This window comes from Halomonas sp. G11, assembly GCF_001663515.1.
GTDB lineage: Bacteria > Pseudomonadota > Gammaproteobacteria > Pseudomonadales > Halomonadaceae > Vreelandella.
Map to the genome: position 1 here is coordinate 1 of NZ_LYXG01000005.1, position 57,671 is coordinate 57,671.

The following is a 57,671-nucleotide window of genomic DNA, read 5'->3' on the forward strand; positions in this document are numbered from 1 at the left end:
CGCTGGCAACGCTGGGCGTCCCCGGCAGCGGATGCGTACTTTACGGTGTTGCTGGCGGGGACGCAAGGGGCGTGCGAAAAAAATTAGCGCAGTGTCACACGGGCGTAACGTTTCTTGCCTGCCTGGATAACGTAAGCCTTGCCGGTTGTCAGCATGGTGTCTTGCGCCACAGCCTCGCCATCCACTTTGACACTGCCATTTTTGAGCATGTCTTTCGCCTGGGCGCTGTTCTTGGTCAACCCCGAACGGTTGAGAACCGCAGCGATCGGCGCTTCACTCCCCCCTTCAAAGTCGACTTCCACTTCGGGCAGGTCTTCTGGCAGTTCGCCGTCAGCCAACTGATTACCCGCTGATCGATGGGCGTTGGCAGCAGCTTCGTCGCCGTGGTAGCGCGCTATCAGCTCACGCGCCAGCTCCATCTTGACATCGCGCGGGTTTGCGCCCTGCTCAACGCTCTGCTTGAGCGCTTCGATTTCTTCGTTCGACTTCAGCGACAGTAAATCAAAATAGCGCCAGATCAGGGTATCCGGCATGGAAACCAGCTTGTTGAACATAAAGCCGGGCGTTTCATCGACACCCACATAGTTACCCAGCGACTTGGACATCTTCTGCACGCCGTCCAAACCTTCAAGCAGCGGCATGGTGATGACCACCTGCGGCTGCTGACCGAAATGCTTTTGAATCTCCCGGCCCATCAGCAGGTTGAACTTCTGATCGGTACCGCCTAATTCGACATCCGCGTCTAACGCGACCGAGTCGTAGCCCTGTACCAGCGGGTAGAGAAATTCGTGGATGGCGATCGACTGATTGGCCTTGTAGCGTTTTTCAAAGTCGTCGCGCTCAAGCATACGCGCAACGGTACTCTGCGCTGCCAGCTCGATCATCTTGGCGGCGGTCAGGTCGCCAAACCATTCAGCGTTAAAGCGCACCTCGGTTTTATCGGGATCAAGGATTTTAAATACCTGTTCCCTGTAGGTATCGGCATTGGCCTTAACGTCGGCTTCGGTCAGCGGTTTGCGGGTCACGCTTTTACCGGTGGGGTCACCAATACGGCCGGTGAAATCGCCGATGAGGAAGATAACGGTGTGGCCCAGGTCCTGGAACTGGCGCATCTTGGTCAGCAGGACACTGTGCCCTAAATGTAGATCGGGGGCCGTGGGATCGAAACCTGCCTTGATACGCAGCGTACGGCCAGAGGCCAGCTTTTCGCGCAGTTCATCCTCCACCAGAATTTCATGGGTCCCCCGCGACAGCAACGCTAGCGCCTGATCCACCTCACTCATTGCTTTTCTCCACGTAAGCATCGCCTTGTTGGCGTTCGGATAATAAATTGTGGGCGATGTTACCATGCTCACGGGTATTGGTTGAGCCTTAACGCGCTTCGTATGGGTCGTCTTATGAAATCTGCACCGCATTATTATATTGGCCTGATGTCAGGCACCAGCCTTGACGGCATTGACGCCGCCCTGGTGGCGATTGGCCGCGATACGCCGCCAGAACTGCTGGGGACGACTGCCGTCGCAATGCCAGACGCACTGCATAAGCAGTTGCTGCATCTTTGCCATGCACAAGAAGTGAGCTTTGCCGAATTGGCCGCCGCCGAAGACGCCTTTTGCCGACTGCAAGCCAAGGCAGTGAACGCCCTGCTGACCGCACAGCAACTTTCGCCTGGACAGATCCAGGCGGTAGGCAGCCATGGGCAGACCATTGAGCACGCCCCAGGCGGCCATAATGGCGGCCCGGCCTACACACATCAGTTGGATAATCCCAGCCTGCTGGCGGAGTTGACCGGCTGCACCGTTGTGGCTGATTTTCGCCGCCGCGACCTGGCAGCAGGCGGGCAGGCGGCGCCGCTGGCACCCGCCTTTCATCAGGCGCTGTTTGGACGCCAGCAAGGCGAACAGCTCATCTTGAACCTGGGCGGTTTTGCCAACCTGACGTGGCTGCCCAGCAACGCGGAAACGCCCGTGACGGGCTTCGATACGGGGCCTGCAAATGTGTTGCTGGATGCCTGGTTCTCAAAACACCAGGGCGGCCGTTTCGATCAGAACGGGGCATGGGCAGCCAGCGGAAGGGTGGACCCAGGTTTGCTGGAACGTCTGCTGGAAGCCCCTTTCTTTCAACAGGCACCCCCACGTAGTACGGGGCGCGAGCTATTTCATCTGCCATGGCTGGAGCATCACCTGACCGGTAACGAAGCACCTCGTGACGTTCAGGCAACGCTTGCCGAACTCACGGCGATCAGCGTTGCACAGGGCATCCAGCAGTTGCCTCTCACTCACCAAGGCATCACGGTAATCACCTGCGGGGGTGGCGCGCATAACGCTGACCTGATGGCAAGACTGGCCGCTCACCTACCCCTTGCCGACTTTGCGTCACCGTCGGCCTACGGCTGGCCGGAAGACTGGATCGAGGCAGGTGCCTTTGCCTGGCTGGCCCACCAGCGCCTGCACCAGCTTCCCGGCAATGTCCCTACGGTGACCGGCGCCAGAGGGCCACGCGTCCTTGGCGGCATTTACGCACCCTAGCATCAGCGTCACCAGGCATCATCGCGATCGCGCAGAGCCCACTGTTCCGGAACACGCTCGTCCAATGAACGCGGGGTCGCCTGCCCACCCTCAAGCTTCAGCATGAGGCGCAAGTCATTGGCGGAGTCCGCGTGGGCAAGCGCCACCTCCTGGCTGATCTGCGAGGCCTGGCAAAGATCGAAGAGCGCTTGGTCAAAGGTCTGCATGCCGTCATCCCGGGACGCCGCCATGGCTGCTTTAATCTCGTCGACCCTGCCTTTACGAATCAGGTCGGCAAGCCGTGACGACTGCAGCATGACCTCAACTGCCGCACAACGCCCACCGTCAAGGCTGGGCAACAGCTGTTGAGCCACCACCGCACGGAGGTTGAGGGAAAGATCCATCCATATCTGCTCATGGCGTTCATGCGGGAAGAAATGAATGATTCGCTCCAACGCCTGATTGGAATTGTTGGCGTGCAAGGTGGCCAGACAGAGATGGCCTGTCTCAGCGAACGTCAACGCGTGTTCCATGGTTTCACGGCTGCGTATCTCGCCGATCAGGATCACATCAGGGGCTTGGCGCAGGGTGTTCTGGAGCGCTACTTCGAACGACTCGGTATCAATGCCCACTTCACGCTGGTTAACGATGGCGCGCTTGTGCGGATGCAGGTACTCGATCGGATCTTCAATGCTGATGATGTGCCCACCGACCGTTTCATTACGCTCCTGCACCATCGCCGCCAGAGTAGTGGATTTCCCGGTCCCCGTGCCCCCCACCACCAATACCAGCCCCCGTTTGGCATGGGCGAGCGAGGCAAGCGCCGTGGGCACACCCAGGGTTTCCAGGGTGGGAATGTGCTGCTCGATACGGCGTATCACCATGGCAGGCTGGTTTCGCTGCTGGAAGGCACTAACGCGAAAGCGCCCCTTATCTTCAAATCCCAGCGCAAAGTTCGCCTCGCGCTGTTGCCTGAAACGCTCGCGCAACCCTTCGGGCACGGTGTGCGTTACCAGCTCGCTTACCTGATGTTCACTCAACGGCTTTTGGCCCAGGGGAACCAGCCCGCTGGGCATCTTGAGGCTGGGCGGCGCACCCGTTGAAATGAGCAGGTCTGAGGCTTGCTGCGTCACCATGATGTCCAGCAACTGGTGCAGCCACTGGCCAGGCGTCAGCGTTGAGGCGTCGTTATTCGCCATCGATTACGTCTCCCGGGAAGCGAGGGTGCCCTTGGCCAGTGCCTGGGCGTCTTCCATGCCGACATGGCCATCGTTGACCAGTTGCGACAGGGCGGCGTCCAGCGTTTGCATACCCAGGTTGCCGCCGGTCTGAATCGCCGAGAAGATCTGCGCCACCTTGTCTTCACGAATCAAATTGCGCACCGCTGAGGTCGCGATCAGAATTTCATGGGCCGCCACGCGGCCGCCTCCCTGGCGCTTCAATAGTACCTGGGCGACCACCGCCTGCAGCGACTCAGACAGCATCGAACGCACCATGGCCTTCTCTTCGCCGGGGAAGACATCAATAATCCGGTCAATGGTCTTGGCCGCTGACGTGGTATGCAGCGTCCCGAGCACCAGGTGGCCGGTCTCTGCCGCCGTTAATGCCAGGCGGATGGTTTCCTGGTCGCGCAGCTCTCCCACCAGGATCACATCCGGGTCTTCGCGCAGCGCACTGCGCAACGCCTCCGCAAAGCCGTGCGTGTCACGATGGACTTCCCGCTGATTAATCAGGCAGCGCTTGCTGGCATGCACAAACTCAACCGGGTCTTCGATGGTGAGAATGTGCTCATAGCGATGATCATTGATGTAATCGATCATCGCCGCAAGGGTGGTACTTTTCCCCGAACCGGTTGGCCCGGTCACCAACACCAGACCGCGCGGCAGCATGGAAAGGCGCTCGAACACTTCGCCCAACCCCAGGGCCTGCATCGATAGCACCTGATTGGGAATGGTGCGGAATACCGCGCCGGCCCCGCGGGCCTGATTAAAGGCGTTGACTCGAAAACGCGCCACGCCCGGCACTTCGAAAGAGAAGTCGACTTCGAGATGTTCTTCGTAGTCGCGGCGCTGACGATCGTTCATGATGTCGTGAATCAACCGGCGCACGGCACTGTTATCCATGGCAGGCACATTCAGCCGACGGATATCGCCATCAACCCGTATCATGGGTGGCAAGCCAGCGGATAAGTGCAGGTCGGATGCATTCTGCTTTGCCGAGAATGCCAGCAGTTCGGTAATATCCATCTTTCTTCCCCAGCTGCGGTAAGGTGCCTGAGTATGACAGATAACGCGCTTCCAGCGTCACTAGCCAGCGCGCGTCAGCGCCTAGAGCGCGCCCTCATTGACGCTGGCCGCCCGGTTAATGATGCCTCGCTGCTGGCCGTAAGCAAAACCAAGCCGGCCTCGATGATTCGCCAGGCAAGCGCGCTTGGTCAGCGTGAGTTCGGTGAGAACTATCTGCAGGAAGCGTTGGACAAGCAGGCAGAGCTTGCCGACCTGGAAGATCTTGTGTGGCATTTCATTGGCCCTCTGCAATCGAATAAAACGCGGGCCGTTGCCGAAAATTTCGCTTGGCTGCACACCATTGACCGCCTGAAAATTGCCAAGCGGCTTAGCGAACAGCGCCCTCCCCATTTGGCCCCCCTCAACGTTTGCTTACAGGTCAATATCAGCCGCGAGCCCTCAAAATCAGGCGTCATGCCAGAAGACGTGGAAGCCCTTGCCCAGGAGGTCGCCGCGCTACCCGGCCTCAAGCTGCGGGGCCTGATGGCGATCCCGGCCCCGGCAGAAAGCCTGGCGGCCCAGCGTCAGCCTCTGGCCGAGATGCGCAAGCTTTTGTCAGCGTTACAGAAGGCACTGCCCGATACGCCGCTTGATACGCTTTCCATGGGCATGAGCGACGACCTGGAAGCGGCTGTGCTGGAAGGTGCCACACTGGTACGTTTAGGGACGGCGATTTTTGGTGCGCGGAATACCTGAACGAACCATCGAGCCAACCGGGAACGCATTTACCCAGGCGAATGAAATCACGCGGCTCAACGCCGCCTTTTTCAACAGAGGATACCCCCATGACGAACAAGATCACCTTCATTGGCGCAGGCAATATGGCAAGCGCCATCATTGGCGGCCTGATCGACAGCGGTGTCACGCCTGACGACATCACGGCCACTGCGCCTCAGGAAAGCGAACTCGAGGCGCTACGTACACGCCTGAACATCCAGACGCAAACCGATAACAACGCCGCCGCGAGCCAGACCGACGTCCTGGTGCTGGCTGTTAAACCACAGATCATGCGCGACGTATGCGAAGCGCTCAGCGACACCGTTCAACAGCGCCGTCCTCTGGTCATTTCCATCGCCGCTGGCCTTGACGCGGCCACCATTGACCAATGGCTGGGCGGGGGTAACGCTGTGGTTCGCTGCATGCCGAATACACCGTCTCTGGTAGGCCGCGGTGCCAGTGGCCTGTATGCTAATGCGCGGGTCAGCGATGCCCAACGCGATATAGCGACTCAGCTCATGGAAGCGGTGGGTATCGTCGAATGGGTCGAGGAAGAAGCCTTGCTGGACGCGGTGACAGCGGTCTCAGGCAGCGCACCGGCGTATTTCTTCCTGATGCTGGAAGCCATGGAAGATGCCGCCGTCGAGCTCGGCCTTCCCGCCGATAAGGCGCGCCGCCTGGCGATTCAAACCGCCTTGGGTGCCGCCACCATGGCACAACAAAGCGATAAAGACCCGGCAACACTCAAACAGAATGTCATGTCGCCCGGCGGCACCACCGAGCAGGCGATTCAGCACATGGAAGATGCAAAGCTCAGGACGACAATCGCTGACGCGATGCAGGCCTGCGCCAAGCGTGCCCAAGCCATGTCCAAGGAACTGAGCGGCCACTAAACAACGCGGATTTTATAGGAGAAATAGCCATGGGCAACGAATTGGGCAGCGCCGGGTTAATGCTGGTTAACTCGCTGATCAATATTTATCTGTTTTTACTCATGCTGCGATTTTTATTGCAGGCGTCAAGGGCCGACTATTACAACCCCATGAGTCAGACAGTCGTCAAGATTACCCAGCCAGCCGTGGGGCTTTTCCAGGGGTTTTTGGGGCCGGTCGCCGGTCGCTTCGATCTTGCCACCCTGGCGGCCGGGTTTGTCCTCAAGGTCATCAGCATTATTGCGATTTTCATGGTGATTGGCGTGGGCATGCCCCCTGTGACAGGGCTACTGATCGCCGGTATCGCCGCCCTGGCCAACGCCATCCTGAAGATTTACTTCTTCGCCTTGATCGTGATGATCATTCTGAGCTGGGTCGCCCCCAACGCCAGCCACCCAGGTGCGCTGTTAATCATGCAGCTGGTAGAGCCCATCATGGCCCCGGTACGCAAGGTCATCCCGCCGCTGGGCATGATTGATCTATCCCCCATTGTGGTATTTATCGCCATTAACCTGGTGGACGGGCTACTGGTGGGCTCACTGATTCGCGCGGCCGGCATTTCCGGCGCCCTGGTCGGCCTGTAATCACTGGCACTGGCTTATTTACGACGACTGACTCAGCAGGACTAACGCTTTCGATGCCCGATTCAGACACGCTTGCTTTTGAGGACCGGCCGACGAATTCCGTCGGGCTGGTCACTCCGAATGTCGCCAAATTCGACACGCCCCTTCCGCTCGCCTGCGGCAAGGTATTGCCCGAGTACGAGTTGATTTACGAGACCTACGGCACTCTTAACGCCGAGCGTAGCAACGCGGTACTGATCTGCCATGCGCTCTCAGGCCACCACCACGCGGCCGGTTATCACAGTCAGGAAGACCGCAAGCCCGGCTGGTGGGACGCCCATATCGGCCCCGGCAAAGCTATCGACACCAACCGCTTTTTCGTCGTGTCCCTGAACAACCTGGGCGGCTGCCACGGCAGCACCGGCCCGGTGAGCCACAACCCCGACACCGGTCGCCAGTGGGGCCCAGACTTCCCCATGGTCACGGTGAGTGACTGGGTGGCCAGCCAGGCTCGCCTGGCCGACCAGCTGGGGATCGAGCGCTGGGCGGCAGCGGTGGGCGGCAGCCTTGGGGGCATGCAGGTGCTGGAGTGGACAATGACCTACCCTGACCGGGTGGCCAATGCGGTGGTCATCGCCGCAACGCCACGCCTGTCGGCGCAGAACATTGCCTTCAATGAAGTCGCGCGTCAGGCGATTCGCTCCGACCCGGATTTTTTTGACGGCTGGTACGCCGAACATAATACCGTGCCCAAGCGTGGGCTGAAGCTGGCCCGTATGGTGGGCCATATCACCTACCTTTCCGAAGACGCCATGGGCAGCAAGTTCGGCCGTGACCTGCGCAGCAACGACCTGAACTTCGGCTTCGGGGTCGAATTCCAGGTGGAATCCTACCTGCGCTATCAGGGTGATACGTTTTCCACCGCCTTTGACGCCAACACCTACCTGCTGATGACCAAGGCGCTGGATTACTTCGACCCGGCGTCCACCCAGGGCGGGGATCTCGCCAACGCCCTCGCCCCGGCACAGTGCCCGTTCCTGATTGTCAGCTTCACCACCGACTGGCGCTTTCCGCCGCCACGCTCTCGGGAGTTGGTCGACGCCCTCACCCGTGCAGGCAAACCGGTGAGCTACGCCAATATCGACTCGCCCCATGGCCACGACGCGTTCTTGTTACCCGAGCCCCGCTACGAAGCGGTATTCGGTGCTTTCATGAATCGCGCGGCCCGCGAGCTTAACCTCGCTCATCCGGATGCAGAGGAGACACCATGATGCGCGCTGATCTGGAACTGATCTACGACTGGGTCCCCGAGGGCGCGCACGTGCTGGACCTGGCCTGCGGTGATGGTGTACTGCTCGAAGCGCTGGCCCAGCACAAAGGCGTGACCGGTTACGGCCTTGAAATCGATCACGACGGCATTACCGGCTGCGTGGCCCGCGGCGTCAATGTCATCGAGCATAACCTCGACGATGGCCTGGGCAGCTTCTGCGACAACAGCTACGATCAGGTGATCATGACCCAGGCCCTGCAGGCCCTGCGTCGCCCCGATAAAATGCTCGATGAAATGCTGCGCGTTGCCGAAGAGGGCATCATCACGTTTCCCAACTTTGCCTATTGGCGTCACCGTATTCACCTGGGCCTGCGCGGCTACATGCCGGTTTCCAAGTCGCTGCCCCACGCCTGGTACGACACCCCCAACATTCATCTCTCCACCTTCAACGACTTTGAGCACCTGTGCCGTGAAAAAGGCATGGTGATTGTGGATCGCGCCGTGGGCGTGGGTGACCACCGCGGGCACTGGACTTCCCGGCTATGGCCCAACCTGTTCGGTGAAATCGCCATTTTCCGCGTACGTCGCCGCTGAGGTCACCGACCAGCGTATCGGCAAGGCCCGCGTCAGGCGCACTGACGCGGGCTTGGCGGCCGCCCACTGCACGTCTATCCCGTATGCCAACACCTCGACGCCTGCCCTGGCCGCTTTCGCCATTGCAGCCGCGTAAGCCGGATCAATATGCGCGGCGGGGGCCACATCGCCAATGCCCTCATGGGCCACGCAAAACAGCAACACCGCCCGCTCACCCTGCTCGGCTAACGCCTGCAGCGAGCGCAGATGTTTGGCGCCGCGCACGCTGACCGAGTCGGGGAAGTAACCATGCCCGTCGGTTTCTTTTAGCGTCACCTGCTTGACTTCGATGTAGACGGCGCCACGGTCAGGGTCGTCCAGGCGAAAATCCAACCGCGCGTCGGCCACTTTCACCTCGCGCCTGAGCGTTGGATACCCCGCCAGCGGCGCGATATCACCCGCCTTGATGGCCGCCTCCACAATGCGATTGGCGCGCCCGGTATGCACCGAGGCCAGCGCCGCCGTGCCATCCGGCTGCGGCAGCTCGATCCATTCCCAGGTCCAGGCCAGCTTGCGTTTCGGATTATCGCTTGGCGACAGCCATACCCGGCAACCGGGCACATTGACCGCCTTCATCGAGCCGGTATTGGGGCAGTGAGCGACGACGTCCCGGCCGTCGTCCAGGCGCACATCGGCCAGAAAGCGCTTGTAGCGGCGCAGCAAGGTACCCGGCACCAAGCCCTGGTAGGCAATCATAGACGGCTCACAAAGCGGGTAATGCGCACCACGGCGTCTTCCAGCCGCTCGACGTCGTTGGTGAAGGCAATACGCACATGATGCTCGCCGCCCTGTACGGCAAAATCGATGCCCGGCGTGATCGCCACGTTCTCCTCACGCAGCAGCCGTTCGCAAAAATCCTGGCTGTCACGACTATAGCGGGAAATGTCCAGCCACAGATAAAACGCCCCCTGGGGCGGCAGATCCGGCGCCAGCCCTAACTGCGCCAAGCCCTCAAGCAATACCTGACGACGCTGCTTGAGCGTCGCCCGCTGAGTCTCGAGAATGTCGCGACACTCGGGGGTAAAGGCGGCCAATGCAGCGTGCTGGGAAGGCGTCGGGGCGGCAAGAAACACGTTCTGGGCAAGCCTGGTGAGCGGCTCGATCGCACGCTCGGGGGCCACCAGCCAGCCTAGGCGCCAGCCGGTCATGCCGAAGTATTTGGAAAAGCTGTTGACCACAAAGGCGTCGTCAGACAACGACGTTGCCGAAAGAGGCGCGTCGTCGTAATTCAGCCCCTGATAGATCTCATCCACCAGCACCTCGCCGCCACGTTCGGCCACCGCCTTGAACACCGCTTTCAACGCATCGGCACTCAACGTATGGCCGGTCGGGTTGGAAGGCGATGCCAGCATCGCCAGCCGCGTATGGGGTTGCCAGTGCCGCTCGACCAGCGCAGCGTCCAACTGCCAGCCGCTGTCACGACCGACCGGGATAGCATCGACGTCGGCACCAGCCAGAGCCATGAAATGGCGATTACACGGGTAGTTGGGATCGGCCATCATGACCCGATCGCCCGTCTCGACCAGTAGCTGGCTGGCCAGCAGCAGCGCCCCCGAAGCGCCGGGTGTGACCAGAATCCGCGCGGGGTCTACCGAGGCATTGAAGTGCTCCGCGTAGTGACCGGCAATGGCCTCGCGCAATGCGGGCAGGCCAGCGGCAGGCGTGTAGCGGGTTTTGCCTGTCGCCAATGCTTGCTGACCCGCGGCCACAACCGGCGCGGGGGTAGCAAAATCCGGCTCCCCTACTTCGAGGTGAATCACATCATGGCCCGCTGCCTCACGCGCCTGAGCCATTTCCAGTAGATGCATCACACGAAAAGGTGCGACATGATTCACCCGTGAATTCCAGGCCATAACGGCTCCTTACCTAGCGGCAGTAAAAACATGAGCTTGGTCGCACTGGAGGCAAGTTCATGATAGAAAGCATTCTATTATGCTTGCAACACAGCCAATTTTCAGCTAAACAAGCATCCCTTTGGCGTGAGATCGTGACACACGCTCATGGTCGATCAGTAGTCACATACGTAGGGGGCACTCCCATGCCAGTAGCGGAAAAAAAACCGGAAGCGTCCAAGCCCTTCACACCGTATGAGCCGGCAACGGGTGAAGAATATATGAATGACCAACAGCTGGCGCACTTCCGCCAGCTGCTGTTGGATTGGAAACAGGACCTCATGGAAGAGGTGGACCGTACCGTACGCCACCTGCAGGAAGATGCTAACAACTACGCCGATCCGGCCGATCGGGCGACCCAGGAAGAAGGTTTCAGCCTTGAGCTGCGCACCCGGGACCGCGAGCGTAAGCTGCTCAAGAAAATTAACGAAACCATCGAGAAGATCGACGAAGACGATTACGGCTTCTGCGAAGCCTGCGGGGTCGAGATTGGTATTCGCCGTCTTGAAGCGCGCCCGACCGCCACGCTATGCGTCGACTGCAAGACCCTGGCCGAGCTCAAGGAGAAGCAACTCGGCGGCTAAGCCAGGAAGAATCGACCTGTATGCTATTGTGAAATGCGGGCACCCTGTGGTGCCCGTTTTGGTTTCTGGAAGGCTTCGATGACGCAACCAACTCGCTATCGTGGGCGGTTCGCCCCCACACCGTCAGGGCCTCTGCATTTTGGCTCGCTGGTGGCAGCCCTGGGCAGTTACCTGGACGCCCGCGCGGCGGGCGGCGATTGGCTGGTACGCATTGAAGATATCGACCCGCCACGCTGCCCGTCAGGCACCGACAGCATCATTTTGCGCCAGTTGGAAACGTTTGGCCTTCACTGGGACGAGACCGTTCGCTGGCAGCATGACCGCCACGCTGCCTATCAGCAGGCGCTCGATACCCTCGCCGACCTGGGGCTGGCCTACCCTTGCAGCTGTTCGCGCAAACAGTGGCAGGCATATCCGGTCTATCCTGGCTGGTGTCGCACCGGGCTGAGTGACCCCACCCAGCCGGTCGCCTGGCGGCTGCGCAGCGACCTGGGAAAGCGCCCGGTGCAATGGCACGACCGCCTGTTTGGCTGGCAGCAGTTCGACCCTGAAACACTGGGGGATGTCGTCCTCAAACGCAAAGATGCTCTCTGGGCCTATCAACTGGCGGTGGTTGTCGACGACGCCGAGCAGGGCATAACGGACGTTGTCAGAGGCTTTGACCTGCTCGACAACACGCCCTGGCAGCGCCAGTTGCAAGTGGCACTGGCAGTTCCCGAGCCCCGTTACCTGCATTTACCCTTGGTGGTGACACCCCAGGGCCAAAAGCTTTCCAAGCAGAACCTTGCACCGGCGTTGGCCGACGAGCCGAGCGCCATACGCCACCAGCTGTTTCGGGCGCTGCAAGCACTTGACCAGGCGCCACCCGATGACCTTGCCCAAGCGCCGGTGGCAACGCAGTTAGACTGGGCGGTGACACATTGGTCGGTCGAGCGACTGTCACCGTCAGCGCAGCGCGAATTGCCACAGGAGCCCTGACATGTACGTTTACCGCATCATGCTGTTTCTGGTCTTCGGCGGCTATCTGCTCTCCCCCCTGTTGATGGATGGCTGGAGCGACCCGAGCGTGGCCTGGTATCGGCCCTTTGTTATCTGGGGCGGGCTGATCGCCCTGACACTGTGGCTTGAACAGAAGAGGAAACTGGATGAGCGTTGAGGTTCTTGGCGCGCTGCTTCTCGGCCTGGGCTATCTTGCCCTTCTGCTGGGCTGCGCCCTGGCGGTGGAACGGGGCTGGATACCGCTGCGCATCAGCCGTCATCCTGCCGTCTATACCCTGGCACTAGGCGTTTATGCCAGCGCCTGGGCAATTTATGGCAGCGTCGAATTGGCGGCTAATGTCGGCTTTGGCTATCTCGCCTACTACCTGGGGGCCGCCGGTGCCTTTCTGCTTGCCCCGGTGCTGCTGGTCCCCATTCAGCGGATCACCCGTACCTATCAACTCGCCTCACTGGCGGATCTGTTCGCCTTTCGTTTTCGCTCCCGCTGGGCGGGCACTCTGGTAACCCTGGTCAGCCTGCTCGCGGTGTTGCCATTGCTGGGCATTCAGGTCAAAACCATGAGCGAGGCGGTCAATCTTTTCACTCAGAGCCAGGCCGGGCCTGTCGTGGCGCTTACATTTTGCGCGGCCATCGCCGCTTTGGCGGTGATGCTCGGGGCGCGACACAGTCATGTGCATAGTCGTCACAACAGCCTGTTGAGCACCATGGCGATCGAATCGGTCGTCAAACTGCTGGCCATGCTGGGGCTGGGTGCCGTGGCATTGTGGTTTGTGTTCAGTGGCCCTGGCGACCTGCAGGCATGGCTCGAAGGCCCCGGCTACCTTGCCCAGGCGCGCACCGCCCGCTTTGATCCCGCCCAATGGCGCACCCTGCTGCTATTGTTTTTTGCCGCCGCCTTCATGATGCCACATTTGTTTCATATCACCTTTGCGGAAAGCCTGTCGCCGCAGACGCTGCTGCAGGCAAGCTGGACCTTGCCGCTATTTTTACTGCTGATGGCGTTGCCTGTCCCGCTTATCTGGTGGGCTGCGCAGTCGGTCAACGAGACGCTCCCCTTCACCGCCTACGCCGCCTATGCATTGAGCGAGCACTGGTGGGTCGGTGCGCTGGCGTTTATCGGCGGCCTGGCGGCCGCCAGCGGCACCATGATGCTGATCGCGCTGGCGCTCTCGGGGATGGTGCTCAACCACATCGTGTTGGTGGCAAGGCCCCCCGAAGCACGTAGTGACTTGTATGGCTGGCTGCTATGGCTGCGCCGGGGGCTGGTGATCGGGGTTATTTTAAGCGGTTGGCTGTTTTATCAGTGGGTTGGCCGTCATCACCCGCTGACCAGCCTGGGGCTCGCCGCCTTCATCGGCATGGCCCAGTGTTTGCCAGGCATGCTGGCGCTGCTCTACTGGCCGGGTGCCAACCGCAAGGGCATGGTGGCTGGCCTGATCGGGGGGGTTGGCGTCTGGCTCTGGGGGCTATGGCTGCCCCTGGTGGCGGGCTATACCCCACCCACCCTGCCATTGACACCGCTGACACCCACGGATGCACCCATCTGGTATAGCGTCACCTTGTTGTCTCAATCGCTCAACATCCTGCTGCTGATTGTCGTTTCGCTGTTCACTCGCACCTCGGAAGGTGAAAAATCGGCGGCCGAAGCCTGCTCGGTGGATGCGGTCATTCGCTCGAAACGCCTGCCGCTGGAAGCCGCCACAGCGAGTGACTTCTCCGCCCACCTGGCCCAGGCACTGGGCGATGACGCCGCCCACCGTGAAGTCGACCGCGCGCTCAAGGCACTCAACCTGACTCACCAGGAACGCCGCCCCTACGCACTGCGCCGCCTTCGCGACCGTATCCAGGCCAACCTTTCCGGCTTGATGGGTCCTTCAGTGGCGCGCGACATCGTCGACCGTTACCTGCCCTACCGGCACGACGATGCGCCGATTACCGATGACATCCATTTCGTGGAAAGCCGCCTGGAAGCCTATCGCTCGCGGCTCACCGGGCTTGCCCGCGAGCTCGATGGGCTGCGCCGCCACCATCGCCAAACGCTGGCTTACCTGCCCGTCGGGCTTTGCGTCCTCGGCGACGACGAAGAGCTGGTGATGTGGAATCAGGCGCTTTCGCAGCTTTCCGGCATCAGTGGGGAAAGCGTGATCGGCTCGCGCCGGGACAGCCTGCCTGCCCCCTGGCCATGGCTGCTGGGTAGCGTACTCAACGAAGGGCCGTCGCCACTGTACAAACAAGCCGTGAGGCTCCACGACAAAGACTACTTCCTGACGCTGCACAAGGCCGACCTGAGCGGCAACGACAGTCGCGGTGGCAGCGTCATTCTGGTGGAAGACCACACCGAGATGAAGTGGCTGGAGGACGAGCTGGTTCACGCCGCTCGCCTCGCTTCCATCGGCCAACTGGCGGCGGGCGTTGCCCATGAAATAGGCAATCCGATTACCGGCATCTCGTCGCTGGCGCAAAACCTGCGTTATGACACTCAGGATCCCGCCTTGCTGGAAACCGCCGATCATATTCAACAGTTGACCGAGCGGGTCACCAAGATCGTCAATTCACTGGTCGGCTTTGCCCATGCCGGGCGCGATTCACCCGGGCTGCCTCGCTCGCCCGTCGTGCTAAGAACGATCACCGACGATGCCTTGCACTTGATCCACCTGGCCCGCTCGGGCGAGGATGTCATCTTTACCAATGAGTGTACGGACGCGTTGGTGGTGCAAGGGGATGCCCAGCGCCTGACCCAGGTGATGGTAAATCTACTGGGCAACGCGCGGGATGCCTGCGGCCCCGAGGGCAGCGTACGCATCACGGCAGGCAAGCAGGCTGATCAGGCATGGTGGTGTGTGACCGACGACGGTCAGGGTATTGACCCCAAGGTACGTGACCACCTGTTTGAGCCCTTCACCACCACCAAAGCAGCCGGGGAAGGCACCGGGCTCGGGTTATCACTGGCCTACCAGATTATCAATGAGCATCACGGCAGAATTGAGGTGGCATCGCCACCGCCCGGAACATCTCGCGGTACGGCCATAACCCTGTGGCTACCGCTTTTCCAACAGGATGATCAGCTGCCCCATGTCTAGGATTCTGATTGTTGAAGATGAAGCCATTATTCGCAGTGCACTCAGACGTCTGCTCGAGCGCCACGACTATGAGGTCAGCGAAGCGGGCAGTGCCGAAGAGGCCGAGACACTCGAGCTGGCCGACTTTGATCTGATTATCAGCGACCTACGCCTGCCCGGCGAGCCGGGAACCCACCTGATCCAGGCCGCCGCGCCAGCGCCGGTTCTGATCATGACCAGCTATGCCAGCATGCGCTCGGCGGTCGACTCCCTCAAACAGGGCGCGGTGGACTACGTAGCCAAACCGTTTGACCACGCAGAGCTCCTGGAAACCGTTGCGCGGATTCTTCACCAGCAGTCGATGCAGCACAGCCCGCCGCCCGACATCACCGATGACGGGGGCGGCCGACAAACCATGATCGGCAACTGCGTGGCCATGCAGCAGGTCTACACCCGCATTCGCAAAACCGCGCCCGCCGATGTCACGGTGCTCATTCTGGGGGAGTCCGGCACCGGCAAGGAACTCGTCGCCCGCGCCCTGCATCAACAAAGCAAACGGGCCAAGGCTCCGCTGATATGCGTCAACTGCGCGGCCATCCCGGAAACATTGATCGAGTCAGAGCTGTTTGGCCATGAAAAAGGCGCCTTCACCGGCGCCAGCGCCGCGCGCACCGGGCTGGTCGAAGCCGCCGATGGCGGCACGCTATTTCTGGACGAAATTGGCGAGTTACCCCTCGACGCTCAAGCACGGCTGCTGCGCGTGCTCCAGGAAGGCGAAATTCGCAAAATCGGCTCGGTGGAAACCCGCCATGTGGATGTCCGCCTGATCGCCGCGACCCACCGCGACCTGCGCGCGCTCTCCAAGAGTGGCGAATTTCGCCTGGACCTGTACTACCGGCTGAATGTCATGCAGATCGAGCTGCCGCCGTTGCGTGAGCGCGAAGACGACGTGCTGGAAATCGCCGACATCCTGCTCGACAAGGCCTGCAAGCGCCACGATCGCCAAGGGCTGCGCCTATCCCGGGCGGCACGCCATGAGCTGCGTGACTATCCCTGGCCCGGCAACGTGCGTGAGCTGGAAAATGCCCTGGAACGCGGCGTCATTCTGGCCGAAGGCCATTTGATCCACCCCGACGACCTGGGGCTTGCCCCCGTTTCCCATCGCCCGACACCAGCGGCCAGCCCCCCTCCTTCAGCCGCCAGCGCCGACACACTTCAACCCGGCGCCGAAGACGATGACCTGTCATTGGAAGACTATTTCCAACACTTTGTACTCGAGCACCAGGACCAGATGAGCGAGACCGAGCTGGCACAGAAGCTGGGGATCAGCCGCAAAAACCTATGGGAGCGGCGCCAGCGGCTGGGCATACCGCGCAAGAAGACGGCACGTCGCCCTAGCTGAACAGCGCCATCGCGCCTACAACTAACGTCTAATACACTGATTTATCAAAGAAATATCCACGAAATTCGTTACCCGCATACTGTTACCTTCCCACACGAAAGACGGCTCAAAGCGGGTAACACTTCATTCTCACAATCCTTTCCTGGCATAGCAGAAAAACCCAACCACCTGAATTCCATGCGTTATCTTGCGAGTGGCACGGCGAGTGCAATATATCTGGGTAAGAAAAACAAACTGGGCAACGCGGTAAGTCGCCAACAAAAACAACATGACACCGCCCAGACCTGAGCCACAACAAGAACAACAGGGCCAGGCAGAGATAACGGTACTAACAACAACAACAGGCTTGTATCTCGTTACTTGCTTGCGCTAAGAAAAATAAGCGCTACATACAACAATAAAACACGGCAAGTGCCCAAAAAATGGACGCGACGTACGCCGGAAAGACTGCGCCCCAACAAGAACAACAGCAGTCAGTGTGTACACCCCGGATCCAATAACAAATCGCCGGAGGATGAAAGATTCGCGGTTGGATTATTGTTTTGAATACGAGGCGGTCGGAATCCACGTGATTGCCACGCCTACCGACTGCGGTGCGTATTCAGGGCGATGTGCCATCATGAAGAAAAACAGCAGCAACGGACGCTGATTGTCGCTTTTACAGGGGAGGCCTTATTGGCCTCCCCTTTCTGCGTTTAGCGGCCTTGCTCGTGCCACAACCCTGCCAACGCTTTGCAAGCCTCCAGCGGTCGGCTACACTCAGCGACTCGTCGCTTACATTAGGGCCACTTTTTCGATATCCTGCGAGTCGATTCCGCCGCATGCTTAAAGGATTTACCCGTTTATTACACAGTCCGGGAGAGCAATTGAAATCTCTGCTCGAACCCCAACAGGGCGCATCAGGCGCGCTTAGCCCCCGCATCATACCTCGCTCCGAGCATCCCGTTTCTCGTCAGCAGATCAGCGATGCTGCCTTGAAGGTGCTTTATCGCCTGAATGGCGCCGGGTTTGAAGCCTATCTGGTAGGCGGCTGCATTCGCGACGCCCTGCTTGGCAAAATGCCCAAGGATTTTGATGTTGCGACCAACGCAACCCCCGAGCAGGTACGCGATCTTTTCCGCAATTCGCGCCTGATCGGGCGCCGTTTCCGTATTGTGCATGTGCGCTTTGGCCGCGAAGTCATCGAGGTCACGACCTTCCGCGGCAAGCCCCAGGACGAACACGGCGATCATATTGCTCAACAGTCGGATGACGGCCTTTTGCTGCGCGACAACGTATGGGGCAATATCGAAGAGGATGCTCTGCGGCGCGACTTCACGGTGAATGCGCTGTACTACAACATCGCCGATTTCACTATCCATGACTTTGCCAACGGGGCGCAGGATATCGAGGCGCGGACACTGCGCTTGATTGGCGACCCCGCTACCCGCTACCGCGAGGACCCGGTTCGCATGCTGCGGGCAGTGCGGTTTGCCGCCAAGCTGGACTTCACGATTGACGCCGACACCGAAGCGCCCATGTACGATCTGGCACCGCTGCTGTTGAGTATCCCCCCGGCGAGGCTTTTCGATGAAGTACTCAAGCTGTTCATGTCGGGTCATGGCCTGGTGACCTTCAGGATGCTAAGCCATTACGGACTGTTTGGCATGCTGTTCCCCGAAGCCGAAGAGGCCATGGCGGATGCGGCATGGGCGGAAGATTTGATTGAAAAGGCGCTTGCCAACACCGACAAGCGTATCGCCGAAGACCGCCCCGTCACCCCTGCGTTCTTGCTGGCGGCGTTCTTGTGGCCCCCGGTTGCCCACCGCCAGGCAGCGCTTGAAAGCGAGGGCATGCCGTCCATTCCCGCGCTACAAGCGGCCGCTCAGCAGGTAGTGACTCGACAGCTTCAGCATGTATCCATCCCCAAACGCTTTGGCATGCCGATGCGCGACATTTGGGAGCTTCAGGGGCGCTTACCCCTGCGCCGCGGCAAAAAGGCGTTCCAGACCCGCGAACACCCGCGCTTCCGTGCCGCTTATGACCTGCTGCTGCTGCGCGAACAGTCAGGAGAAATCCCTGGCGGGCTGGGTGAATGGTGGAACGCCTTCCAGACAGGCGATGAACACGATCAACGCCGGCTGCTGCAAAAGGTGGGCGGCGACCCTGCAGGCCAGGGCGACCGCCGCCGTAAACGGCGCCGCAAACCGCGCAAGAGCGAAGGTTAACCGCGCACATGTCGCTTGCCTATATCGGCCTGGGGAGCAACCTGGATAACCCCATGGCCCAGGTCCGTCAGGCGCTTGATGAGCTTGCCCGCCTCCCGCTGAGCGACGTGGTCGATACCTCTTCACTGTATGCCACGCCGCCGTTGGGCCCCCAGGATCAGCCCGATTTTATCAATGCGGTTGCCGCGCTTGAAACGCGACTCTCGCCTCTTGCGCTGCTCGACCAACTGCAGGCGCTGGAACAGCGACATCGCCGACAACGGCAACGCCGGTGGGGGCCACGGACACTCGACCTGGACCTGCTACTTTACGGCCAGGAAACGATCAGACTGCCCCGCCTTCGGGTTCCTCATTTACATATGCACACACGCGCCTTTGTCCTTGTCCCCTTGTACGAGCTGGCCCCGGACTTAAGCCTCCACCATCGCCCACTGGGTGACTGGCGGGCCGAACTCGATAGCGCGCCGATACGTCGGCTAACGGATGCCGATGTTACCCCGACGGCTACCATCTGACACACATCTCGACACCAAGCCTGCATTCAGGTAACAATTACCGGTTACGCCACTCAGCGCCCGCCACAAGGCGGCGTTAACACTGGCCGCACGCCGATGCCGCGTCGGCCTCACGTAGAACATGAGAGCACGCCATGAAAACCGTCACCCTGAGCACGCTACAGGCGCACAAGCGCGCTGGCGAAACGTTCAGTTGCCTGACCGCCTATGATGCTTCCTTTGCCCACGCCGCCAGCCACGCAGGGATCGATGTGTTGCTGGTGGGCGACTCGCTGGGCATGGTCCTGCAGGGCCACAACAGCACCCTGCCGGTGACCATTGACGACATCTGTTACCACACCCGCTGCACGGCCCGTGGCAAAGGCCATAGCCTGCTGATGGTCGACCTGCCCTTCATGAGCAATGCCACCACCGAACGCATGCTGGACGACGCCGCCGCTCTCATGCGCGCCGGTGCCGAGCTCGTCAAGGTCGAAGGCGAAGCCTGGATGGCCGACGGCATCCGCGAGATGACCCGTCGTGGCATCCCTGTCTGCGCACACCTGGGGCTGACCCCGCAGACGGTCTATCAACTTGGCGGCTATAAGGTACAAGGCCGAGAGGCCGCCCAGGCAGAGCAGATCATTAACGATGCCAAAACCCTCGTTGCGGCGGGCGCATCGGTCATCTTACTGGAGTGCGTGCCCGCGAGCCTGGGCAAGGCGGTCACGGAAGCGCTGGAAGTGCCGGTGATCGGTATCGGCGCGGGTCCGGATACCGACGGCCAGATCCTGGTGATGCACGATGTTCTCGGGGTGACCCACGGTCGTACGCCGCGCTTTGTGAAAAACTTCATGGCTGACGCCGACAGCATTCAGTCGGCGTTTCAGCACTATCACGAGGCGGTCAAAACCCGGACCTTCCCCGCGCCGGAACACTGCTTTTAAACGATGTTCCAATGGGAACGTATTAGCGCAATGCCCGTGAACGACGACAAGACTGCTATGCATACTTTGCGAGACATCTCCGAGCTACGCCATACGCTGCGCGAGCACCGATTACGCGGCCAGCGGATTGCCCTGGTACCCACCATGGGCAACCTTCACGCCGGGCACCTTGCGCTGGTTGCCCGCGCCCGGCAGAGCGCAGACGTGGTCGTCGCCAGCCTGTTCGTCAATCCCATGCAATTTGGCCCCGGCGAAGACCTGGACGCCTATCCTCGTACCTTCGAGGCGGACCAGACACAGCTAACCGAAGCAGGCTGCGATATCCTGTTCAGCCCGACCGTCAGCGCGCTGTACCCTGATGGTTTAGACGCCCAGACCCTGGTGCACGTGCCCGAGATGGGGGAAGGCCTGTGTGGCGGCTCCCGGCCTGGGCACTTTGACGGCGTTTCCACCGTGGTCAGCATGCTGTTTAATCTGGTGCAGCCCGACGTGGCCTTTTTTGGCCAAAAGGACTACCAGCAGCTTGCGGTGATTCGCAAGATGGTCAGCGACCTGCACCTGCCCATCGAGATTATCGGCGTCCCCATTGTGCGCGCCGAGGATGGCCTTGCGCTGTCTTCACGTAACGGCTATCTGAGCCAGCAGGAACGGGCAGTGGCCCCTGCGCTTTACCAAACCCTGTGCAGCTTGCGCGATGCATTAGAGCATGGCGAATCCGTCGAACAGGTACTACACCGAGGCCACACGGCCCTGTATGATGCGGGTTTTACGCCGGACTACCTGGAGCTGCGTGACACCATGCTCGGCCCAGTGACCCCCTCGACGCGCCACGCCGTTCTGCTAGCCGCCGCCCATCTCGGCCCTGCCCGGCTTATCGACAACCTCAGCGTGCAGCTACCGGCTGCGACGAATGCTAGCCACCAACGCTAGCGTTGCTATCTAGGAGTTTCCATGCACACGATTATGCTCAAAGCCAAGTTGCATATGGCCCGCGTGACCCACGCAGTACTCAACTACGAAGGCTCCTGCGCCATCGACGGCGACCTGCTGGACATGGCCGGCATCCGCGAGAACGAACAGATCCAGATCTATAACGTGGAAAATGGCGAACGCTTCACCACCTATGCCATCCGCGGTGAAGAAGGCTCACGCCTGATCTCGATCAACGGTGCTGCCGCCCATCTGGCGTCACCGGGGCATCGCATCATCATCTGCAGCTATGCCCACTACTCGGAAGCCGAGCTGGATAACCATCAGCCCGCGCTGGTGTATCTTCAGGAAGGCAACCACGTCAGCCACACCAGTAATGCGATCCCTGTCCAGCTTGCCTAGGGCGGGCAGAAACAATGATCGACGGGCCACACGCTGGCCCGTTTTCATTTGGGCCAAAAAGCATATTGCCGCCAACCACACCCTTCCCCTATGCTGATACAAGACCTATGCTGAGACAATAACGGTTACAACAACGCTCAACACAAACGCTGGCGTTTTCCCACCGGCGTTACTTAGACCAGGAGTCTGTTATGCAAGAAGTAGTCATTGTGGCGGCACGCCGCACCGCTGTAGGCGCTTTTGGAGGATCTCTTGCCGGTATTCCCGCAAGTGACCTGGGCGCACTCGTCATCAAGGACATTCTTTCATCAACGGGCGTTGCTGCCGACCAGGTCGATGAAGTGCTGCTGGGCCAGGTACTGACCGCCGGTGTCGGCCAGAACCCAGCTCGCCAGGCGTCGATCAAGGCCGGTCTTCCCGAGGCCGTACCGGCCATGACGATCAACAAGGTGTGTGGCTCGGGCCTGAAAGCCCTGCATCTCGCGACTCAGGCCATTCGCTGCGGCGATGCCGAGCTGATTCTGGCCGGTGGCCAGGAAAACATGTCGGCCTCTCCCCACGTACTGCCCAATTCACGCAACGGGCAGCGCATGGGCGACTGGAAGGCTATCGACTCCATGGTGCACGACGGTCTGTGGGATGCCTTCAATAATTACCACATGGGCATCACCGCGGAGAACCTGGCCGAAAAGTACGGCATTACCCGTGAAGCGATGGATGAATTCGCTGCTGCGTCGCAACAGAAAGCCGCGGCCGCCATTAAAGAGGGCAGGTTCAAAAGCCAGATCGTGCCGGTGGAAGTTCCCCAGCGCAAAGGCGACCCGCTGGTGTTTGATACCGACGAGAACCCACGCGAAGTCACCGCCGAGAAACTAGGCAGCATGCGCCCGGCGTTCAAGAAAGACGGCACCGTGACCGCCGGTAACGCCTCGGCGCTCAACGATGGCGCCGCGGTGGTAATGATCTGCTCGGCGGAAAAAGCCAAACAGCTTGGCCTGGAGCCGCTCGCCCGGATTGCCGGCTACGCCAACGCGGGCGTCGACCCGGCGATCATGGGCATTGGCCCCGCACCGGCCACTCGCCGCTGCCTGGAAAAAACGGGCTGGCACCTCGACGACCTGGACCTGGTGGAAGCCAACGAAGCCTTTGCGGCCCAGGCGCTTTCGGTCAATAAAGAGCTCGGCTGGGATACCAGCAAGGTCAACGTCAACGGCGGCGCGATTGCCCTGGGCCACCCCATCGGTGCCTCGGGCTGCCGGGTGTTCGTGACGTTGCTGCATGAAATGATTGCCCGCGATTCGAAAAAAGGCCTGGCGACGCTGTGTATCGGCGGCGGCCAGGGGGTCGCACTGGCGATTGAACGAAGCTAGCCTGTACGGCCGACGCGGCTGATGTATCACCGCTATGCCCCCGCCTCGACGGGGGTATTTTTTTGCCTGGCTCAGCGGTGCCTCTCCCCCACGACCCTCGACGGCGTTCGCAACACCAGCAGTGTACCCAGCAAAAACAGCCCCGACGCGGCCCACATCGCCACCGGCAGGCTGGTGCCGTCGACAATCCGCCCGCCGACCATCGCCCCAAACCCGATTGACAGGTTGAAGGTAAACGCCATCAGCGCGGTAGCCGCCTCGGTGTTCGGGGCGGTGCGCAGAATCCAGGTTTGAATGCTCACCGACACGCTGCCGAACACCGCGCCCCACACCATCAACAACGCCACACCGCTGGTCGGCGTCACGCCCAGCCAGGGAAAGGCCGCAACGACCAGCAGTAACACGCAGGGGATCGCCAGCACGGCGCGATAAGGGTGACGACCGGCGAACATGCCTGCCGCGATATTACCCAGGATTCCCGCCGCCCCGTAGAGCAGCAGCAAACTGCCCACGTGACGCTGCGCAATACCGCTGATGTCCTGCAGTACGGGGCTGATAAAGGTATAGGCCGCGAAGTGCCCCACCACGACAAAACCGGTGGTCAGCACTGCCACCCGTACGCCGCGGTTGCTGAACTGCTGCGCCAGTATCCGCAGTCGAACCGGCTCGCGGGGTGGCAATGGTGGCAGCCAGTACCACAGCGCCATGGCCGTTAACAGGCTTAAACCGCCCAGCGCGCCAAAGGCAACCCGCCAGCTGCTGAACTCGCCCAGCAGGGTTCCTAGTGGCACCCCCAGCACCGACGCCGCTGCAACCCCGCCAAAGATCACCGTCATTGCCTTGGACACCTGGGCCTCGGGCACCAGACGCGGCGCAATGCTCCCGGCGACTGCCCAGAAACCGCCAATACTGAGTCCGACCAGCACACGCGAGGCCAACAGTAGCGCCAAATTGCTGGCCAGCGACGTCAGCACGCTACCCAGCACCATGACACCCATGAGTAGCGTCAGCATGATGCGGCGATCAAGACGCCCCACCGCGACCGGCAGAAGCGGCGCCGAGAAGGCAGCCACCACCCCAGGCACCGTGACCATCAAGCCTGCCATGCCTGGCGTAACGCCCATGGAGGACGCTACCTGCGACAGCAGACCAATCGGTAGCTGCTCGGCCGTCACCAGCAGGAAAATCCCCATCATCACCGCGAACACTGCCCACCAACGCGGTGCTTGTTGCTGCTCCATCGCTCCTTCCTCCCTGTCCCCGGACAATCTCCCAAACAATACCGCCCTCGCAACGAGACGCTGCGAGGGCGGTGATATCGACGCTGCCGCTGGTTAGTCAGCGACTTCCACGTCGGCGGCTTCAAAGGCCGCTTTCTCTTCTTCGGTGATCTCCTTGATCGAGAGCTTCACCCGGTTGCGGTTATCGATATCGAGCACCTTCACGAGCACGTCGTCACCTTCGTTCAGGAAGTCGCGGACGTTGTTAACCCGCTCTTGCACAATCTGCGAGATATGCACCAGCCCATCCGTGCCCGGCATGATATTCACAAAAGCGCCGAAGTCGGCAATGCGTACCACCTTGCCCATGTACAGCTTGCCGATTTCCGCTTCCGCCGTAATGGCCAGTACGGTGTCGATGGCTTTTTTCGCGGCAGCTTTGTCTTCCGCGTAGATACGCACGGTACCGTCGTCGTCCAAGTCGACCGACGCGCCGGTATCTTCGCAAATCTTGCGAATCGTGGCGCCACCCTTACCGATAACATCACGGATCTTGTCCGGATCGATCTTGATGGTCGCCATGGACGGGGCGTTTTCAGACACTTCCGTACGGCTCTGGGCGATCACGGCATTCATTTGCTCGAGGATTCCCAGACGTGCGGTATGGGCCTGCTGTAGCGCCGTTTCCATGATCTCTTCGTTGATGCCTTCGATCTTGATGTCCATCTGCAGGGCGGTCACGCCCTCTTGGGAACCGGCCACCTTGAAGTCCATGTCGCCAAGGTGATCTTCGTCCCCCAGGATATCGGTCAATACGGCATAACCGTCTTCATCCTTGACCAGGCCCATGGCAATACCGGCCACCGGTGCCTTCAGCGGCACACCGGCGTCCATCAGGGCCAGCGACGAACCACACACCGACGCCATTGAGCTTGAGCCGTTGGACTCGGTAATTTCCGATACGACCCGAATGGTGTAGGGAAACGCATCTTCAGCTGGCAGCATGGCCTGAACACCGCGACGCGCCAGACGGCCATGGCCGATTTCGCGACGCTTGGGCCCGCCCATGAAGCCCGCCTCGCCGACGCTGTAAGGAGGGAAGTTATAGTGCAGCATAAAGCGGTCTTTACGCTCGCCTTCCAGCGACTCGATGAGCTGCGAATCACGTAGCGTGCCCAGGGTGGCAATGGCAATCGCCTGGGTTTCACCACGCGTAAACACAGCGGAACCATGCGTTTTGGGCAGCGTACCGACTTCGATATCCAGCGGACGCACCGTGGTATTGTCACGGCCGTCAATGCGCGGCTCGCCCTTGACGACACGAGAGCGCACGACGCGCTTTTCAAGCCCCGCGAAGGCGGCTTTGACGTCATCCTTGCTGAATTTGCCTTCCGCCTCTTCGCCTTCGGGAGCCGCAAGCTGGGCAACGGCGTCGTCTTTCAGGGCAGACAGCGCGTCCTGACGAGCCATCTTGTCGGTAATCCGATAGGCTTCCCCGACTTTGGCTTCAAAAGCGTCCGCCATGGCCGCTTTCAGCGCTGTATTTTCTTCGGGCGGCTGCCAATCCCAGCGCGGTTTACCGGCTTCGGCAACCAGTTCATTGATCGCCCGGATCGCGACCTGCATTTCTTCGTGCCCGAACAGCACAGCCCCCAGCATTTCGTCTTCAAGCAGCTCTTTGGCTTCCGACTCGACCATCAGCACGGCCTTCTCGGTACCCGCGACGACCATATCCAGTTCAGAGCTGGCAAGCTCTTCAACGGTGGGGTTCAGGAAGTAGCCCTGCTCTTCATTAAAGCCAACCCGGGCACAGCCAATCGGGCCACTAAAGGGAACGCCCGAAATCGAAAGCGCCGCTGAGGTGCCCAGCATCGCCGCGATGTCTGGATCATGATTGCGATCGGTCGAAAGGACAGTACAGATTACCTGCACTTCGTTCATGAACCCCTTGGGGAACAGCGGACGGATCGGACGATCGATCAAGCGCGACGTGAGCGTCTCTTTCTCGGTCGGACGGCCTTCACGTTTGAAGAACCCGCCAGGAATCTTGCCGACTGCGTAGGTCTTCTCCTGGTAATGAACCGAGAGCGGGAAAAAGGGTTGGCTGGGATTCGCTTCTTTCTTGGCCACCACGGTACACAGGACAACGGTATCGTCCATGGTCACCATAACGGCGCCGGTGGCTTGGCGAGCGATACGCCCGGTTTCTAGGGTGACGGTGCTACGACCGTATTGGAACGTTTTCTTTACCGGATTCACGGCGACTTCCTTTAACATTAATAGCTACTTGTCTTTTCGTATGGGTCGTTTGGACTCGCCACCATTCTAGGCGTTGCCGCGCGATAGGGCTACCAGAAACAAAAAAACGGGCAGCCCCCGAAGGGACTGCCCGTTTCTCGACCATCGCCAACAATAACTTAGCGGCGGATGCCTAAGCTCTGAATCAGAGACTGATAGCGTTCGAAATCTTTACGCTTCAGGTAATCCAGCAGCTTACGACGCTGGTTTACCATGCGGATCAGACCACGACGGGAGTGGTGATCCTGCTTGTTGGTTTTGAAGTGGTCCTGCAGGCCGTTGATATTGGCGCTCAGCAGGGCAACCTGCACTTCAGGTGATCCGGTGTCGTTCTCGCCGCGGCCGTATTCGTTGACGATCTCGGCCTTCTTTTCAGCGGTTAATGCCATCTGTCTCTCCAGTAAGCAATATGCCTAACAATGAATGGGTGAGACCACGCATATTTGCAGTCTCAATCTACTATTTTCATCTGCAATTTTCTCGCAAACCGCCGCATTGATGCAACGCCTTACGAGATAGCGACCGTACTTAACAGCCGCTTGGGTGCCACTTCCTGACCTTCTTTTACAACACCGAGACCTATGAACGACTCAGCGTAATAAAGTCTTGCCAGCGCTTCAGGGGGAAGCGATTTGCCAGACACCACATTGGCGGACTGGCCGTGAGCCAAGCGCCCATAAGCCGGTTCATCCAATGTCAGCGATGGCAAATGATCCACCAGCACGTCAACCGGCATCAGCTCGGCTTCGCGGGCCGCTTGATCGGCTAACGCCTCAAGTGCTTCCAGCGTCCACATGGCGTCGCCGTTGAAAGGGCCGGTCTTGAGCCTTCTCAACTGACTGATGTGGCCGCCACAGCCCAGTGCCTTGCCAATGTCTTCAGCCAGGGTGCGGATGTAGGTCCCCTTGCTGCAGCTGACTTCCAGCTCGAAGGCCGTGCCTTCAAAGGACAGCAGGCGGGCATCATACACGCTTACCCGCCGCGCTGCACGCTCAACCTGCTTTCCCTCGCGGGCGAGCTCATAGAGTTTTTTACCTTCGTGCTTCAGCGCCGAGTACATCGGCGGCACCTGGTCGATCTCACCGCGAAAGCCGGATAATACCGACTCAATATCGTCGACCGTCAGGCTTGGCACATCATGTTGCTCAATGACCGCGCCTTCTGCATCCCCCGTATCGGTTATTGTCCCCAGTTCTACCCGGGTGCGATACGCCTTGTCGGCTTCCAGCAGGTGCGATGAAAACTTGGTGGCCTCGCCCAGGCAGATGGGCAGCAAGCCCGTCGCCATAGGGTCCAGGGTACCGGTATGGCCGGCTTTTTGCGCCTCGAAAAGACGCCGCACCCGCTGCAGGGCATGGTTGCTGGAAAGTCCTTTCGGCTTATCCAGCAGGACAATGCCATTCACCGGCAGCCCCCGACGGCGACGCGCCATTAACGCGGCTCCTCGCCTGATTCATCCGCACTTGCATCGTCCTGTTCCTGACGAGCACGGTCGGTTGAAACCGCTTCGTCAATCAGCGACGACAGCTGCTGGCCACGCACCACGCTTTCATCGAAATGAAAACGCAGCTCGGGAACGTGGCGCAGTTTAATACGCTTGGCTATCTGGCTTCTCAGGAAACCTGCCGCCCGTTTCAGCACCTGCAGGTTTTCCTTGATACGCTCGGCGTCCTGTTCACCCAACAGGGTGACGTATATATCCGCATAACCCAGGTCACGGCTCACGGTGACACCGCTGACCGTGACCATGCCGAGGCGCGGGTCTTTCACTTCGCGCTGGATCAGCACCGCCAGCTCCTTCTGGAGCTGGTCGGCTACCCGGTCGGTACGCTTGAATTCGCGCATGCTTGCTCCTCAGCCCTACAGGCTGCGCTCGACCTTCACTTGGTCAAAGACTTCGATCTTGTCGCCGACCTGGACATCGTTGTAGTTCTTCACGCCGATGCCGCACTCAACGCCGCTACGCACTTCCTGTACGTCGTCTTTATAGCGGCGCAGCGATTCGAGCTCACCTTCGTAGATCACCACGTCGTCGCGCAGCACGCGAATCTTCTTGTTACGGTGCACGCTGCCTTCAACGACCATACAGCCTGCGATCGCACCAATCTTCGGCGCACGGAAGACGTCGCGAACTTCAGCCACACCGACGATTTCTTCTTTCCACTCCGGCGCGAGCATACCGCTCATCGCCTGCTTGACCTCGTCGATCAACTGGTAGATGACGCTGTAGTAGCGCAGATCCAGCCCTTCGCGTTCGATGATCTCACGGGCAGCGGCGTCAGCACGGACGTTAAAGCCGACGACGATGGCTTCAGAGGCCAGCGCCAGGTTGGCATCGGTACCAGTGATACCGCCAACGCCGGAGGACACAACCGCCACCTCGACTTCGCTGGTCGAGAGTTCTTCCAACGCCCCTTTGATGGCTTCCAGCGAGCCCTGGACGTCGGCTTTCAGCACGATGTTGACCTTGGCCACTTCGTCCTGGCCCATCTGGCTGAACATGTTCTCCAGCTTGGCCTTCTGCTGACGCGCCAGACGGACTTCGCGGTATTTACCCTGACGGAAGTTGGCCACTTCGCGGGCCTTCTTCTCATCCGCGACGACCATGAAGTCATCACCGGCATCCGGGGTACCGTCCAGGCCCTGGATCTCAACCGGCATGGCCGGGCCAACCTCATCGACCTGCTGGGCGAGTTCGTTGGTCAGCGCACGCACACGGCCGTAGTGCAGGCCGGCAAGCACGATATCACCCTTCTTGAGGGTACCGTTCTGCACCAGTACGGTCGCGACCGGGCCACGGCCTTTATCGAGGCGCGATTCCACCACGACGCCTTTACCCGGTGCTTCAGGCACGGCTTTAAGCTCCAGTACTTCAGAGACCAACTGGATCGCCTCCAGCAGTTCCTCAATGCCGTCGCCGGTCTTGGCAGATACGTGGACGAACTGGGTATCGCCGCCCCACTCTTCTGAAATCACGCCATGCTGCGAGAGCTCGTTACGAATGCGGTCGAAGTCAGCACCCTCTTTGTCGGTCTTGTTGACCGCCACTACCATCGGCACGCCCGCCGCTTTGGAGTGCTCGATCGCCTCAACCGTCTGGGGCATCACACCGTCATCCGCCGCCACGACCAGGATGACAACGTCGGTCGCCTGGGCGCCGCGGGCACGCATGGCGGTGAACGCTGCGTGGCCTGGCGTATCCAGGAATGTCACGCCGCCATGTTCGTCTTCCACATGGTAGGCACCGATATGCTGGGTAATACCACCCGCTTCGCCGGTTGCCACCTTGGCCTTACGGATATAATCGAGAAGCGACGTCTTACCATGGTCGACGTGGCCCATCACGGTCACGACCGGTGAACGGGTGATTTCGTCGCCTTCGTAGGAAATGCCTTCGAGCATTTCCGTTTCCAGCGCGTCATCCTTCACCAGCTTGACCTTGTGACCCATCTCCTCGACAACGATGGCTGCCGTATCCTGATCGATGGTCTGGTTGATGGTGACCGCCGCGCCCATGTTGAACATCGCCTTGATGACTTCATTGGCTTTGATCGACATCTTGTCGGCCAGATCCGCCACGCTGATGGACTCGGGAATCGAGACCTCGCGCACGATCGGCTGGGTCGGCTTCTGGAAACCATGCTTGCCATTACCACCGCTGGCACCACCGCCACGACGACCGCCGCGACGCTCGGCACGCTTGGCTTTCTTGCCGCCAGCACCGCGCTTGCGTTCTTCGCGATCACCGCGATCTTCCTCGTCATCACGACGGCCTTTCTTCTTGGCCGCTGATTTCTTGGGCGGTGCGGTACGACGGTCGGTGCGGCCTTCTTTCGGCGGCGCCGGCGGCATGTCTTCGGATGCCGGGGTATCGTCGATCTGCAGCTCGGGCACCGGAACGTCAGGCGCCTTCTGCGCCTCGACCTGGGCGGCCTGTTCGGCTTCTTTACGCGCTGCTTCTTCCGCCGCCTTGGCTTTTTCTGCAGCGGCCTTTTCTTCGGCTTCGCGTGCATCACGCGCTTTGCTTTCAGCCTCAGCTTCGGCCATGTCACCGACGAGTTGACGCGGACCCGAATGCTTGGGTTCAGGCGCTTTCGGCTTGTCCTCTTCTTCAGAGCGCTTGACGTACGTCTTCTTCTTGCGCACCTGAACTTCGATGGTTTTACCGCGTTCGCCTGTCTTGATACGGCTGCGGGTTTTGCGCGTCAACGTAATACGGCTCTTGCCGCTATCGCTTTCATCGCCGTCGCCGCCGTGACTTTTCTTCAGAAAGTTAAGCAAGGTGCGCTTATCTTCTTCCGATACCGCATCGGTTTCCGAAGCGTGCTGTAAACCCGCCTCTTTCATCTGCTCTAGCAGGCGGGGCACATCACGGCCCACCTTTACTGCAAAATCTTTAACTGTCATATCTGACATATTGACCCTCCTCAGCCCGTGACCTGTTTACTGTGTGTTCGAATCCGACGCGTCATCGTCTTCAAACCAGGGCGCACGGGCAGTCATGATCAGTGCCGCTGCGCGCGCTTCGTCCAACTCCTCGATATCGACCAGATCGTCGACAGACTGCTCGGCGAGATCCTCCATGGTAACAATGCCGCGGCTGGCAAAAATGAAGGCCAGGTGGCGCTCCATGCCATCCATCTCCAGCAGATCTGCTGCTGGCTGGGCACCGTCTAGCGCTTCTTCCGAGGCAATTGCCATCGTCAGCAGCTCGTCTTTCGCCCGTGCACGCAGCTCTTCAACCAGATCCTCGTCGAACTCTTCGATTTCGAGCATCTCTTCAAGCGGCACGTAGGCGACTTCTTCAAGGGTCGTGAACCCTTCGTCCACTAACAGGCGGGCAACCTCTTCATCGACCTGGAGATGGCTGACAAAAGAATCCACCAGACTATCAATTTCCTGGTCGCGCTTGGCTTCCGCTTCGTCTTCGGTCATGACGTTGATCCGCCAGCCGGTCAGATCAGAGGCCAGACGCACGTTCTGGCCGCTACGACCAATGGCCTGGGCCAGATTATCCTGAGCGACGGCGACATCCATCGCATGGGCATCCTCGTCAACAAGGATAGACGCCACATCGGCGGGTGCCATGGCGTTTATCACCAGCTGTGCGGGATTGTCATCCCACAGCACGATGTCGACACGCTCGTTCTGCAGCTCGGTCGATACCGCCTGCACGCGAGAGCCGCGCATGCCGACACAGGCACCGACGGGATCAATGCGTCGGTCGTTGGTTTTCACGGCAATCTTGGCGCGTGAACCGGGATCCCTTGCCGCGCCCTTGATTTCGATGAGCTGCTCGGCAATTTCCGGCACTTCAATCTTGAACAGCTCGATAATCAGCTCGGGGCAGGTCCGCGACAGCTGCAGCTGGGCGCCACGCGCGTCGGGGTCGACCTTGACCAGCAGCGCGCGAACACGCTCGTTCATCCGGTAGCGCTCACCGTGGATCATTTCGTTGCGCGGCAGAAACGCTTCCGCGTTATCGCCCAAGTCAATGATCAAGCCGTCGCGCGTGGTCTTTTTAACGATACCGGCGACCAGCTCTCCTTCGCGATCGGTATATTGACGCACGACTTCGGCACGCTCGGCCTCGCGCACTTTTTGCACGATGACCTGCTTGGCCGTTTGTGCCGCAATGCGACCAAAGACGGCATTTTCGATTTTCTGTTCGACGACATCGCCCAGTTTCAGCGGCGGATCGCGCTGTTCAGCGATGCTTTGCTTGATTTCGTAATCTGGCGTTTCGAATTCGTCGTCTTCGACGACCGTCCAGTAGCGAAACGTCTCGTATTCCCCCGTGCGACGGTCAATGTGTACCCGCACGTTGGCTTCTTCATTGTCAAAACGCTTGCGTGACGCGCTCGCAAGAGCAGATTCCACCGCTTCAAAAATGACGTCGCGGGGAACACCTTTTTCGTTAGAGATCGCGTCAACGACCATTAATATTTCTTTACTCATGCGTTTGCCTCGCCAGAAAACCTGTCCTTATGTGCATCGCGCCAACTGCCTGCCGGCCACCACGCCACCTGGTTAATCGTCGAACTGCGGTACAACGTGCGCAGAATCAATGCCTTCAATCGGAAAACAATACTCTTCGCCATCCATTTGCAGCAGTATTTCGTCGCCCTCGACACCTGCCAGCAACCCTTGAAACTTGCGCCGCCCGTCAAAGGGTGCGCGCAGTTTTAATGCGACATGATGTCCTTGAAAACGGGAAAAATGATCCAGGGTATACAGCGGGCGTGCCATGCCCGGCGAAGACACTTCGAGTCGGTACTCCCCCGGAATAGGATCTTCGACGTCCAATATCGCGCTGACTTGACGACTGATATCGGCGCAGTCTTCAACATTGACGCCGCTTTCACGTTCGATATAAATCACCAAACGCGAATGCTTACCCTGCGAAAGATGGTCGATGCCCCATAGCTCAAAGCCCATGGCAGCAACAACAGGTTCTATCAGCGCGTGCAGCGCCGCATGTTTTGTGGCCACAGACGTTGCTCCTATAGCCGTTGCATCAGGCACCTGGCCAGGAGACATATGAAAAGCTAGGTGGCTGATTGGCGTTACCCGGAAATGTGCCTCCGGCAAGCCGTTGGGCATCCGCCCTTGAGACACGCTTGTTAACGAAAAGCTGCTAACAAAAAGCCCCTTCACAGGAAGGGGCTTTTCGAAAGAAACCTGTTACACCAACATGACGGTAAGCATTGGGAAACCCCTTAATGATGGCGTCGCCTCTCATGACATGAAACGCTCGCACATGCTTGCTTATCGCCAGAAAGTGGTAGCGGGGACCGGATTTGAACCGATGACCTTCGGGTTATGAGCCCGACGAGCTACCAGACTGCTCCACCCCGCATCAATCTAGGTCGCAGATAATAGACGCTTGTGCTTATTCCGTCAAGCTGTCTTTTATCCTTTAGACGCTTCAACCAAGGAGCGTTTATTACGTCTGGGGAACTGGCGAACCAGCGCATCAGATGGTGCCGAAGGCGGGACTTGAACCCGCACGACCGTAAGGTCACTACCCCCTCAAGATAGCGTGTCTACCAATTCCACCACTTCGGCATCAGGGGAGGCTCGAGGAAGCAAGATCAATCAGTTACTCGCTGCTTTCCTCTAGCACTGGCGCGGCATTATCCGCACTTTCGTCACCTTCGTCAAGCATTGGTGCACTTTGCTGTTGCTCGATCAGGTTTGCGTCAGGAATACCCGCTTCCGGTGCCTGCCCTGCCTGGGTGGCAAAGTAGGCCAGCGCCATCGAGGTGACGAAAAAGCCTGCGGCAAGGATGGCCGTGAAACGGGACAGAAAATTACCGCTACCGCGTGAACCAAATACCGTTTGCGACGCACCGCCACCGAAGGCGGCACCTGCTTCGGCACCTTTACCCTGCTGAAGCAGGATGAGCACAACCAGGGCGATCGCAATCACCACGTGGACCATAAGAATTGCAACTTGCATGGCGTTATCCTGCTGACTGACAAATGGCGTGAAATTCGTCGGTTTTGAGCGAAGCGCCGCCCACCAAACCGCCGTCGATATCCGGCTGAGCAAGCAGCTCAGCCGCATTGTTTGCGTTCATGCTGCCGCCGTACAACAGCTTGAGCTGCTCGGCAAGTACCGCATCGAACGAGGCCTGATAAGACCGAATACCGGCCATGACCTCTTGAGCCTGCTCAGGCGTTGCCGTTCGCCCTGTGCCAATCGCCCATACCGGCTCATAGGCGATGACCACCTCAGAACGCTGGGCGGGCTCCAGGCGAGACATTACGTACTCTACCTGGCGCAGCACGACATCCATGGTGTGCCCCGCATCGCGTTCCTCAAGGGTTTCCCCGACACAGAGAATCGGCGTAAGCCCTGACGCCAGGGCCGCCATCAAGCGGTCAAATACCTGCTCGTCAGTTTCCTGATAAAGCTGCCGCCGCTCTGAATGACCGACCAGTACATAAGCGACATCAAACTCTTGCAGCATACTGCCACTGACTTCACCGGTATGCGCGCCCGAGGGCTGAGGATTGAGCGTCTGCGCCCCGAGTTTTAGCGACGTATTCCTGAAGGCCTGCCGCGCCGTTTCCAGGTAGGGAAAAGGCGGAATCACGACCACATCGACGCCAGCGGGCAACCTGGCGGCTGCAAACGCATCGCCAAACGCTTTAACCAGCGCCGTCGAACCGTTCATTTTCCAGTTACCGGCAATTAATGGCCTACGCATGAAGCCTCCTCACACTCAAGGTGGAGCGAAATGGTATAGGAGCGGACTTGTCAAGACAACCGCTGTTGTCAGCAGACGCTATTTAAGCAGCGCCTGCACCTGTTCGGCCAGGCGATTTGCCAACTTGTCGACGTCCAGGTGCGCGCGGCCTTCCACCATGACACGAATTAACGGCTCAGTGCCTGACGCCCTGAGCAAGACACGACCTTCATCGCCCAACTCCTGTTCGAGCGCGGCCACTGCCTTCTTAAGCGGCTCCGAGGCCATCACGCTCTTGGCATTGGTCCCTGCTGGCAACCTGACGTTCACCAGCGCCTGCGGGACTTTTTCCAAGCCTCTCAACAAGGCGGGAAGCGGCTGCTGTTCACGCATCATCAGCGCCAGGACCTGCAGCGCGGAGACAATGCCGTCTCCGGTGGTCTGAACATGGCTGCACAGGATATGGCCCGACGATTCGCCACCCAGCTCCCACTGATTGGCTGCCATACGCTCCATCACGAAACGGTCACCGACCTTGGCGCGCTCAAATGGAATACCCATTTTTTCAAACGCCATCGCCAGGCCAAAGTTGCTCATGAGCGTCCCCACCACACCGCCATCCAGCAAACCACGTGCGTGACGATCCCGGGCAATCAGGTAAAGAATGTCGTCACCGTCGACTTCACGGCCATCGGAATCGACCAGTAATACACGGTCGCCGTCGCCGTCGAAGGCAATCCCCAGGTCGGCGCCTTGCTGGATCACCGCCGCACGCAGCGCTGCCGGGTGCGTCGAGCCAACGTCCTGGTTGATATTCAGGCCATCCGGCGTGCCACCAATGACGCTGACCTCGGCCCCCAGCTCACGAAACACACTCGGTGCGATGTGGTAGGTGGCACCATGCGCGCAGTCGAGCACAATGGTCAAGCCATGCAGGCTGAGGCGATCGGGCAGGGTCGATTTGCAAAACTCGATATAGCGGCCGGCAGCATCGTCAATACGCATGGCCTTGCCCAGCTGAGCGGCCCCAGCGGTGGTTAACGGCGCATCCAGCATGGTCTCGATTCGGTCTTCAATCGCATCCGGGAGCTTTTTACCCTCTGCCGAAAAAAACTTGATGCCATTATCATCGAAGGGGTTGTGCGAGGCTGAAATCACGATCCCGGCATCGGCACGAAAAGTGCGCGTCAAATAGGCAATACCGGGAGTCGGCATTGGCCCCAGCAGTGCCACGTCGGCCCCCGCAGCAGACAGCCCTGATTCAAGCGCAGACTCGAACATGTAACCCGAAATACGCGTGTCCTTGCCGATCAACACCCGGGTACGACCTTTCTCTCGGCGCAATACCTGACCCGCCGCCCAGCCCAGCTTGAGCATGAAATCGGCGGTAATCGGTGACTGACCGACCCTTCCGCGAATACCGTCCGTACCGAAATAGCGTCTTGTCATGCGTTACTCTCCTTGCTGGTAGAGGCCTCGCAGCCTTCCTGCCACACGGCCCACGCCATATTGACGGCGTCGACCGTCGGCCCCACATCGTGGACGCGTACAATACTCGCCCCGCGCTCAACCGCCATGGCCGCCAGCGCAAGCCCGCCTGGCAGCCGCTCGTCGATGGGGCGACCCAGCACTTTACCGATCATGCTCTTGCGCGACATGCCCGCGAGTATCGGCAGGCCCAGCGACTGAAGGACATCCATGCGATTCAGCAAGCGCAGATTGTGCTCGACCGTTTTACCAAAACCAAAGCCTGGATCCACGAGCAGGCGATGACGGCGCAGACCTGCGGCCTCGCACTCGGCGACTCGGGCCGCCAGGTAGTCGACCACCACCTCTTCGATGGGCTTATCGTAGGCGGGCGCCTGCTGCATATTCTGGGGCTCGCCCTGGCGATGCATCAGGCACACCGGCAAGCCGCTACCCATGGCGGCCGCCAGGGCCCCATCCCGCTCGAGTGCCCGCACGTCGTTGATCATGCCTGCCCCCAGCGCACTCGCCTCGTGCATCACGGCGGGGCAACTGGTGTCCACCGACACAAGCGCATCCAGCTCGCGTACAAGCGCCTCTATGACGGGCGCGACACGGTCAAGCTCCTGTTGCTCACCGACGGGCGAGGCGCCGGGACGGGTCGACTCACCGCCCACATCAATCATGGCGGCGCCTTCCGCCAGCATTTGCTCGGCGCGCCGCAACGCATCGTCCAATGCCACATGCTGGCCACCATCAGAGAATGAGTCCGGCGTGACGTTCAAAACGCCCATGACACGAGGAAAGGACAGATCAAGTAAATGTCGGCCGCAACGCAGTTGCGCAGGAAGCTGCGCCAGCGGCGCCGACGGGGTGGGACGTGCCGTAAAAGTCATGCTGTCGCCTGGTCGGAAAAAACATATCGGTATTATAGGTGCGTGCACAGCATAACAAAAAGGCGTCCCGTTTGGGGACGCCTTGATGTTAGCGCAACGGCCGGACTTTAGGCTAAGGACCGGCAGGGCCACCTAGCGGGTCGGAGGGCCGACGACTCGGCTCTTCATCATCTGAATCGCCATCGCCACCTGCCTCATCACCATGACGCGTATCATCGCTGGGCGACGCGCTGGGCTGATCGCTTGCAGCAGGCGTGCCACCACCGGGTGAATCGCCGTCATTCCAGCCTTCCGGTGGGCGCGGGTCGCGGCCGTCCATGATATCTTTCAACTGGTCGGCATCGATGGTTTCGTACTTCATCAGCGCTTCCGCCATCGCATCAAGCTTATCGCGATTTTCGGTCAGAATGCGGCGCGCCTCCTCGTAGCAATCATCGATGATCTTGCGGACTTCCTTATCAAGCCGCGTGGTGGTTTCACCCGACTTCATCTTGGAACCGCCCTGACCCGGGCCACCGAGGAACTGGTGGGACTCGTCCTCGTCGTACATGATCGGGCCCATTTCATCCGACAGCCCCCACTTGGCAACCATGTTATGGGCAAGCTCAGTGGCGCGCTTGATGTCGTTGGATGCCCCGGTGGTAACACCGTTAGGCCCAAGCGTCATCTCTTCGGCAATACGACCACCGAACAGCGAGCAGATCTGACTCAGGATTTGCTGACGTGACAGGCTGTAACGATCCTCTTCAGGCAGAAACATGGTGACACCCAATGCCCGTCCCCGAGGAATGATCGTTACCTTGTAGACCGGGTCGTGACCCGGGGCCACCAGGCCGATAATTGCGTGGCCCGACTCGTGGTAAGCCGTATTGAGCTTTTCCTTGTCGGTCATGACCATGGATTTGCGCTCAGCGCCCATCATGATCTTGTCCTTGGCCAGATCGAGCTCTTCCATGCTGACCAGCCGCTTGTTGCGACGGGCCGCAAAGAGGGCAGCTTCGTTGACCAGGTTGGCCAGATCGGCACCCGAAAAGCCGGGCGTGCCGCGTGCAATCAGCTGCGGCTTGACGTCGTCGGCTAGCGGCACCTTGCGCAGGTGCACGCCGAGGATATGCTCACGCCCCCGGATATCGGGCAAGGCAACGGTTACCTGACGGTCAAAACGCCCAGGACGCAGCAATGCGGGGTCAAGCACGTCAGGACGGTTGGTAGCCGCAATCACGATGACACCTTCGTTGGCCTCGAAGCCGTCCATCTCGACCAATAGCTGGTTCAGGGTCTGTTCACGCTCGTCGTTACCGCCACCCATGCCAGCACCGCGCGAGCGGCCTACCGCATCAATCTCATCGATAAAGATGATGCACGGCGCCTGCTTCTTGGCCTGCTCGAACATATCGCGAACGCGGGACGCACCGACACCGACAAACATTTCCACGAAGTCAGAGCCGGAGATGGAAAAGAACGGCACCTTGGCTTCGCCGGCAATCGATTTCGCCAGCAGCGTTTTACCGGTACCCGGTGGGCCCACCATCAGAACACCACGCGGAATGGTACCGCCCAGACGCTGGAACTTGGTCGGGTCGCGCAGGAAGTCGACAAGTTCTTCGACCTCTTCCTTGGCTTCATCACAACCGGCAACGTCCGAGAACGTCGTCTTGACCTGGTCATGGGAGAGCAGCTTGGCCTTGGACTTGCCAAAGCTCATCGGGCCGCCTTTGCCTCCACCGGCACCGCCCTGCATCTGACGCATGAAGAACATGAAAATGGCCAGGATCAGCAGAATCGGGAAGCTGGCAATCAGTAGACGCGTCCAGATGCTTTGCTGCTCCGGCTCTTTACCGATCACCGTCACGTCGTTGCTCAGCAGATCATCCATCAGCTTGGGATCTTCTGCCGCTGGACGAATTGTCTGAAACTGTGAACCATCTGTCCGCTCACCGGTGATGGTATAGCCATCAATGGTGACGCTGCGCACTTCCTGGTCCTGCACCTGCTCAACGAACTGGGTGTAGTTCATTGTCTGGGGTGCACTCTCGGTACTGAAATTATTGAACACTGTCAGTAGCACGGCCGCGATGACCAGCCACAGAATCAGGTTCTTTGCCATATCGTTCAAGGGGCTACCCTCATTACAAGAATCCGTCAGTTAAACCTACAGGTGAGACCTTACACTAGCCTCGAGGGTTCAACCATTGCCAAGGTGTCTAATACCTTGGGCCATCTGTGCCACGCTCGCCTTTGAAACGTAATGTGACACACTTTGCAACTGTCTGTCTGGCTATCGCGGTGATAAATCCTGTCGATAGACCTGGCGCTGATCATGCCCCCCGGAAGCCATCCGCCAGCAGATAGACTTCACGGGACCGCGCCCGAGAAGCGCCGGGTTTGCGCGTCACCACCCGCTTGAAGCTTCCGCGAAGCTCTTTCAAATAACTGTCGAAGCCTTCGCCCTGGAAGACCTTTACCAGCAACTGCCCCCCCGGAGAAAGCGTTTCACGCGCCAGCTCAAGGGCCAGCTCCACCAGATACATGGCTTGCGGCTGATCAATCGCCGCCATGCCACTCATATTGGGGGCCATGTCCGACATCACAAGGTCTACCGGACGATTTTCCAGCTGCTCAAGAATCGCGTTGAGCACTGACTCCTCGGTAAAGTCCCCCTGAACAAAGGACACATCGGCCAGCCCATCCATGTCGAGAATATCGGAGGCGATGACCCTGCCCTGCGGGCCTACTTTCTCGGCGGCAATTTGACTCCATCCCCCTGGCGCAGCGCCAAGGTCGATGACGGTCATGCCAGGCCGCAGCAGCTTGTCTTTTTCGTCGATCTCAAGCAGTTTATAGCTCGCCCGGGAGCGATAGCCATCCTGCCAGCTTTGCTTGACGTAAGGATCATCAAAATGCTCTTTCATCCAGCTTGCGCTGGTTTTGCTCGTTGGCCGCTTACGGCCCGGGGGCGTTTGCTGCATGACAGAATCTAACACTGGAAGAGGCGATGGCACGCTTTTACACCATGTCTTTCACTTGGTGGCGTTTCACCGTAAGATGGAACGTTAAGCGCAAACCGGGATACCGCAAGATACCATGAGCTTGTCACAGGCACAAAAGAAAGCATTTCGCAGCATTGGTCACCATTTGAATCCGGTCGTCACCGTTTCAGAGAACGGCGTCTCGGACAATTTACTGGCTGAACTCGACCGTGCGCTCAACGACCACGAACTGATCAAGGTAAAGCTGGCATTGCCGGAACGCGATGATCGCGCCGCCATGCTCGAGGAACTGATCAACCACAGCCAATCAGAACCGGTTCAGACCATAGGCAAGATGGCGCTGCTTTATCGCCGCAATCCGCAAGTGAACCCGAAGCTTTCGAACATCAAACGCTTCGAAAATCACCACGGCCGTCACTAACACCTCGTACGAGCTAGAAGCTAGAAGCTACCGCCAGTATCTCACTCGACGTCATACAAAACACCCCCGCAGCCATGGTTGCGGGGGTGTTTTTCTTCATGCTTCCAGCTTAAGTCAGAGGTGCTCAACGCTCTCGATCTCGTACTCGACGTCGCCACCCGGGGTCGTCACCACGACCGCATCGCCTTCCTCTTTACCGATAAGCGCACGGGCAATCGGTGATGTCACCGAGATGAGCCCTGACTTAATATTGGCTTCATCTTCACCCACAATCCGGTACGTCACCTGAGCGTCGGTGTCCAGATTGAGCAGTGATACCGTCACGCCAAAAATCACCTTCCCGGTCTTGGGCAGCTTGGTAACATCGATCACCTGGGCGCCTGACAGCTTGCTCTCGATTTCCTGGATACGCCCTTCGATAAACCCCTGCTGTTCACGCGCGGCATGATACTCGGCGTTTTCCTTAAGGTCGCCGTGCTCACGCGCTTCAGCAATAGCCGCAATCACCTGGGGGCGCGCCTCGCTCTTGAGGTGATTGAGTTCATCACGAAGACTTTTCTCGCCCGCTACCGTCATCGGGACCTTATTCATTGACTTGCTCCTGCATGCAGATCCTGAAGGCGCCGCACCGTAATCTCCCTACCGTACTCTAGCGCCATGCAAACGGCATTAGCGCCCGCCAAGGTGGTCGCATAGGGCACCTTGCGCGCGAGAGCAGTACGGCGAATGACCGAAGAGTCATTAATGGCTTGGCGACCTTCGGTAGTGTTCACGATGTAGGCGATTTCGTCGTTCTTCAACAGATCGACGATATGGGGACGACCTTCGTAGACTTTATTGACGTGCTCCACTGACAGACCAGCCGCTTCCAGGGCAGCTGCCGTGCCACGCGTTGCACAAAGAGTAAAACCCAATGTTAGCAGAGAACGGGCCACTTCGATAATCCCCTGCTTGTCCGGCTCGCGTACGGACAGAAACGCCTTGCGTTCGCCGGTGAGCGCTGGAATCGCTTCTCCCGCGCCCAACTGGGCTTTGAAGAAGGCTTCAGCAAAGGTATCGCCTGACCCCATGACCTCGCCGGTGGATTTCATTTCCGGCGACAGGATCGGATCAACGCCCGGAAACTTGTTGAACGGGAATACCGCTTCCTTGACGCTGTAGAAGTGCGGCACGATTTCGCGTTCAAACCCCTGCTCGGCAAGGGTTTTACCGGCCATACAGCGGGCCGCGACCTGGGCAAGCGACGTACCGATGCACTTGGAGACAAAGGGCACGGTACGCGACGCACGCGGGTTGACCTCGATCACGTAGATCTCGCCGTCCTGCCAGGCAAGCTGCACGTTCATCAGCCCCTTGACCCCCAGCTCCACGGCCATCTTCTTGACCTGGTCGCGCATCTCGTCCTGAACGTCGGCAGGCAAGGAGTAAGGCGGCAGCGAGCAGGCCGAGTCACCGGAGTGCACGCCCGCCTGCTCGACGTGCTGCATGATGCCACCGATGACCACCTGCTGGCCGTCGGAGACCGCGTCGATATCGATCTCCACCGCGGCGCTGAGGAAGTGGTCCAGCAGTACCGGCGAATCGTTGGACACCTTGACCGCGTTGGTCATGTAATTTTCAAGCTCGGAGGCGTCGTAGACGATTTCCATGGCCCGCCCGCCGAGCACGTAGCTGGGCCGCACCACCAAGGGGTAGCCGATGGCTTCGGCCTTGGCAAAGGCATCGTCGAAACTGCGCGCCGTGGCATTGGGCGGCTGCTTCAGACCGAGCTTGCCGATCATCTGCTGGAAGCGCTCGCGGTCTTCGGCGCGGTCAATGGCGTCCGGCGTAGTACCGATAATCGGCACGCCCGCCGCTTCAAGCTCGCGGGCGAGCTTCAGTGGCGTCTGGCCGCCAAACTGGACGATCACGCCCACCGGCTTTTCTTTGTCGGCGATTTCGAGCACGTCTTCCAGGGTCACTGGCTCGAAATAGAGCCGGTCAGAGGTGTCGTAGTCGGTCGAAACGGTTTCCGGGTTGCAGTTGACCATGATGGTTTCATAGCCATCGTCGTGCATGGCAAACGCCGCGTGCACACAGCAGTAGTCGAACTCGATGCCCTGGCCAATCCGGTTGGGGCCGCCGCCCAGCACCATGATCTTCTGGCGATCGGACACGTCCGCCTCACACTCCTCTTCGTAGGTGGAGTACATGTAAGCGGTATCCGAGGCAAACTCCGCGGCACAGGTATCCACGCGCTTGTAGACCGGGCGGATACCCGCCGCCTGGCGCGTTTTACGAAACTCTTTTTCCGCGACGCCGAGCAGCCGGGCAAGGCGGGCGTCGGAGAAGCCTTTGCGCTTAAGCTGGAAAAGCTCACGGGCAGAGAACTCATTCAAGGAGCGTTTAGCCACCGCGGCTTCGGTCAATACCAGGTCTTCCAACTGGACCAGGAACCAGCGATCGATATTGGTAAGGGCAAAGACGTCATCGACACTCATACCCGCGCGCATGGCATCGGCCACGTAGAAAATGCGCTCGGCACCGGCGGCCTGGAGCTCGCCCTGGATAATTGCCATGTTGTCCGGCGTGAAATCGGTAATCACCGGATCAAGGCCGTCGTTGCCGGTTTCCATGCTGCGCAGGGCTTTCTGCAGCGACTCCTGGAAGGTACGGCCGATTGCCATCACTTCGCCCACCGACTTCATCTGGGTGGTCAGGCGGTCGTTGGCCTGGGGGAATTTCTCGAAGGTGAAACGCGGAATCTTGGTGACCACGTAGTCGATGGACGGCTCGAACGACGCCGGTGTACGCCCGCCGGTAATATCGTTCTGCAGTTCATCCAGGGTGTAGCCCACCGCCAGCTTGGCGGCGATCTTGGCAATCGGGAAACCGGTTGCCTTGGAGGCCAGCGCCGACGAACGCGACACCCGCGGGTTCATCTCGATCACCACCAGGCGGCCGGTTTTCGGGTCCATGCCGAACTGGACGTTGGAGCCACCGGTCTCTACACCAATCTCGCGCAGCACCGCGAGGCTGGCGTCACGCATGATCTGATACTCTTTATCGGTCAGCGTTTGCGCCGGGGCCACGGTGATGGAGTCGCCGGTATGCACGCCCATGGGGTCGAAGTTCTCGATCGCGCAGACAATGATGCAGTTGTCGTTCTTGTCCCGCACGACCTCCATCTCGTACTCTTTCCAGCCCAGCAGCGACTCGTCGATGAGCAGCTCGTGGTTGTTGGAGAGCTCGAAACCACGGATACAGATCTCCTCGAACTCTTCCTTGTTGTACGCCACGCCGCCGCCGGAGCCGCCCATGGTGTAGGACGGACGAATAATCGTCGGAAAGCCAAGCTCGGCCTGGATATCCCAGGCTTCTTCCATGGTATGGGCGACTTTGGCTTTCGGGCATTCCAAGCCAATCCGCTTCATGGCCTGATCGAACAGGTCACGGTCTTCGGCCATGTTGATCGCATCGGCATTGGCACCGATCATTTCGACGCCGTGCTTGGCCAGCACACCATATTTTTCCAGGTCGAGGGCACAGTTCAGCGCCGTCTGGCCGCCCATGGTGGGCAGGATGGCGTCGGGCTTTTCGGCTTCGATGATTTTCTCGACCGCCTGCCAGGTGATTGGCTCGATGTAGGTGGCATCGGCCATGACCGGGTCGGTCATGATGGTCGCCGGGTTCGAGTTGACCAGAATCACCCGAAAGCCTTCCTCACGTAGCGCCTTGCACGCCTGGGCGCCGGAGTAATCGAATTCGCAGGCCTGGCCGATCACGATCGGGCCAGCGCCAATGATAAGAATGCTGTTGATATCGGTACGCTTAGGCATAACGGTTCCCGCAAAAAATGGTGGCGATGAGCGACAAAAGACGACGATGGATGGCGGCAGCTAAGGGTTGCGTTAGCGCCGCGCCTGCATCATGGCGATAAAGCGATCGAATAGCGGCGCCACATCGCGCGGACCGGGGCTGGCTTCCGGGTGCCCCTGGAAGCTGAAGGCCGGACGGTCAGTACGCTCGACCCCCTGCAAGGTGCCATCGAACAGCGAACGGTGCGTGGCACGCAGGTTATCCGGCAAGCTCGCTTCGTCTGCCGCAAAGCCGTGGTTCTGGCTGGTGATCATCACCGCGCCGCTATCCAGGTCCTGCACCGGGTGGTTGGCACCGTGATGGCCGTGGCCCATCTTGACGGTTTTCGCCCCCGAGGCCAGCGCCAGCAGCTGGTGGCCCAGGCAGATACCGAACACCGGCGTGTCGGTTTCCAGCACGTCCTGAATGGCTTTGATGGCGTAGTCGCAGGGCTCCGGGTCGCCCGGGCCGTTGGCCAGGAAGATGCCATCCGGGTTCAGCGCCATGACCTCGGCGGCGGGCGTTTGCGCGGGTACCACCGTCAGACGGCAGCCGCGTGACGCCAGCATGCGCAGGATGTTGAATTTCACACCGTAGTCGTACGCCACTACATGGTAGGGGCGATCACCTTGCGTCGCATCCGCATAACCTTCACCCAGCGCCCACTCGCCTTCCGACCACTCATAGATCGCTTTGCAAGACACTTCCTTGGCAAGGTCCATACCCTTCAGGCCCGGAAACGCGCGGGCGGCTTCCAGCGCTCGCGCTATCGCATCATCGCCCTCGGCATCAGCGCCCGCCAGAATCGCCCCGTTCTGAGCGCCTTTATCGCGCAAGATGCGCGTCAGCCGACGGGTGTCGATATCGGCAATGCCCAGGACGTTCTGGCTTTTCAGGTAGTCTGAAAGCGTTTGCTCGGAGCGGAAACTGCTGGCCAGCAGCGGGAGGTCGCGAATCACCAGACCTGCAGCGGCAATCGAAGCGGATTCCACGTCTTCACTGTTGGTGCCGGTATTGCCGATATGCGGGTAGGTGAGCGTAACGATTTGGCGGGTATAGGATGGGTCGGTGAGGATTTCCTGGTAGCCGGTCATGGCTGTATTGAACACCACCTCACCGCTTGTGACGCCATCCGCGCCAATGGCGGTCCCGTGGAAGACACTGCCATCTTCCAGAGCCAGTATTGCGGGTTTGCTCAATGCGGGGCTATTCAAAACAAGATCCTCCCAGACTGGTGGGAGCCTGTGGGCGCAGGCTCAGCAATTTCTTCATTATCCACGACGCTCATTGTTTAAAAACTATCGTCATTGAAGCTGTCGCCATTAAAACAACGGCCGTAAAAAAGCGGGATGACGCCGATAAAAATCGGTTTCATCCCGCTTGTTGTTCTCATCCATGGCTAACCGTCATGGTGCAGCGATTAGCTATCTCTCTAATCTGGGGCCAGTGCAACAAGCGCGGTGCTTTCGCTGCAGACATTTTGCCGCCTGAAGGCAGCCACTCGGCCAAAATTTTTGGAATGTTACAGGAATTTCTGGCCCAAGACTACCCCCTCAGTGACCGGACGACCCTATCGCAGGCGCGCGGCTTATCTAGTTCAACGCCAGCACATCCTGCATATCGTAGCGGCCGTTCTCTTTACCCGCGACCCAACGCGCCGCGCGCACCGCACCTTTGGCAAAGGTCATGCGGCTGGAGGCCTTATGGGTAATTTCGATACGCTCGCCTTCAGTGGCAAACATCACCGTATGCTCGCCGACGATATCGCCTGCGCGAACGGTGGCGAAACCAATCTCTTTATCGGTGCGCGGACCGCACTGCCCCACCCGCTCAAACACGCCGTGCTCTTTTAGCGTGCGGTCCAGGCTTTGCGCAACCACTTCGCCCATCTTGATGGCGGTGCCCGACGGTGAATCCACTTTATGGCGATGGTGGGACTCGATAACTTCAATATCGTAGCCCTCATCGCCCAGCGCCTTGGCGGCGGTCTCCAATAGCTTCAGGGTGAGGTTGACGCCCACGCTCATATTGGGCGCAAACACCATCGCAACGTCATCACGGTAGCTATCCAGCTGAGCCAGCTGATCATCATTCATACCCGTGGTACCAATCACGATGCGCTTGCCATGCTTGGCGCAGAACGCCAGGTTGGCCAGGGTCACCTGCGGTGCAGTGAAATCGATCAGTACATCGAAATCGTCCACGATGGCCTCCAGCGAATCCACCGCCGTAACGCCCCGCTTGCCAAGCCCTGCCAGCTCGCCAATATCGGCACCCGCCAGGGAGCTGCCTGGCTCGACGATACCACCGGCCAGCGTGGCGTCAGCCTCTTGTTCAACAGCGTTTACCAGTGTGCGGCCCATCCGGCCAGCGACGCCAACAATGGCAACTCGAGTCATGGAAACTCCTGCGCTAAGTGGTCTAATGCATCAATATAGAAGGAATATGGGCAGGCGATTATAACAGACCCACCGCCCTATTCGACGCCGGGCCTCGCTCAGTTTTCCCAAATGATGACCAGGTTTTCATCACCGGCCATACGCACAAGGTGCCGCTCCACGATACCTTCCAGTTCATCCAGGTGGCCTTCCTCCAGTGTTTCGATTGCCACCGTCAAGGTTTCGTCATCGGCTCGCATCAGGCAAGTGCCGGAAGCAAAGGTGATTTTGGCTTCTTGCTCCAGATGCTCGACCTCAAACTCGTGCGCCCAGTGCTTGCACAAGCGATTCATCAAGCGCTCGCCAGAGGACGTCGTGATTTCAGCACGGGATAGCGGCATGCTGCTTTCTCCAAAAGAAGTGGCAAGTGAGTACCTACTAGCCTAATGCGCGCAGCAATAAGTGCCAAGCAGCGTTTGCCCCCGGGCGTGACGAGACGTTACCGGGATGCCCACTCTCGACAGCCGCCGCCGTTTCCACGATAATTATCTCTATTGCAAATAGGAATTAAACGCAGAGCGTCTCACAATTCGGGCCCCACTGCGTCGGCAAGTAGTGCTACCCCACCCCATTAACTCCATCTAACGACTGGGAACAAGAATGCGCATGGCTACCCACTTTTCAAAATGGCTGTTTGGTGCACTGTCTGCATTGAGCTTTGCCGCCTCCGCTGATGAGATTACCGTGACCGACGTTGCCGGTCGCGACGTCACGTTAGACGCACCCGTTGAGCGGGTTATCCTGGGTGAAGGCAGGCAGATCTACCTGGTGGGCCTACTGGAACCGGAGGACCCCTTTGCGCATGTGGTGGGTTGGCGGGAGGATTTTTCCCAAGCCGACCCCGATAACTATGCCCGCTATCTTGAACGCTTCCCTGAGATGGAAGCCATCCCGACCTTTGGCGGCTTCAAAGACGGCACCTTCGATGTCGAGCAGGCAGCATCGCTTACCCCCGACGTGGTAATGATGAACATTGAAGCCAAAGCCGCCACCGAGGATGCTGGCTATGACGATAAACTGGCCGAGCTCGACATTCCTATCGTCTACGTCGATTTCCGTGAAGACCCCATCGCAAACACCATTCCCTCAATGCGCATCATCGGCAAGCTGATGGGCGATGAAGCCGCCGCCGAGGAATTCATCACCTTCGCCGAGGAACAGCTGGCAAGGGTTACGGATGTCATCGAGCAGGCCGACCCCGAGCGTCCCAGCGTCTTCATCGACCGGGCAGGCGGCTACTCGGACGAGTGCTGTATGAGCTTTGGCCCTGCCAACTTTGGCGAATATGTGACCCTGGCGGGCGGCACCAACATTGCTGCGGATATCATCCCCAACACCTTCGGTACATTGAACCCCGAGCAGATTATCGCTGCTGACCCAGACCATGTGGTGGTGACCGGCGGCAGTTGGGATGCCTACGTGCCGGGCGGTGATTGGGTCGGCGTCGGGCCTGGCGCTGACATGGATAAAGCGCGGGCCAAGCTCGAGGCTCTCACCGAGCGCACCGCCATGACCGGCATTCAGGCGGTCGAATCGGATAACTTCCACGCTATCTGGCACCAGTTCTACAACAGCCCCTATTATTTTGTCGCCATCCAGCAATTGGCGAAGTGGCTGCACCCTGACCTGTTTGCCGACCTGGACCCGGAAGCCACCATGGCGGAACTGCACGATCGCTTTTTGCCCATCGACTACGAACCCGGCTACTGGTTATCCCTGAATGACGACTGAAAGCATCGCGACAACACCTGACGTGCCGAATTCACAGGGGCGCGCCTTTTATCGCAGCCAGGTATTTCGTCGCCAGATGATTCTGGCGGCGCTGGTCGTCGCGCTCTTCTTCAGCCTATGCGTCGACCTTGCCCTCGGCCCTGCGCGCTATAGCCTGGGCGAGGTCATGGCCGCGCTGTTTACCCCTGACAGCGTCAGCCAGCAGGCCCGGGTGATTCTCTGGGAAATCCGCATGCCGGTGGCCCTGATGGCGCTGGTGGTAGGCGCGAGCCTTTCCATCGCCGGGGCGCAGATGCAAACCATCCTGAGCAACCCGCTGGCCAGCCCCTTCACACTGGGCATTTCGGCGGGGGCAAGCTTTGGTGCCGCCCTGGGGCTAGCCTTTGGTGTCGCCATCATCCCCGCCGCCATCGAGTACGTGGTGCCCATCAATGCGTTCCTGATGGCCATGGTCACCGCCTTTCTCATCCATGCGCTCAGCCTCAAGCGCGGCGTGACGGTGGAGACCATCGTACTGCTGGGCATCGCAATGGTGTTCATCTTCAACTCGCTGATGGCGCTGATCCAGTTCTTCGCCAGCCAGCAGGCCGTGGCGGCGGTGGTGTTCTGGACCATGGGCAGCCTGACCAAAGCGACCTGGCCGAAATTCTGGATCGCACTGAGCGTGCTGGCCATGGTGATGCCGCTGCTGGCGCGTCACGGCTGGGCGCTCACCGCCATGCGACTGGGCGACGCCAAGGCCGAAAGCATGGGCGTGAATCCCCGTGCGCTGCGACTGGAAGTATTGGTGCTGGTATCGCTACTGGCCGCGATTGCGGTGGCGTTTGTGGGCACCATCGGCTTTATTGGCCTGGTCGGGCCGCACATTGCACGCATTCTTTTAGGCGAGGACCAGCGCTTCTTCCTGCCCGGCTCGGCGCTGTGTGGCGCGCTGATTCTTTCCGTGGGGTCCGTGATTTCCAAAATCATCATCCCCGGCACCATCATCCCCATTGGTATCATCACCTCACTCGTGGGCATTCCCTTCTTTCTATTTCTCGTGCTTAACCACAAGAAGGCGTCATGGTAACCCTACAGCTGACTCATGTTTCCGCCCGTTACGGGCGTAACCCCATTATCCAGGACATCACGACACCGCCCTTTCAGGGTGGACAGATAGTCGCCCTGCTGGGGCCTAACGCCGCCGGTAAGTCGACCCTTTTTCGGCGCATCCTGGGGCTATTGAAAGGTGACGGCGAGGTCACTATCAGCGGCACCAGCGCCGAGCGCCCAGTGGCCTACATGCCTCAGGACACGGGAGCAAGGGCGGTACTGACGGTGTATGAGTCAGTGCTGTTAGCGCGCATGCAGGGGCGCAGCCTGAAAGTGCAAAGCGAGGATCTGGCCCAGGTTGACCGCGCCCTTGAGGAATTGAACATTGCCGCCCTTGGCGAGCGTGATATCGGCGACCTGAGCGGTGGACAGCGCCAACTGGTCAGCGCCGCCCAGGCGCTGGTGCAGGAGCCCGAGATCCTGATGCTCGATGAGCCCACCTCGGCGCTCGACCTAAACCGCCAGATCAGCCTGCTTGGCGTGCTACGGCGGCTGGCCGACGAGCGCCAGATGCTCATTCTGGTGGCGTTGCACGACCTGGGCCATGCGCTGCGCTTCAGCGATGCCGCCATGGTCCTCGAACACGGCCGCCTGATTGCCTGCGGCCCCACGGAGGACGTCATCACGCCTTCGCTGCTGCAATCCGTTTACCACGTCAATGCGCGGATCGAGCCCTGCTCGAAAGGCAGCCCGCAGCTTATCGTCGAAGAGGCCATTTAAGCCGCCGCCCTTCCATGGCGGCCAGCGCCACCCCGCTCAGCATCAGCGGGAGTGCCAGCAGAAAAGCACTCGAGACAGGTATCCCGAACAGCACCCAATCCGCCAACACGGGCCAAACCAGGGCAATATACTCAAAGGGCGCCAGGCGGGACGCTTCCGCGTAGCGTAACGCCAGCGTCATCGCGATATGCGCCGCCCCGCCAAACAGGCCCGAGAGCACCAGCAACCCAAACTCCGTCGGGCTAAGCGCCGCCCAGCCAAGAGGCAGGGTTGCAAGTCCCGCCAGCGACGACACCAGAATAAAGTAGAACGCGATGGAAGCCGCCGTTTCCGTGCGTGAAATCCGCCGAACGGTCAACAGCGCCCCTGCCGTTAACAGGGCACTGAGCGCGCCTAGCGCATAGCCAGCCACCTGCCCATCCGCCCCGTCCGCACTCAGCCCCGGCAACACCAACACCGCCATCCCGCCAAGGGCCAGCACAATAGCCCCCGCCCGATAGAGCGAAAACCGTTCACCCAGCAGCAATATCCCGCCCACCGCCATGAATACCGGCGTCAATTGGGCAAGCAGCGTGGCCTCGGCAACCGGCAACAACGCAACCGCCGCAAAGGACGCAAACATCGCCGCCGCCCCCAACCCCGATCGCAGGGCATGGCCCAGTGGGCGACGCGTTGCCAGGCCGCGGGGAAATTCATGGCGCAGGACGAGAAACACCATGATCGGCAACAGCGCGAACAGCGAGCGGAAAAACACCGACTGGCCGACCGGCACGGCGTCGCTGACCGCCTTGATGCTGACCAGCATGCCGGTAAACAGCAGACCTGACAGAACCCTGAGCAAAATCCCTGTTACGGGCCTATCCTGGAGGTTATTCATGATGCGCAGCACTCCCCATACAGCAAAAACCCCCGGCGAACCGAGGGTTTTGAGCTTAACCGCCGACTAATGCCATTAGTCCGGCATTACGGCTTCATCTCTTCAAAAAACTTCTTCACGCTGTCGAAGAAGCCGGTTTTCTTGGGTGAGTGATGGCTGTTGCTGCCTTCCAGGCTTTCTTGGAACTGGCGCAGCAGACGCTTCTGCTCCTCGCTGAGCTTGACGGGCGTTTCCACCACGACTTTGCACAGCAGATCACCAGGGACACCACCGCGAACCGGTTTGACGCCCTTGCCCTTGAGCCGGAACATCTTGCCGGTTTGGGTTTCCGGCGGAATCTTCAGCTTCACTCGGCCATCGAGCGTCGGCACTTCCAGCTCACCGCCCAATGCCGCATCGACGAAGTTGATCGGCACGTCACATTGCAGGTGCTTGCCGTCACGCTGGAAGATATGGTGCGGCTTGATGGCCACCTGGACGTACAGGTCGCCGGGTGGGCCGCCATTGATACCACTTTCGCCTTCCGCGTTCAGGCGGATACGGTCGCCGGTATCCACACCCGGTGGGATTTTCACCGACAGTGTCCGGGTCTCGCGCACGCGCCCTTCGCCGTTACACTTGTGACACGGCACCTTGATGTGCTGGCCTGAGCCATGGCAGGTCGGGCAGGTTTGCTGAACTGCAAAAAAGCCCTGCTGCATACGCACCTGGCCGTGACCATGGCAGGTGGGGCAGGTGTCCTTGCTTGACCCCGGCTCGGCGCCACCGCCGTCACAGCGGTCGCATTCGATATGCCGTGGCACACGGATATCAACCGTGGTACCGGCAACGGCATTTTCCAGATCCAGTTCCAGGTTGTAGCGCAGGTCAGAACCGCGCGCCGGAGCATTGGGACCACGACGACGACCGCCGCCACCGCCGAAAATATCGCCAAACACATCGCCGAAGATGTCGCTGAAATCGCCAGCGCCACCGCCGCCGAAACCACCGCCACCAAAGCCTCCGCCCTGGCCGTCTACGCCGGCATGACCAAACTGGTCGTAGGCCGCACGTTTTTCGCTGTCGGTCAGGACTTCGTAGGCTTCCGACACTTCGCGGAATTTTTCCGCCGCGGTATCGTCTTCCGGGTTGCGGTCAGGGTGATATTTTTGCGCAAGGCGACGGTAGGCTTTCTTGATCTCTTTCTGATCAGCCCCTTTGTCGACACCCAGGATTTCATAATAATCGCGTTGGGACATGGGTCCTACGCCTCTTGGTTAGCTACGCATTCAACTGCACATTTAACTATGTGTTAACGACATAGTGTTAACGACAGAGTATTTAAGACACAGTATTTAACGACACATCAAGCCTTGTGCGTCTTGGACGTGGAAACAGCAACGCGGGAGTTGCCCCCCGCGTCGCCGCCTACCTCGTCAGAAAGAGCACTTACTGCTTTTTCTGATCGTCGTTGACTTCTTCATACTCGGCGTCGACCACGTCTTCATCGGGCTTGGCGTTGGCCTGGTCAGCACCTTCCTGACCCGGCTGCTCAGCGCCCTCTGCCTGTTCGGCGTACATCTTCTGCGCCAGTTGACCGGAGGCTTCCGTGAGCGCGTCAAGTTTCTGCTGGATCAACTCCTGATCGTCGCCCTTGGTGGCTTCTTCCAGTTCGCTGATCGCAGTCTCGATGGACTGTTTCTCATCATCGGTTGCCTTGTCACCGGCTTCTTCCAACGTTTTGCGGGTGGCATGGATCATGCCGTCCGCCTGGTTACGCAACTGCACCAGCGCTTCGAATTTCTTGTCTTCGTCAGCGTGGGCTTCGGCATCGCGTACCATCTGCTCGATCTCTTCTTCGCTCAAGCCGCTGGACGCCTTGATGACGATCGACTGCTCCTTGCCGGTCGCCTTGTCTTTCGCGGAGACGTTCAGGATGCCGTTGGCATCCAGGTCGAAGGCCACCTCGATCTGCGGCACACCGCGCGGCGCCGGTGGAATATCGGCAAGGTCGAAGCGACCCAGCGACTTGTTCTGCGACACTTGCTTGCGCTCACCCTGGACGGCGTGGATGGTGACCGCCGTCTGGTTGTCATCCGCCGTGGAGAAGGTCTGCGTCTTCTTGGTCGGGATGGTGGTGTTCTTCTCGATCAGCGGTGTCATCACGCCACCCAGAGTTTCGATACCCAGGGTCAGCGGCGTCACGTCGAGGAGCAGCACATCTTTCACGTCACCGCCCAGAACGCCGCCCTGGATCGCTGCACCGACGGCCACGGCTTCGTCCGGGTTGACGTCTTTGCGTGCGTCCTTGCCGAAGAACTCAGCGGCTTTCTGCTGAACCAGCGGCATGCGGGTCTGACCACCGACCAGGATCACGTCGTCGATTTCAGACGCCGACAGGCCAGCATCTTTCAGGGCCACCTTGCACGGCTCCATGGAACGCTGCACCAGGTCGTCTACCAGTGACTCGAGCTTGGCGCGGGTCACTTTCACGTTCAGGTGCTTCGGACCGGTGTTATCGGCCGTAATGTAGGGCAGATTGACATCGGTCTGCTGAGCGCTGGAAAGCTCGATCTTGGCTTTCTCGGCCGCTTCTTTCAGACGCTGCATGGCCAGATTGTCGCCGGACAGGTCGATGCCGCTGTCGGACTTGAACTGGTCCACCAGATAGTTGATCAGCGCCAGGTCAAAGTCTTCGCCGCCCAGGAAGGTGTCGCCGTTGGTGGCCAACACTTCAAACTGGGTTTCACCGTCGACATCAGCCACTTCGATGATCGAAATATCAAAAGTACCGCCACCCAGGTCGTATACCGCGATGGTCTTGTCACCGCGTGACTTGTCCATGCCATAGGCAAGCGCCGCGGCAGTCGGCTCGTTGATGATACGCTTGACTTCCAGACCGGCGATGCGGCCTGCGTCCTTGGTGGCCTGGCGCTGGCTGTCGTTGAAGTAGGCCGGTACGGTGATAACCGCTTCGGTGACGGTTTCACCGAGGTAGTCTTCTGCCGTCTTCTTCATTTTCTTGAGCACTTCCGCGCTCACCTGCGGCGGTGCCATTTTCTGGCCTTTCACTTCTACCCAGGCATCACCGTTATCGGCTTCAATGATCTTGTACGGCACCATCTTGATGTCTTTCTGGACAACGTCGTCTTTAAAACGACGGCCGATCAGACGCTTGATGGCATAAAGCGTATTTTCGGGGTTGGTGACCGCCTGGCGCTTGGCGGCCTGACCAACGAGCGTCTCACCGTCTTCGGTGTACGCGATGATGGACGGTGTGGTACGGCCACCTTCTGCGTTTTCAATGACTTTTGCACTGTCGCCATCGAGCACCGATACACAAGAGTTTGTGGTGCCCAAATCAATACCAATAATGCGTCCCATAATAAGAACCTCGTATTCGGTTGTTTCAATACATCAAACTGGTAGCGGGATTTCCCGCGGGGTTGCCCCTTTATCTGGGGGCCACCTGAGACTTTTCAAGGCCCTTTTTAGGCCTTTACTGCGTTATGACTCATTCGCTTTCTGACTGACCACGACCATGGCCGGGCGAACCAGACGTCCGTTCAGCAAGTAGCCTTTCTGCATGACCTCCATGACCGTATTCGGCTCCTGCTCAGGGTTCGGCACCATCGCCATGGCTTCGTGAACCTGAGGGTCAAACGGCTCACCCTGGGGATCGATGCTTTCAACGCCAAACTTGCTCAGCACATCGAGCTGCATCTTCAGGGTCATCGAGACCCCTTCGCGATGCACCTCGGAGGCATCTTCCTGCATCGACTCAAGCGCTTTTTCCAGGCTGTCGATGACCGGCAGAAGCTCTTTCACAAACTTTTCCAGGGCGAATTTGCGGGCCTTCTCAGCTTCCTGCTCCGCCCGGCGGCGCACATTTTGCGCTTCGGCGGCTTCTCTGAGCGACTGATCCTTGGCTTCTGCCAGACGCTGCTCCAGGTCCTGCACCTTGGCGGCCAGAACATCGACTTCAGCCTCGTCGTCGACACGATCGACAACGGCCTCATCGTCATTAATAAGGCCTTCCAGCTCACCTTCAACCAGGCGATCCTCAGATTCCTGTTCCGGCGTCTCTGATTCCTGCTCCTGGCGAGCCAGCTCGTCATCCATCGGGGTTTGCGATTCTTTTGCCATGCCTTGCTCCTGCAACGTTCGAGGGGCGTGCGGTACGCCCAAATAATAAGTAGCGACGTAAATTGGCTATGCACCGTATATGGGGACCATAAAAGCCATCTCAAGTGGGCATTGAAGCGCGTTTTCGACTACTGTATAAAACAACAATATTCAGACGCATTGACTACGCTCGTTCCGCTGCGCCTCAGGAGGCCCTCATGCTGACTCAGCTTGCCATTCGAGATTACGCGATCGTTGAGCACCTGGAACTCGACCTGACCCATGGCATGACCGCCATTACCGGCGAGACCGGGGCAGGCAAATCGATTCTGCTGGGCGCACTGGGCCTTTGCCTGGGCGAGCGCGCCGACGCAGGCAGCGTCCGCCACGGCAGCGAACGCACTGATCTATCGGCGCGTTTTGATATTCAGCATTTACCCGCGGCCAGCGAGTGGCTCGGCAGCCGCGAACTGCCCAACGACGAATGCCTGTTAAGGCGGGTGGTAACGGCAAGCGGGCGCTCCAAGGCATGGATCAATGGACAACCGGCCACGATCAGCGACCTAAAATCGCTTGGGGAACATCTGGTGCAGATTCACGGCCAGCATGCCCACCAGGCGCTGATGCGCGAAGAAACCCATCTCGCACTTCTCGACGATTATGCGGGCCTTCGCGACACCGCCCAGCAGCTGGCCGAGACGTACCGTGACTGGCGCAGCGCCAACCGCCGCCTCAAGCAGCGCAAGGAAGCCGGCAGCGAGGTAGAAGCCAAACGGCAGCTGCTGCGCTACCAGGTGGAGGAGCTCGATCAGTTGGGCCTTGCTGAAGGCGAACTGCAAACCCTTGAAGAAGAACAACACTCCCTTGCCCACGCCGATGAAACACTCCGCGAAACGCAGTTTGCCGCTGACTGCTGCGCCAGCGATGAGGGCGGGGCACTGTCGCTGCTCAACCAGGCTTATACACATTTAAGCGCCTTGCCGGGCAGCGACAAGGGCACGCTGGCCAACACCCTGGCGATGCTCAGCGACGCGCGCATTCAGGTCGAAGAGGCCGCCAGCGAGCTCAACCGCCTCGCCAGCACCACCGAACTCGACCCCGAGCGCCTGGCGTGGGTGGAAGAGCGTTTAGCGGACGTGCACCGTATTGCTCGCAAGCACCATGTGGCACCGGAAGAAGTCTGCGCACTGCATGCGGAACTGAGCCGGGAAGTCGCCGAGCTGGATAACAGCGAGAACGACATCGAAGCCCTGGGCGCCCAGGTAGCGGAACTTCGCGAGCGCTATCGACGTGACGCCAAGCACCTCAGCGAGGGTCGTCAGAAAGCCGCCGTCCGTTTGGGGAAGGAGGTCCAGCAGCAGCTAAGCTTCCTGGCCATGGGCAAGGCGCGCTTTGAAGTGGAGGTCACGCCCCGAGAGACACCGGCGGCAGAAGGCCTCGATCAGGTTCACTTTTTAATCAGCGCCAACCCCGGGCAGCCCGCCAGACCGCTCACCAAAGTAGCCTCTGGCGGTGAGCTTTCGCGCATCAGCCTGGCGATTCAGGTCGTCGCCGCGTCCCACTCCACCATCCCAAGCCTGGTGTTTGATGAAGTGGACGTCGGGGTTTCCGGTGCTACCGCCGAGATTGTCGGCCAGCTGCTCCGCAAGCTGGGTGAAAACGGCCAGGTAATGACGGTCACCCACCTGCCTCAGGTGGCCGCCCAGGCTCACCAGCACCTGCACATTGAGAAACACGCCCGGCGCGATACCACCCTGACGCACATGGCCCTGCTGGATGAACAGGGCAGAGTCAGCGAACTGGCTCGCATGCTGGGCGGCGTCAAACTCTCGGACCAAACCCTGGCCCATGCCCGTGAAATGCTCAATGCCAGCCAGCGCCAGCCCCACTGACGATGGCGGGTCGAAGGGCTGCTGGGCAACCGTGTATTTCAAGCGCGCAATAAAACGCCCCTAGGCCGCCTGGTATTTAAGCCAGGCAGCCTAGAGGCATTGGGGCGTGCATCAAAGCCCGAGCTAGGGTTAACCCCTATTTCTTATTAGTTGGCCCGCTGTCCTGGCGTGTTACGTCCGATCCTCGGGGGCGCACGTATAACACCAACGCATGGTCAACTAATTCATAGCCGTGCTCTTCAGCGATTTCTTGCTGGCGTCGCTCAATGATCTCGTCAACGAACTCGACGATTTCACCGC

General features: G+C 59.6%; 51 protein-coding genes and 2 tRNA genes (1 of these 53 running past the window's edge). 22 read left to right on the forward strand and 31 right to left on the reverse strand.

The window, feature by feature from the left end; genetic code table 11:
• Positions 1 to 83 precede the first annotated feature (83 nt).
• A complete protein-coding gene (tyrS, locus tag ADS46_RS02910) occupies positions 84 to 1,283 on the reverse strand; it encodes a tyrosine--tRNA ligase (protein ID WP_066316069.1) in 1,200 nt (399 codons plus the stop codon).
• Between the two features lie 114 nt (positions 1,284 to 1,397).
• On the opposite strand from tyrS, the gene ADS46_RS02915 reads away from it, so the two are divergent.
• Complete coding sequence (locus ADS46_RS02915) at positions 1,398 to 2,528, forward strand: anhydro-N-acetylmuramic acid kinase (RefSeq protein WP_066316282.1); 1,131 nt, start codon at positions 1,398 to 1,400, stop codon at positions 2,526 to 2,528.
• A gap of 8 nt (positions 2,529 to 2,536) precedes the next feature.
• Here the strand turns inward: ADS46_RS02915 and ADS46_RS02920 are convergent, their stop codons facing one another.
• Positions 2,537 to 3,706, reverse strand: coding sequence for a PilT/PilU family type 4a pilus ATPase (locus tag ADS46_RS02920; protein ID WP_066316072.1), 1,170 nt, complete (start codon positions 3,704 to 3,706; stop codon positions 2,537 to 2,539).
• A 3-nt stretch (positions 3,707 to 3,709) separates the two neighbouring features.
• Positions 3,710 to 4,753 (reverse strand): type IV pilus twitching motility protein PilT, encoded by a 1,044-nt coding sequence (locus ADS46_RS02925; RefSeq protein ID WP_066316076.1) that lies wholly within the window; start codon positions 4,751 to 4,753, stop codon positions 3,710 to 3,712.
• 33 nt (positions 4,754 to 4,786) lie between these two features.
• Between ADS46_RS02925 and ADS46_RS02930 the strand changes: the two genes are divergently transcribed.
• The 5 genes from ADS46_RS02930 to metW all read left to right on the forward strand — a co-directional run bounded on the left by ADS46_RS02930 (position 4,787) and on the right by metW (position 8,868).
• Complete coding sequence (locus ADS46_RS02930) at positions 4,787 to 5,488, forward strand: YggS family pyridoxal phosphate-dependent enzyme (protein WP_066316078.1); 702 nt, start codon at positions 4,787 to 4,789, stop codon at positions 5,486 to 5,488.
• A gap of 89 nt (positions 5,489 to 5,577) precedes the next feature.
• Positions 5,578 to 6,402: a pyrroline-5-carboxylate reductase gene (proC, locus tag ADS46_RS02935; RefSeq protein ID WP_066316081.1), complete on the forward strand. Its 825-nt coding sequence runs from the start codon at positions 5,578 to 5,580 to the stop codon at positions 6,400 to 6,402.
• Positions 6,403 to 6,431: 29 nt separating this feature from the next.
• The gene (locus ADS46_RS02940; protein ID WP_066316083.1) at positions 6,432 to 7,025 is read left to right on the forward strand and encodes a YggT family protein; all 594 of its coding nucleotides are present in this window, start codon (positions 6,432 to 6,434) and stop codon (positions 7,023 to 7,025) included.
• Positions 7,026 to 7,078: 53 nt separating this feature from the next.
• A complete protein-coding gene (gene metX / locus ADS46_RS02945) occupies positions 7,079 to 8,275 on the forward strand; it encodes a homoserine O-succinyltransferase MetX (RefSeq protein ID WP_066316085.1) in 1,197 nt (398 codons plus the stop codon).
• Entirely contained in the window at positions 8,275 to 8,868 is a 594-nt protein-coding gene (gene metW / locus ADS46_RS02950; protein ID WP_066316286.1) for a methionine biosynthesis protein MetW, read from the forward strand. The genes metX and metW overlap by 1 nt, the downstream gene beginning before the upstream one ends.
• Here the strand turns inward: metW and sfsA are convergent.
• Together sfsA and ADS46_RS02960 are read right to left on the reverse strand one after the other, a co-directional pair.
• Positions 8,815 to 9,603, reverse strand: coding sequence for a DNA/RNA nuclease SfsA (sfsA, locus tag ADS46_RS02955; protein WP_066316087.1), 789 nt, complete (start codon positions 9,601 to 9,603; stop codon positions 8,815 to 8,817). The genes metW and sfsA overlap by 54 nt on opposite strands.
• The gene (locus ADS46_RS02960) at positions 9,600 to 10,760 is read right to left on the reverse strand and encodes an aminotransferase class I/II-fold pyridoxal phosphate-dependent enzyme (protein WP_066316089.1); all 1,161 of its coding nucleotides are present in this window, start codon (positions 10,758 to 10,760) and stop codon (positions 9,600 to 9,602) included. The genes sfsA and ADS46_RS02960 overlap by 4 nt, the downstream gene beginning before the upstream one ends.
• A gap of 185 nt (positions 10,761 to 10,945) precedes the next feature.
• On the opposite strand from ADS46_RS02960, the gene dksA reads away from it, so the two are divergent.
• The 11 genes from dksA (at position 10,946) to ADS46_RS03010 (ending at position 23,193) form a co-directional block, all read left to right on the forward strand.
• On the forward strand, positions 10,946 to 11,383 hold the full coding sequence (dksA, locus tag ADS46_RS02965) for an RNA polymerase-binding protein DksA (protein ID WP_066316091.1): 438 nt from the start codon (positions 10,946 to 10,948) through the stop codon (positions 11,381 to 11,383).
• Positions 11,384 to 11,461: 78 nt separating this feature from the next.
• Positions 11,462 to 12,361, forward strand: coding sequence for a tRNA glutamyl-Q(34) synthetase GluQRS (gene gluQRS / locus ADS46_RS02970; RefSeq protein WP_066316093.1), 900 nt, complete (start codon positions 11,462 to 11,464; stop codon positions 12,359 to 12,361).
• Between the two features lies 1 nt (position 12,362).
• Positions 12,363 to 12,539, forward strand: coding sequence for a hypothetical protein (locus tag ADS46_RS18815; RefSeq protein ID WP_175474715.1), 177 nt, complete (start codon positions 12,363 to 12,365; stop codon positions 12,537 to 12,539).
• Positions 12,529 to 15,462, forward strand: a complete 2,934-nt coding sequence (locus tag ADS46_RS02975; RefSeq protein ID WP_066316096.1) for an ATP-binding protein — start codon at positions 12,529 to 12,531, stop codon at positions 15,460 to 15,462. Before ADS46_RS18815 ends, ADS46_RS02975 begins: the two co-directional genes overlap by 11 nt.
• The gene (locus ADS46_RS02980) at positions 15,455 to 16,843 is read left to right on the forward strand and encodes a sigma-54-dependent transcriptional regulator (RefSeq protein WP_066316097.1); all 1,389 of its coding nucleotides are present in this window, start codon (positions 15,455 to 15,457) and stop codon (positions 16,841 to 16,843) included. The genes ADS46_RS02975 and ADS46_RS02980 overlap by 8 nt, the downstream gene beginning before the upstream one ends.
• A gap of 821 nt (positions 16,844 to 17,664) precedes the next feature.
• The gene (pcnB, locus tag ADS46_RS02985) at positions 17,665 to 19,050 is read left to right on the forward strand and encodes a polynucleotide adenylyltransferase PcnB (RefSeq protein WP_066316099.1); all 1,386 of its coding nucleotides are present in this window, start codon (positions 17,665 to 17,667) and stop codon (positions 19,048 to 19,050) included.
• Positions 19,051 to 19,058: 8 nt separating this feature from the next.
• Positions 19,059 to 19,565: a 2-amino-4-hydroxy-6-hydroxymethyldihydropteridine diphosphokinase gene (gene folK / locus ADS46_RS02990; protein ID WP_066316100.1), complete on the forward strand. Its 507-nt coding sequence runs from the start codon at positions 19,059 to 19,061 to the stop codon at positions 19,563 to 19,565.
• Between the two features lie 134 nt (positions 19,566 to 19,699).
• Positions 19,700 to 20,491 carry a 3-methyl-2-oxobutanoate hydroxymethyltransferase gene (panB, locus tag ADS46_RS02995; RefSeq protein WP_066316101.1) on the forward strand — a complete coding sequence of 264 codons (792 nt, stop codon included), beginning with the start codon at positions 19,700 to 19,702 and terminating at the stop codon, positions 20,489 to 20,491.
• 57 nt (positions 20,492 to 20,548) lie between these two features.
• Positions 20,549 to 21,421, forward strand: coding sequence for a pantoate--beta-alanine ligase (panC, locus tag ADS46_RS03000; RefSeq protein WP_066316288.1), 873 nt, complete (start codon positions 20,549 to 20,551; stop codon positions 21,419 to 21,421).
• A 21-nt stretch (positions 21,422 to 21,442) separates the two neighbouring features.
• Entirely contained in the window at positions 21,443 to 21,823 is a 381-nt protein-coding gene (gene panD / locus ADS46_RS03005) for an aspartate 1-decarboxylase (protein WP_066316103.1), read from the forward strand.
• 191 nt (positions 21,824 to 22,014) lie between these two features.
• Positions 22,015 to 23,193 (forward strand): acetyl-CoA C-acetyltransferase, encoded by a 1,179-nt coding sequence (locus tag ADS46_RS03010; RefSeq protein WP_066316105.1) that lies wholly within the window; start codon positions 22,015 to 22,017, stop codon positions 23,191 to 23,193.
• Between the two features lie 71 nt (positions 23,194 to 23,264).
• On the opposite strand, the gene ADS46_RS03015 is transcribed toward ADS46_RS03010, so the two are convergent.
• The 16 genes from ADS46_RS03015 to rlmE form a co-directional block, all read right to left on the reverse strand.
• Positions 23,265 to 24,434: an MFS transporter gene (locus tag ADS46_RS03015; protein ID WP_066316106.1), complete on the reverse strand. Its 1,170-nt coding sequence runs from the start codon at positions 24,432 to 24,434 to the stop codon at positions 23,265 to 23,267.
• 93 nt (positions 24,435 to 24,527) lie between these two features.
• Positions 24,528 to 26,690 carry a polyribonucleotide nucleotidyltransferase gene (gene pnp / locus ADS46_RS03020; RefSeq protein ID WP_066316108.1) on the reverse strand — a complete coding sequence of 721 codons (2,163 nt, stop codon included), beginning with the start codon at positions 26,688 to 26,690 and terminating at the stop codon, positions 24,528 to 24,530.
• A 140-nt stretch (positions 26,691 to 26,830) separates the two neighbouring features.
• Entirely contained in the window at positions 26,831 to 27,100 is a 270-nt protein-coding gene (gene rpsO, locus ADS46_RS03025; protein WP_066316110.1) for a 30S ribosomal protein S15, read from the reverse strand.
• A 119-nt stretch (positions 27,101 to 27,219) separates the two neighbouring features.
• Positions 27,220 to 28,143 carry a tRNA pseudouridine(55) synthase TruB gene (gene truB / locus ADS46_RS03030; RefSeq protein ID WP_066316111.1) on the reverse strand — a complete coding sequence of 308 codons (924 nt, stop codon included), beginning with the start codon at positions 28,141 to 28,143 and terminating at the stop codon, positions 27,220 to 27,222.
• On the reverse strand, positions 28,143 to 28,556 hold the full coding sequence (gene rbfA, locus ADS46_RS03035; RefSeq protein WP_066316112.1) for a 30S ribosome-binding factor RbfA: 414 nt from the start codon (positions 28,554 to 28,556) through the stop codon (positions 28,143 to 28,145). The genes truB and rbfA overlap by 1 nt, the downstream gene beginning before the upstream one ends.
• A gap of 15 nt (positions 28,557 to 28,571) precedes the next feature.
• Complete coding sequence (infB, locus tag ADS46_RS03040; protein WP_066316114.1) at positions 28,572 to 31,127, reverse strand: translation initiation factor IF-2; 2,556 nt, start codon at positions 31,125 to 31,127, stop codon at positions 28,572 to 28,574.
• A gap of 27 nt (positions 31,128 to 31,154) precedes the next feature.
• Positions 31,155 to 32,669 carry a transcription termination factor NusA gene (nusA, locus tag ADS46_RS03045; protein WP_066316115.1) on the reverse strand — a complete coding sequence of 505 codons (1,515 nt, stop codon included), beginning with the start codon at positions 32,667 to 32,669 and terminating at the stop codon, positions 31,155 to 31,157.
• Between the two features lie 72 nt (positions 32,670 to 32,741).
• A complete protein-coding gene (gene rimP, locus ADS46_RS03050; RefSeq protein ID WP_066316117.1) occupies positions 32,742 to 33,203 on the reverse strand; it encodes a ribosome maturation factor RimP in 462 nt (153 codons plus the stop codon).
• 290 nt (positions 33,204 to 33,493) lie between these two features.
• Positions 33,494 to 33,570: transfer RNA gene (locus ADS46_RS03055), tRNA-Met, on the reverse strand.
• Positions 33,571 to 33,692: 122 nt separating this feature from the next.
• A tRNA-Leu gene (locus ADS46_RS03060) sits at positions 33,693 to 33,779 on the reverse strand.
• Positions 33,780 to 33,813: 34 nt separating this feature from the next.
• A complete protein-coding gene (gene secG, locus ADS46_RS03065) occupies positions 33,814 to 34,173 on the reverse strand; it encodes a preprotein translocase subunit SecG (protein ID WP_066316119.1) in 360 nt (119 codons plus the stop codon).
• 4 nt (positions 34,174 to 34,177) lie between these two features.
• Positions 34,178 to 34,927, reverse strand: coding sequence for a triose-phosphate isomerase (gene tpiA, locus ADS46_RS03070; RefSeq protein WP_066316122.1), 750 nt, complete (start codon positions 34,925 to 34,927; stop codon positions 34,178 to 34,180).
• Positions 34,928 to 35,005: 78 nt separating this feature from the next.
• Positions 35,006 to 36,355: a phosphoglucosamine mutase gene (gene glmM, locus ADS46_RS03075; protein ID WP_066316123.1), complete on the reverse strand. Its 1,350-nt coding sequence runs from the start codon at positions 36,353 to 36,355 to the stop codon at positions 35,006 to 35,008.
• Complete coding sequence (gene folP, locus ADS46_RS03080) at positions 36,352 to 37,167, reverse strand: dihydropteroate synthase (protein WP_156524466.1); 816 nt, start codon at positions 37,165 to 37,167, stop codon at positions 36,352 to 36,354. Before folP ends, glmM begins: the two co-directional genes overlap by 4 nt.
• 214 nt (positions 37,168 to 37,381) lie before the next feature.
• Complete coding sequence (gene ftsH, locus ADS46_RS03085) at positions 37,382 to 39,385, reverse strand: ATP-dependent zinc metalloprotease FtsH (protein WP_066316134.1); 2,004 nt, start codon at positions 39,383 to 39,385, stop codon at positions 37,382 to 37,384.
• Between the two features lie 202 nt (positions 39,386 to 39,587).
• Positions 39,588 to 40,238, reverse strand: coding sequence for a 23S rRNA (uridine(2552)-2'-O)-methyltransferase RlmE (gene rlmE / locus ADS46_RS03090; RefSeq protein WP_066316135.1), 651 nt, complete (start codon positions 40,236 to 40,238; stop codon positions 39,588 to 39,590).
• 115 nt (positions 40,239 to 40,353) lie between these two features.
• Here rlmE and yhbY point away from each other — a divergent pair, with 115 nt between their 5' ends.
• On the forward strand, positions 40,354 to 40,680 hold the full coding sequence (gene yhbY / locus ADS46_RS03095) for a ribosome assembly RNA-binding protein YhbY (RefSeq protein ID WP_066316136.1): 327 nt from the start codon (positions 40,354 to 40,356) through the stop codon (positions 40,678 to 40,680).
• Between the two features lie 114 nt (positions 40,681 to 40,794).
• Here the strand turns inward: yhbY and greA are convergent, their stop codons facing one another.
• The 5 genes from greA to ADS46_RS03120 all read right to left on the reverse strand — a co-directional run bounded on the left by greA (position 40,795) and on the right by ADS46_RS03120 (position 47,296).
• A complete protein-coding gene (greA, locus tag ADS46_RS03100) occupies positions 40,795 to 41,271 on the reverse strand; it encodes a transcription elongation factor GreA (RefSeq protein WP_066316139.1) in 477 nt (158 codons plus the stop codon).
• Entirely contained in the window at positions 41,268 to 44,498 is a 3,231-nt protein-coding gene (carB, locus tag ADS46_RS03105) for a carbamoyl-phosphate synthase large subunit (protein WP_066316142.1), read from the reverse strand. Before carB ends, greA begins: the two co-directional genes overlap by 4 nt.
• 72 nt (positions 44,499 to 44,570) lie before the next feature.
• Entirely contained in the window at positions 44,571 to 45,716 is a 1,146-nt protein-coding gene (gene carA, locus ADS46_RS03110; RefSeq protein ID WP_199825183.1) for a glutamine-hydrolyzing carbamoyl-phosphate synthase small subunit, read from the reverse strand.
• Positions 45,717 to 46,109: 393 nt separating this feature from the next.
• The gene (dapB, locus tag ADS46_RS03115) at positions 46,110 to 46,916 is read right to left on the reverse strand and encodes a 4-hydroxy-tetrahydrodipicolinate reductase (protein ID WP_066316145.1); all 807 of its coding nucleotides are present in this window, start codon (positions 46,914 to 46,916) and stop codon (positions 46,110 to 46,112) included.
• 98 nt (positions 46,917 to 47,014) lie between these two features.
• Entirely contained in the window at positions 47,015 to 47,296 is a 282-nt protein-coding gene (locus tag ADS46_RS03120; RefSeq protein WP_066316146.1) for a DUF2218 domain-containing protein, read from the reverse strand.
• Positions 47,297 to 47,561: 265 nt separating this feature from the next.
• On the opposite strand from ADS46_RS03120, the gene ADS46_RS03125 reads away from it, so the two are divergent.
• From ADS46_RS03125 to ADS46_RS03135, 3 genes are read left to right on the forward strand one after another with little or no spacing between them, the layout of a single operon-like run.
• Entirely contained in the window at positions 47,562 to 48,686 is a 1,125-nt protein-coding gene (locus ADS46_RS03125) for an ABC transporter substrate-binding protein (RefSeq protein WP_066316289.1), read from the forward strand.
• Positions 48,676 to 49,755: a FecCD family ABC transporter permease gene (locus ADS46_RS03130; RefSeq protein WP_066316148.1), complete on the forward strand. Its 1,080-nt coding sequence runs from the start codon at positions 48,676 to 48,678 to the stop codon at positions 49,753 to 49,755. Before ADS46_RS03125 ends, ADS46_RS03130 begins: the two co-directional genes overlap by 11 nt.
• The gene (locus ADS46_RS03135) at positions 49,749 to 50,498 is read left to right on the forward strand and encodes an ABC transporter ATP-binding protein (protein ID WP_066316150.1); all 750 of its coding nucleotides are present in this window, start codon (positions 49,749 to 49,751) and stop codon (positions 50,496 to 50,498) included. Before ADS46_RS03130 ends, ADS46_RS03135 begins: the two co-directional genes overlap by 7 nt.
• On the opposite strand, the gene ADS46_RS03140 is transcribed toward ADS46_RS03135, so the two are convergent.
• The 4 genes from ADS46_RS03140 to grpE all read right to left on the reverse strand — a co-directional run bounded on the left by ADS46_RS03140 (position 50,476) and on the right by grpE (position 55,500).
• Entirely contained in the window at positions 50,476 to 51,375 is a 900-nt protein-coding gene (locus ADS46_RS03140; RefSeq protein ID WP_066316153.1) for a DMT family transporter, read from the reverse strand. The genes ADS46_RS03135 and ADS46_RS03140 overlap by 23 nt on opposite strands.
• 86 nt (positions 51,376 to 51,461) lie before the next feature.
• On the reverse strand, positions 51,462 to 52,613 hold the full coding sequence (dnaJ, locus tag ADS46_RS03145) for a molecular chaperone DnaJ (protein ID WP_066316155.1): 1,152 nt from the start codon (positions 52,611 to 52,613) through the stop codon (positions 51,462 to 51,464).
• 190 nt (positions 52,614 to 52,803) lie between these two features.
• Positions 52,804 to 54,738 (reverse strand): molecular chaperone DnaK, encoded by a 1,935-nt coding sequence (dnaK, locus tag ADS46_RS03150; protein ID WP_066316158.1) that lies wholly within the window; start codon positions 54,736 to 54,738, stop codon positions 52,804 to 52,806.
• A gap of 123 nt (positions 54,739 to 54,861) precedes the next feature.
• The gene (gene grpE / locus ADS46_RS03155; RefSeq protein ID WP_066316162.1) at positions 54,862 to 55,500 is read right to left on the reverse strand and encodes a nucleotide exchange factor GrpE; all 639 of its coding nucleotides are present in this window, start codon (positions 55,498 to 55,500) and stop codon (positions 54,862 to 54,864) included.
• A 197-nt stretch (positions 55,501 to 55,697) separates the two neighbouring features.
• On the opposite strand from grpE, the gene recN reads away from it, so the two are divergent.
• A complete protein-coding gene (gene recN / locus ADS46_RS03160; protein WP_066316164.1) occupies positions 55,698 to 57,371 on the forward strand; it encodes a DNA repair protein RecN in 1,674 nt (557 codons plus the stop codon).
• Positions 57,372 to 57,507: 136 nt separating this feature from the next.
• Here recN and fur read toward each other — a convergent pair whose 3' ends face one another.
• A protein-coding gene (gene fur, locus ADS46_RS03165; protein ID WP_066316169.1) for a ferric iron uptake transcriptional regulator crosses the window boundary here: on the reverse strand, positions 57,508 to 57,671 show its end. It continues 289 nt past the right edge of the window; the window shows 164 of its 453 coding nt (coding positions 290-453); the start codon falls outside the window, past its right edge — the gene reads right to left on this strand; it ends in the stop codon at positions 57,508 to 57,510.

Excerpts from the sequence above, each read along its gene's own strand:
- ADS46_RS02975 (WP_066316096.1), top strand. The coding sequence starts at position 12,529 with ATGAGCGTTGAGGTTCTTGGCGCGCTGCTTCTCGGCCTGGGCTATCTT.
- recN (WP_066316164.1), top strand. The coding sequence starts at position 55,698 with ATGCTGACTCAGCTTGCCATTCGAGATTACGCGATCGTTGAGCACCTG.
- ADS46_RS03140 (WP_066316153.1), bottom strand. The coding sequence starts at position 51,375 with ATGAATAACCTCCAGGATAGGCCCGTAACAGGGATTTTGCTCAGGGTT.
- ADS46_RS03120 (WP_066316146.1), bottom strand. The coding sequence starts at position 47,296 with ATGCCGCTATCCCGTGCTGAAATCACGACGTCCTCTGGCGAGCGCTTG.
- truB (WP_066316111.1), bottom strand. The coding sequence starts at position 28,143 with ATGGCGCGTCGCCGTCGGGGGCTGCCGGTGAATGGCATTGTCCTGCTG.
- ADS46_RS02930 (WP_066316078.1), top strand. The coding sequence starts at position 4,787 with ATGACAGATAACGCGCTTCCAGCGTCACTAGCCAGCGCGCGTCAGCGC.
- carB (WP_066316142.1), bottom strand. The coding sequence starts at position 44,498 with ATGCCTAAGCGTACCGATATCAACAGCATTCTTATCATTGGCGCTGGC.
- dnaK (WP_066316158.1), bottom strand. The coding sequence starts at position 54,738 with ATGGGACGCATTATTGGTATTGATTTGGGCACCACAAACTCTTGTGTA.
- tpiA (WP_066316122.1), bottom strand. The coding sequence starts at position 34,927 with ATGCGTAGGCCATTAATTGCCGGTAACTGGAAAATGAACGGTTCGACG.
- nusA (WP_066316115.1), bottom strand. The coding sequence starts at position 32,669 with ATGAGTAAAGAAATATTAATGGTCGTTGACGCGATCTCTAACGAAAAA.
- glmM (WP_066316123.1), bottom strand. The coding sequence starts at position 36,355 with ATGACAAGACGCTATTTCGGTACGGACGGTATTCGCGGAAGGGTCGGT.
- grpE (WP_066316162.1), bottom strand. The coding sequence starts at position 55,500 with ATGGCAAAAGAATCGCAAACCCCGATGGATGACGAGCTGGCTCGCCAG.
- pnp (WP_066316108.1), bottom strand. The coding sequence starts at position 26,690 with ATGTTAAAGGAAGTCGCCGTGAATCCGGTAAAGAAAACGTTCCAATAC.
- metX (WP_066316085.1), top strand. The coding sequence starts at position 7,079 with ATGCCCGATTCAGACACGCTTGCTTTTGAGGACCGGCCGACGAATTCC.
- ADS46_RS02925 (WP_066316076.1), bottom strand. The coding sequence starts at position 4,753 with ATGGATATTACCGAACTGCTGGCATTCTCGGCAAAGCAGAATGCATCC.
- rpsO (WP_066316110.1), bottom strand. The coding sequence starts at position 27,100 with ATGGCATTAACCGCTGAAAAGAAGGCCGAGATCGTCAACGAATACGGC.
- ADS46_RS02980 (WP_066316097.1), top strand. The coding sequence starts at position 15,455 with ATGTCTAGGATTCTGATTGTTGAAGATGAAGCCATTATTCGCAGTGCA.
- rbfA (WP_066316112.1), bottom strand. The coding sequence starts at position 28,556 with ATGCGCGAATTCAAGCGTACCGACCGGGTAGCCGACCAGCTCCAGAAG.
- sfsA (WP_066316087.1), bottom strand. The coding sequence starts at position 9,603 with ATGATTGCCTACCAGGGCTTGGTGCCGGGTACCTTGCTGCGCCGCTAC.
- gluQRS (WP_066316093.1), top strand. The coding sequence starts at position 11,462 with ATGACGCAACCAACTCGCTATCGTGGGCGGTTCGCCCCCACACCGTCA.
- dnaJ (WP_066316155.1), bottom strand. The coding sequence starts at position 52,613 with ATGTCCCAACGCGATTATTATGAAATCCTGGGTGTCGACAAAGGGGCT.
- secG (WP_066316119.1), bottom strand. The coding sequence starts at position 34,173 with ATGCAAGTTGCAATTCTTATGGTCCACGTGGTGATTGCGATCGCCCTG.
- tyrS (WP_066316069.1), bottom strand. The coding sequence starts at position 1,283 with ATGAGTGAGGTGGATCAGGCGCTAGCGTTGCTGTCGCGGGGGACCCAT.
- yhbY (WP_066316136.1), top strand. The coding sequence starts at position 40,354 with ATGAGCTTGTCACAGGCACAAAAGAAAGCATTTCGCAGCATTGGTCAC.
- ADS46_RS03130 (WP_066316148.1), top strand. The coding sequence starts at position 48,676 with ATGACGACTGAAAGCATCGCGACAACACCTGACGTGCCGAATTCACAG.
- ADS46_RS18815 (WP_175474715.1), top strand. The coding sequence starts at position 12,363 with ATGTACGTTTACCGCATCATGCTGTTTCTGGTCTTCGGCGGCTATCTG.
- pcnB (WP_066316099.1), top strand. The coding sequence starts at position 17,665 with ATGCTTAAAGGATTTACCCGTTTATTACACAGTCCGGGAGAGCAATTG.
- greA (WP_066316139.1), bottom strand. The coding sequence starts at position 41,271 with ATGAATAAGGTCCCGATGACGGTAGCGGGCGAGAAAAGTCTTCGTGAT.
- panB (WP_066316101.1), top strand. The coding sequence starts at position 19,700 with ATGAAAACCGTCACCCTGAGCACGCTACAGGCGCACAAGCGCGCTGGC.
- ADS46_RS02960 (WP_066316089.1), bottom strand. The coding sequence starts at position 10,760 with ATGGCCTGGAATTCACGGGTGAATCATGTCGCACCTTTTCGTGTGATG.
- proC (WP_066316081.1), top strand. The coding sequence starts at position 5,578 with ATGACGAACAAGATCACCTTCATTGGCGCAGGCAATATGGCAAGCGCC.
- ADS46_RS02920 (WP_066316072.1), bottom strand. The coding sequence starts at position 3,706 with ATGGCGAATAACGACGCCTCAACGCTGACGCCTGGCCAGTGGCTGCAC.
- dapB (WP_066316145.1), bottom strand. The coding sequence starts at position 46,916 with ATGACTCGAGTTGCCATTGTTGGCGTCGCTGGCCGGATGGGCCGCACA.
- rlmE (WP_066316135.1), bottom strand. The coding sequence starts at position 40,238 with ATGCAGCAAACGCCCCCGGGCCGTAAGCGGCCAACGAGCAAAACCAGC.
- folP (WP_156524466.1), bottom strand. The coding sequence starts at position 37,167 with ATGGGCGTTTTGAACGTCACGCCGGACTCATTCTCTGATGGTGGCCAG.
- ADS46_RS02915 (WP_066316282.1), top strand. The coding sequence starts at position 1,398 with ATGAAATCTGCACCGCATTATTATATTGGCCTGATGTCAGGCACCAGC.
- ADS46_RS03015 (WP_066316106.1), bottom strand. The coding sequence starts at position 24,434 with ATGGAGCAGCAACAAGCACCGCGTTGGTGGGCAGTGTTCGCGGTGATG.
- infB (WP_066316114.1), bottom strand. The coding sequence starts at position 31,127 with ATGTCAGATATGACAGTTAAAGATTTTGCAGTAAAGGTGGGCCGTGAT.
- panD (WP_066316103.1), top strand. The coding sequence starts at position 21,443 with ATGCACACGATTATGCTCAAAGCCAAGTTGCATATGGCCCGCGTGACC.
- ADS46_RS03010 (WP_066316105.1), top strand. The coding sequence starts at position 22,015 with ATGCAAGAAGTAGTCATTGTGGCGGCACGCCGCACCGCTGTAGGCGCT.
- panC (WP_066316288.1), top strand. The coding sequence starts at position 20,549 with ATGCATACTTTGCGAGACATCTCCGAGCTACGCCATACGCTGCGCGAG.
- ADS46_RS03135 (WP_066316150.1), top strand. The coding sequence starts at position 49,749 with ATGGTAACCCTACAGCTGACTCATGTTTCCGCCCGTTACGGGCGTAAC.
- metW (WP_066316286.1), top strand. The coding sequence starts at position 8,275 with ATGCGCGCTGATCTGGAACTGATCTACGACTGGGTCCCCGAGGGCGCG.
- dksA (WP_066316091.1), top strand. The coding sequence starts at position 10,946 with ATGCCAGTAGCGGAAAAAAAACCGGAAGCGTCCAAGCCCTTCACACCG.
- folK (WP_066316100.1), top strand. The coding sequence starts at position 19,059 with ATGTCGCTTGCCTATATCGGCCTGGGGAGCAACCTGGATAACCCCATG.
- ADS46_RS03125 (WP_066316289.1), top strand. The coding sequence starts at position 47,562 with ATGGCTACCCACTTTTCAAAATGGCTGTTTGGTGCACTGTCTGCATTG.
- ADS46_RS02940 (WP_066316083.1), top strand. The coding sequence starts at position 6,432 with ATGGGCAACGAATTGGGCAGCGCCGGGTTAATGCTGGTTAACTCGCTG.